61 protein-coding genes, 1 pseudogene and 1 riboswitch (1 of these 63 running past the window's edge) are annotated in these 57,671 nt (G+C 39.1%); of the genes and pseudogenes, 45 read left to right on the forward strand and 17 right to left on the reverse strand.

Annotation, left to right across the window (positions count from 1 at the left end; genetic code table 11):
• Positions 1–129: 129 nt before the first annotated feature.
• The 6 genes from IHV10_RS03955 to IHV10_RS23075 all read left to right on the forward strand — a co-directional run bounded on the left by IHV10_RS03955 (position 130) and on the right by IHV10_RS23075 (position 2,716).
• A complete protein-coding gene (locus IHV10_RS03955) occupies positions 130–552 on the forward strand; it encodes a CBS domain-containing protein (protein ID WP_191752712.1) in 423 nt (140 codons plus the stop codon).
• Between the two features lie 46 nt (positions 553–598).
• Positions 599–988, forward strand: a complete 390-nt coding sequence (gene crcB, locus IHV10_RS03960) for a fluoride efflux transporter CrcB (protein WP_197127416.1) — start codon at positions 599–601, stop codon at positions 986–988.
• Complete coding sequence (locus tag IHV10_RS03965) at positions 985–1,329, forward strand: fluoride efflux transporter FluC (protein WP_197127417.1); 345 nt, start codon at positions 985–987, stop codon at positions 1,327–1,329. Before crcB ends, IHV10_RS03965 begins: the two co-directional genes overlap by 4 nt.
• A 19-nt stretch (positions 1,330–1,348) precedes the next feature.
• Positions 1,349–1,933, forward strand: coding sequence for a DedA family protein (locus IHV10_RS03970; protein WP_197127418.1), 585 nt, complete (start codon positions 1,349–1,351; stop codon positions 1,931–1,933).
• 156 nt (positions 1,934–2,089) lie between these two features.
• On the forward strand, positions 2,090–2,284 hold the full coding sequence (locus tag IHV10_RS03975) for a hypothetical protein (protein ID WP_191752709.1): 195 nt from the start codon (positions 2,090–2,092) through the stop codon (positions 2,282–2,284).
• Positions 2,285–2,434: 150 nt separating this feature from the next.
• On the forward strand, positions 2,435–2,716 hold the full coding sequence (locus tag IHV10_RS23075) for an adhesin (RefSeq protein ID WP_197127419.1): 282 nt from the start codon (positions 2,435–2,437) through the stop codon (positions 2,714–2,716).
• 46 nt (positions 2,717–2,762) lie between these two features.
• Here the strand turns inward: IHV10_RS23075 and IHV10_RS03985 are convergent, their stop codons facing one another.
• On the reverse strand, positions 2,763–3,470 hold the full coding sequence (locus tag IHV10_RS03985) for a thermonuclease family protein (RefSeq protein WP_231619412.1): 708 nt from the start codon (positions 3,468–3,470) through the stop codon (positions 2,763–2,765).
• Between the two features lie 125 nt (positions 3,471–3,595).
• On the opposite strand from IHV10_RS03985, the gene IHV10_RS03990 reads away from it, so the two are divergent.
• The 3 genes and pseudogenes from IHV10_RS03990 (at position 3,596) to IHV10_RS04000 (ending at position 4,590) form a co-directional block, all read left to right on the forward strand.
• Positions 3,596–3,778, forward strand: coding sequence for a hypothetical protein (locus tag IHV10_RS03990; protein ID WP_197127421.1), 183 nt, complete (start codon positions 3,596–3,598; stop codon positions 3,776–3,778).
• A gap of 15 nt (positions 3,779–3,793) precedes the next feature.
• Positions 3,794–4,111: pseudogene (locus IHV10_RS03995) on the forward strand (redoxin domain-containing protein); the annotation flags it as partial.
• 116 nt (positions 4,112–4,227) lie between these two features.
• A complete protein-coding gene (locus IHV10_RS04000; protein WP_197127422.1) occupies positions 4,228–4,590 on the forward strand; it encodes a cupredoxin domain-containing protein in 363 nt (120 codons plus the stop codon).
• Between the two features lie 37 nt (positions 4,591–4,627).
• On the opposite strand, the gene IHV10_RS04005 is transcribed toward IHV10_RS04000, so the two are convergent.
• From IHV10_RS04005 to IHV10_RS04030, 6 genes are all read right to left on the reverse strand, one after another.
• Complete coding sequence (locus IHV10_RS04005) at positions 4,628–5,350, reverse strand: hypothetical protein (protein WP_197127423.1); 723 nt, start codon at positions 5,348–5,350, stop codon at positions 4,628–4,630.
• A gap of 15 nt (positions 5,351–5,365) precedes the next feature.
• The gene (locus tag IHV10_RS04010; RefSeq protein WP_197127424.1) at positions 5,366–5,650 is read right to left on the reverse strand and encodes a hypothetical protein; all 285 of its coding nucleotides are present in this window, start codon (positions 5,648–5,650) and stop codon (positions 5,366–5,368) included.
• Positions 5,651–5,738: 88 nt separating this feature from the next.
• A complete protein-coding gene (locus IHV10_RS04015; protein WP_197127425.1) occupies positions 5,739–6,497 on the reverse strand; it encodes an IucA/IucC family C-terminal-domain containing protein in 759 nt (252 codons plus the stop codon).
• Positions 6,472–7,290 (reverse strand): ABC transporter ATP-binding protein, encoded by an 819-nt coding sequence (locus IHV10_RS04020; RefSeq protein ID WP_197127426.1) that lies wholly within the window; start codon positions 7,288–7,290, stop codon positions 6,472–6,474. Before IHV10_RS04020 ends, IHV10_RS04015 begins: the two co-directional genes overlap by 26 nt.
• Positions 7,291–7,306: 16 nt before the next feature.
• Positions 7,307–8,350, reverse strand: a complete 1,044-nt coding sequence (locus IHV10_RS04025) for a FecCD family ABC transporter permease (RefSeq protein ID WP_197127427.1) — start codon at positions 8,348–8,350, stop codon at positions 7,307–7,309.
• The gene (locus IHV10_RS04030) at positions 8,347–9,357 is read right to left on the reverse strand and encodes a FecCD family ABC transporter permease (protein ID WP_197127428.1); all 1,011 of its coding nucleotides are present in this window, start codon (positions 9,355–9,357) and stop codon (positions 8,347–8,349) included. The genes IHV10_RS04025 and IHV10_RS04030 overlap by 4 nt, the downstream gene beginning before the upstream one ends.
• A gap of 184 nt (positions 9,358–9,541) precedes the next feature.
• Here IHV10_RS04030 and IHV10_RS04035 point away from each other — a divergent pair, with 184 nt between their 5' ends.
• From IHV10_RS04035 to IHV10_RS04055, 5 genes are all read left to right on the forward strand, one after another.
• A complete protein-coding gene (locus tag IHV10_RS04035; protein WP_197127429.1) occupies positions 9,542–10,498 on the forward strand; it encodes an ABC transporter substrate-binding protein in 957 nt (318 codons plus the stop codon).
• A 221-nt stretch (positions 10,499–10,719) separates the two neighbouring features.
• Complete coding sequence (locus tag IHV10_RS04040) at positions 10,720–11,142, forward strand: DUF1992 domain-containing protein (protein ID WP_197127430.1); 423 nt, start codon at positions 10,720–10,722, stop codon at positions 11,140–11,142.
• Positions 11,143–11,153: 11 nt separating this feature from the next.
• Complete coding sequence (locus IHV10_RS04045; RefSeq protein WP_197127431.1) at positions 11,154–11,528, forward strand: cupin domain-containing protein; 375 nt, start codon at positions 11,154–11,156, stop codon at positions 11,526–11,528.
• Between the two features lie 85 nt (positions 11,529–11,613).
• A complete protein-coding gene (locus IHV10_RS04050) occupies positions 11,614–12,549 on the forward strand; it encodes a magnesium transporter CorA family protein (RefSeq protein ID WP_197127432.1) in 936 nt (311 codons plus the stop codon).
• Between the two features lie 56 nt (positions 12,550–12,605).
• Positions 12,606–12,953, forward strand: a complete 348-nt coding sequence (locus IHV10_RS04055) for a hydrolase (protein ID WP_197127433.1) — start codon at positions 12,606–12,608, stop codon at positions 12,951–12,953.
• A gap of 22 nt (positions 12,954–12,975) precedes the next feature.
• On the opposite strand, the gene IHV10_RS04060 is transcribed toward IHV10_RS04055, so the two are convergent.
• A complete protein-coding gene (locus IHV10_RS04060; RefSeq protein ID WP_197127434.1) occupies positions 12,976–13,194 on the reverse strand; it encodes a hypothetical protein in 219 nt (72 codons plus the stop codon).
• 48 nt (positions 13,195–13,242) lie between these two features.
• Positions 13,243–13,902, reverse strand: a complete 660-nt coding sequence (locus IHV10_RS04065) for a deoxynucleoside kinase (RefSeq protein ID WP_197128194.1) — start codon at positions 13,900–13,902, stop codon at positions 13,243–13,245.
• Between the two features lie 368 nt (positions 13,903–14,270).
• On the opposite strand from IHV10_RS04065, the gene IHV10_RS04070 reads away from it, so the two are divergent.
• From IHV10_RS04070 to IHV10_RS04080, 3 genes are all read left to right on the forward strand, one after another.
• Entirely contained in the window at positions 14,271–14,903 is a 633-nt protein-coding gene (locus IHV10_RS04070) for a DsbA family oxidoreductase (protein ID WP_197127435.1), read from the forward strand.
• 374 nt (positions 14,904–15,277) lie between these two features.
• On the forward strand, positions 15,278–16,501 hold the full coding sequence (locus IHV10_RS04075; RefSeq protein ID WP_197127436.1) for an MDR family MFS transporter: 1,224 nt from the start codon (positions 15,278–15,280) through the stop codon (positions 16,499–16,501).
• Between the two features lie 17 nt (positions 16,502–16,518).
• Positions 16,519–16,893, forward strand: coding sequence for a VOC family protein (locus IHV10_RS04080; RefSeq protein ID WP_197127437.1), 375 nt, complete (start codon positions 16,519–16,521; stop codon positions 16,891–16,893).
• A gap of 102 nt (positions 16,894–16,995) precedes the next feature.
• On the opposite strand, the gene IHV10_RS04085 is transcribed toward IHV10_RS04080, so the two are convergent.
• The gene (locus IHV10_RS04085; protein WP_197127438.1) at positions 16,996–17,331 is read right to left on the reverse strand and encodes a toprim domain-containing protein; all 336 of its coding nucleotides are present in this window, start codon (positions 17,329–17,331) and stop codon (positions 16,996–16,998) included.
• 100 nt (positions 17,332–17,431) lie between these two features.
• Between IHV10_RS04085 and IHV10_RS04090 the strand changes: the two genes are divergently transcribed.
• Both IHV10_RS04090 and IHV10_RS04095 read left to right on the forward strand, forming a co-directional pair.
• Positions 17,432–18,526, forward strand: a complete 1,095-nt coding sequence (locus IHV10_RS04090; protein ID WP_197127439.1) for a hypothetical protein — start codon at positions 17,432–17,434, stop codon at positions 18,524–18,526.
• A 335-nt stretch (positions 18,527–18,861) separates the two neighbouring features.
• Positions 18,862–19,272 (forward strand): collagen-like protein, encoded by a 411-nt coding sequence (locus IHV10_RS04095; protein ID WP_197128195.1) that lies wholly within the window; start codon positions 18,862–18,864, stop codon positions 19,270–19,272.
• Positions 19,273–19,305: 33 nt separating this feature from the next.
• Here IHV10_RS04095 and IHV10_RS04100 read toward each other — a convergent pair whose 3' ends face one another.
• Both IHV10_RS04100 and IHV10_RS04105 read right to left on the reverse strand, forming a co-directional pair.
• The gene (locus tag IHV10_RS04100) at positions 19,306–19,794 is read right to left on the reverse strand and encodes an NUDIX domain-containing protein (protein ID WP_197127440.1); all 489 of its coding nucleotides are present in this window, start codon (positions 19,792–19,794) and stop codon (positions 19,306–19,308) included.
• A 63-nt stretch (positions 19,795–19,857) separates the two neighbouring features.
• Positions 19,858–21,333, reverse strand: coding sequence for a methyl-accepting chemotaxis protein (locus IHV10_RS04105; protein WP_197127441.1), 1,476 nt, complete (start codon positions 21,331–21,333; stop codon positions 19,858–19,860).
• 147 nt (positions 21,334–21,480) lie between these two features.
• Between IHV10_RS04105 and IHV10_RS04110 the strand changes: the two genes are divergently transcribed.
• Together IHV10_RS04110 and IHV10_RS04115 are read left to right on the forward strand one after the other, a co-directional pair.
• Positions 21,481–22,338: a hypothetical protein gene (locus tag IHV10_RS04110; protein ID WP_197127442.1), complete on the forward strand. Its 858-nt coding sequence runs from the start codon at positions 21,481–21,483 to the stop codon at positions 22,336–22,338.
• A gap of 147 nt (positions 22,339–22,485) precedes the next feature.
• Entirely contained in the window at positions 22,486–22,629 is a 144-nt protein-coding gene (locus IHV10_RS04115; protein ID WP_197127443.1) for a hypothetical protein, read from the forward strand.
• Between the two features lie 93 nt (positions 22,630–22,722).
• On the opposite strand, the gene cspD is transcribed toward IHV10_RS04115, so the two are convergent.
• The gene (gene cspD / locus IHV10_RS04120) at positions 22,723–22,923 is read right to left on the reverse strand and encodes a cold-shock protein CspD (RefSeq protein ID WP_066237152.1); all 201 of its coding nucleotides are present in this window, start codon (positions 22,921–22,923) and stop codon (positions 22,723–22,725) included.
• A 268-nt stretch (positions 22,924–23,191) separates the two neighbouring features.
• Entirely contained in the window at positions 23,192–23,482 is a 291-nt protein-coding gene (locus IHV10_RS04125; protein ID WP_197127444.1) for a late competence development ComFB family protein, read from the reverse strand.
• Positions 23,483–23,694: 212 nt separating this feature from the next.
• Here IHV10_RS04125 and IHV10_RS04130 point away from each other — a divergent pair, with 212 nt between their 5' ends.
• From IHV10_RS04130 to hpaD, 6 genes are read left to right on the forward strand one after another with little or no spacing between them, the layout of a single operon-like run.
• Positions 23,695–24,360, forward strand: a complete 666-nt coding sequence (locus IHV10_RS04130; protein ID WP_197127445.1) for a GntR family transcriptional regulator — start codon at positions 23,695–23,697, stop codon at positions 24,358–24,360.
• A gap of 12 nt (positions 24,361–24,372) precedes the next feature.
• The gene (hpaI, locus tag IHV10_RS04135) at positions 24,373–25,296 is read left to right on the forward strand and encodes a 2,4-dihydroxyhept-2-ene-1,7-dioic acid aldolase (RefSeq protein WP_197127446.1); all 924 of its coding nucleotides are present in this window, start codon (positions 24,373–24,375) and stop codon (positions 25,294–25,296) included.
• The gene (locus tag IHV10_RS04140) at positions 25,297–26,088 is read left to right on the forward strand and encodes a fumarylacetoacetate hydrolase family protein (RefSeq protein ID WP_197127447.1); all 792 of its coding nucleotides are present in this window, start codon (positions 25,297–25,299) and stop codon (positions 26,086–26,088) included.
• Positions 26,072–27,586 (forward strand): 5-carboxymethyl-2-hydroxymuconate semialdehyde dehydrogenase, encoded by a 1,515-nt coding sequence (gene hpaE, locus IHV10_RS04145; protein ID WP_197127448.1) that lies wholly within the window; start codon positions 26,072–26,074, stop codon positions 27,584–27,586. Before IHV10_RS04140 ends, hpaE begins: the two co-directional genes overlap by 17 nt.
• Before the next feature lie 11 nt (positions 27,587–27,597).
• On the forward strand, positions 27,598–29,073 hold the full coding sequence (gene hpaB, locus IHV10_RS04150) for a 4-hydroxyphenylacetate 3-monooxygenase, oxygenase component (RefSeq protein WP_197127449.1): 1,476 nt from the start codon (positions 27,598–27,600) through the stop codon (positions 29,071–29,073).
• Between the two features lie 11 nt (positions 29,074–29,084).
• Positions 29,085–30,068 carry a 3,4-dihydroxyphenylacetate 2,3-dioxygenase gene (hpaD, locus tag IHV10_RS04155; protein WP_197127450.1) on the forward strand — a complete coding sequence of 328 codons (984 nt, stop codon included), beginning with the start codon at positions 29,085–29,087 and terminating at the stop codon, positions 30,066–30,068.
• A 232-nt stretch (positions 30,069–30,300) separates the two neighbouring features.
• On the opposite strand, the gene IHV10_RS04160 is transcribed toward hpaD, so the two are convergent.
• The gene (locus IHV10_RS04160; RefSeq protein WP_197127451.1) at positions 30,301–32,367 is read right to left on the reverse strand and encodes a sigma 54-interacting transcriptional regulator; all 2,067 of its coding nucleotides are present in this window, start codon (positions 32,365–32,367) and stop codon (positions 30,301–30,303) included.
• Between the two features lie 174 nt (positions 32,368–32,541).
• Between IHV10_RS04160 and yfcC the strand changes: the two genes are divergently transcribed.
• The 9 genes from yfcC (at position 32,542) to IHV10_RS04205 (ending at position 40,924) form a co-directional block, all read left to right on the forward strand.
• On the forward strand, positions 32,542–34,044 hold the full coding sequence (gene yfcC, locus IHV10_RS04165; protein WP_370568926.1) for a putative basic amino acid antiporter YfcC: 1,503 nt from the start codon (positions 32,542–32,544) through the stop codon (positions 34,042–34,044).
• Between the two features lie 31 nt (positions 34,045–34,075).
• Positions 34,076–35,248 (forward strand): beta-aspartyl-peptidase, encoded by a 1,173-nt coding sequence (gene iadA, locus IHV10_RS04170; protein WP_197127453.1) that lies wholly within the window; start codon positions 34,076–34,078, stop codon positions 35,246–35,248.
• 96 nt (positions 35,249–35,344) lie between these two features.
• Positions 35,345–35,800, forward strand: a complete 456-nt coding sequence (locus IHV10_RS04175; RefSeq protein WP_197127454.1) for a pyridoxamine 5'-phosphate oxidase family protein — start codon at positions 35,345–35,347, stop codon at positions 35,798–35,800.
• Between the two features lie 121 nt (positions 35,801–35,921).
• Positions 35,922–36,305, forward strand: coding sequence for a hypothetical protein (locus IHV10_RS04180; protein ID WP_197127455.1), 384 nt, complete (start codon positions 35,922–35,924; stop codon positions 36,303–36,305).
• 121 nt (positions 36,306–36,426) lie between these two features.
• The gene (locus IHV10_RS04185; protein WP_197127456.1) at positions 36,427–37,032 is read left to right on the forward strand and encodes a TVP38/TMEM64 family protein; all 606 of its coding nucleotides are present in this window, start codon (positions 36,427–36,429) and stop codon (positions 37,030–37,032) included.
• An 81-nt stretch (positions 37,033–37,113) separates the two neighbouring features.
• Positions 37,114–37,863 carry a type I methionyl aminopeptidase gene (map, locus tag IHV10_RS04190; protein ID WP_197127457.1) on the forward strand — a complete coding sequence of 250 codons (750 nt, stop codon included), beginning with the start codon at positions 37,114–37,116 and terminating at the stop codon, positions 37,861–37,863.
• 154 nt (positions 37,864–38,017) lie between these two features.
• Complete coding sequence (locus IHV10_RS04195; protein ID WP_197127458.1) at positions 38,018–38,419, forward strand: DoxX family protein; 402 nt, start codon at positions 38,018–38,020, stop codon at positions 38,417–38,419.
• A 168-nt stretch (positions 38,420–38,587) separates the two neighbouring features.
• On the forward strand, positions 38,588–39,946 hold the full coding sequence (gene mgtE, locus IHV10_RS04200; RefSeq protein ID WP_231619413.1) for a magnesium transporter: 1,359 nt from the start codon (positions 38,588–38,590) through the stop codon (positions 39,944–39,946).
• A gap of 189 nt (positions 39,947–40,135) precedes the next feature.
• Positions 40,136–40,924 (forward strand): GNAT family N-acetyltransferase, encoded by a 789-nt coding sequence (locus IHV10_RS04205; RefSeq protein ID WP_197127459.1) that lies wholly within the window; start codon positions 40,136–40,138, stop codon positions 40,922–40,924.
• 579 nt (positions 40,925–41,503) lie between these two features.
• Here the strand turns inward: IHV10_RS04205 and IHV10_RS04210 are convergent.
• Together IHV10_RS04210 and IHV10_RS04215 are read right to left on the reverse strand one after the other, a co-directional pair.
• Positions 41,504–43,120 carry an MDR family MFS transporter gene (locus IHV10_RS04210; RefSeq protein ID WP_197127460.1) on the reverse strand — a complete coding sequence of 539 codons (1,617 nt, stop codon included), beginning with the start codon at positions 43,118–43,120 and terminating at the stop codon, positions 41,504–41,506.
• Positions 43,121–43,190: 70 nt separating this feature from the next.
• On the reverse strand, positions 43,191–43,628 hold the full coding sequence (locus IHV10_RS04215) for a MarR family winged helix-turn-helix transcriptional regulator (RefSeq protein ID WP_231618122.1): 438 nt from the start codon (positions 43,626–43,628) through the stop codon (positions 43,191–43,193).
• A 271-nt stretch (positions 43,629–43,899) separates the two neighbouring features.
• On the opposite strand from IHV10_RS04215, the gene IHV10_RS04220 reads away from it, so the two are divergent.
• The 9 genes from IHV10_RS04220 to IHV10_RS04260 form a co-directional block, all read left to right on the forward strand.
• The gene (locus IHV10_RS04220; RefSeq protein WP_197127461.1) at positions 43,900–44,556 is read left to right on the forward strand and encodes an N-acetylmuramoyl-L-alanine amidase; all 657 of its coding nucleotides are present in this window, start codon (positions 43,900–43,902) and stop codon (positions 44,554–44,556) included.
• A gap of 383 nt (positions 44,557–44,939) precedes the next feature.
• Positions 44,940–45,299 carry a hypothetical protein gene (locus IHV10_RS04225; protein ID WP_197127462.1) on the forward strand — a complete coding sequence of 120 codons (360 nt, stop codon included), beginning with the start codon at positions 44,940–44,942 and terminating at the stop codon, positions 45,297–45,299.
• A 107-nt stretch (positions 45,300–45,406) separates the two neighbouring features.
• Positions 45,407–46,060, forward strand: coding sequence for a serine/threonine protein kinase (locus IHV10_RS04230; protein ID WP_197127463.1), 654 nt, complete (start codon positions 45,407–45,409; stop codon positions 46,058–46,060).
• Between the two features lie 78 nt (positions 46,061–46,138).
• Positions 46,139–46,227: riboswitch (cyclic di-GMP riboswitch) on the forward strand.
• A 185-nt stretch (positions 46,228–46,412) separates the two neighbouring features.
• On the forward strand, positions 46,413–47,363 hold the full coding sequence (locus tag IHV10_RS04235) for a GGDEF domain-containing protein (protein ID WP_197127464.1): 951 nt from the start codon (positions 46,413–46,415) through the stop codon (positions 47,361–47,363).
• Between the two features lie 68 nt (positions 47,364–47,431).
• Positions 47,432–48,505: a GGDEF domain-containing protein gene (locus IHV10_RS04240; RefSeq protein ID WP_197127465.1), complete on the forward strand. Its 1,074-nt coding sequence runs from the start codon at positions 47,432–47,434 to the stop codon at positions 48,503–48,505.
• Between the two features lie 221 nt (positions 48,506–48,726).
• On the forward strand, positions 48,727–52,230 hold the full coding sequence (gene addB, locus IHV10_RS04245) for a helicase-exonuclease AddAB subunit AddB (protein WP_197127466.1): 3,504 nt from the start codon (positions 48,727–48,729) through the stop codon (positions 52,228–52,230).
• Positions 52,227–55,967 carry a helicase-exonuclease AddAB subunit AddA gene (addA, locus tag IHV10_RS04250; RefSeq protein ID WP_197127467.1) on the forward strand — a complete coding sequence of 1,247 codons (3,741 nt, stop codon included), beginning with the start codon at positions 52,227–52,229 and terminating at the stop codon, positions 55,965–55,967. Before addB ends, addA begins: the two co-directional genes overlap by 4 nt.
• A gap of 11 nt (positions 55,968–55,978) precedes the next feature.
• The gene (locus IHV10_RS04255; RefSeq protein WP_197127468.1) at positions 55,979–57,160 is read left to right on the forward strand and encodes a metallophosphoesterase family protein; all 1,182 of its coding nucleotides are present in this window, start codon (positions 55,979–55,981) and stop codon (positions 57,158–57,160) included.
• A protein-coding gene (locus tag IHV10_RS04260; protein ID WP_197127469.1) for an AAA family ATPase crosses the window boundary here: on the forward strand, positions 57,157–57,671 show its 5' end (the start). 2,887 nt of this gene lie beyond the right edge of the window; 515 of the gene's 3,402 nt are visible here — the first part of the coding sequence; it begins with the start codon at positions 57,157–57,159; its stop codon lies beyond the right edge, outside the window. The genes IHV10_RS04255 and IHV10_RS04260 overlap by 4 nt, the downstream gene beginning before the upstream one ends.

Below are 57,671 nucleotides of genomic sequence, written 5' to 3' on the forward strand. Positions count from 1 at the left end.
AATGAATCTCTAAAGGGTAGTGATTTTACAAGCAGGTAGAAGTCATTTTTGGTATAATAAAGAAGATGTTTTTTAACTAAGCGTTTTAATAAGCGTGAATCAGGCTTAAAAAGGAGAGCGCGTACTAACATGAATATTGCTTTTTATTTGTTGCCTAAAGATGAAGTGAAGTATTTGAACCCAGAAGCAACGATGAGACAGGCACTTGAAAAGTTATCTTACCACAAGTACACCTCTGTGCCTCTCGTCTCAGAAGAAGGTCGTTACATAGGAACGTTAACGGAAGGCGATCTGTTATGGAAACTTAGAGAAGCCTTTGACAAAGGGTATGATGATGTATTAAAGACGAAGTTAGTGAATGTACCTCAGCGGATAAATAATATCTCTGTTTCCATCAACTCTAACATGGAAGATCTTATTACTTTGTCTACCGATCAAAATTTTATACCCGTTACAGATGATGACGGCCATTTTATTGGAATTATTAGAAGACGGGATATTATCAAGTATTGTGCAAATTTAATCTGGAATAAAGAAGTTACGAAAGATTAAGGCTGAATGTCTTAATCTTTTTGTACATATAGGAGGATTATTTTAGGTGAAAATACTTGCAGTCGCGTTTGGAGGAATAGTTGGAGCACTGCTGCGTTTTTGGTGCGGTCTGTTTCTTTTTCACCCACAGGGGTCTTTTCCGTTTTCGACTTTTTTGGTTAACGTAATCGGCAGTTTTATTCTAGGCTGGTTCGTTGTTTATGGTGTGAAACGTATAAACAACAACCATTTAATAGTAGCACTACAGACTGGTTTAATCGGTTCTTTTACAACATTCTCTACTTTCAACACAGAAATATTATTACTGGTTGAGGATCAGCTGTATACAATGGCATTGTTATATTTTTCTGCAAGTGCTGTTACAGGTGTTATCGCTATCTACTTAGGAATGAAGTTAGGTTCTATTTACTATGGCAAAGCAGGTGAAGAACAATGATCTCACAAACAATAGCCGTAGCAGCAGGTGGGGCTGTAGGTGCAGTTGTTCGTTTTTTAATTAGTCAACGGATAAATAGAGGTTTCCCATGGGGAACGTTGGCTGTTAACGTCGCTGGATCGCTTCTGTTAGGGTGGTATGTGGCAGATGAAGGAGACGGTCTATTGAGTTCACTGTATGCTACTGGTTTTTTGGGAGCTCTCACCACTTTTTCCACCTTGCAATTTGAAGCAGTAACTATATTAAAGAGTAATGCTAAAAGAGGTCTAACGTATTTGTTCCTTACATATATATTAGGACTACTAGCAGCTTGGACAGGCTTTGTTATCGGCATAAAATGAAAATATTAAAGGAGATATAATGAAAGATTTAGTAATTTCTTTATTAGAATGGATTATGAGTTTAGGACATCTTGGGATCGCACTTGGTTTGATGGTCGAAGTGATCCCGAGTGAGCTGGTTTTGTCTTATGGAGGGTATATGGTGTCACAGGGGCACTTAAACTTCACGCTGAGTGTTATTGCTGGAACGATCGGAGGAACGATTGCACAGCTCTTTTTGTATTGGATGGGATATTACGGTGGCCGTCCGTTTCTTGAGAAGTATGGAAAGTATGTCCTAATCTCAAAGAAGCAGATCGACTTGTCTGAAAGATGGTTCAATAAATATGGAACAGGTGTCATCTTTTTTGCACGATTTATTCCGGTTGTGAGACATGCTATCAGCATTCCAGCGGGAATCGCAAAAATGTCATTCGCGAAGTTTACGTTGTTCACAACATTAGCTGTTATTCCATGGTCAATTTTCTTTATTGAATTAGGCAGCCGTCTTGGTTCTAACTGGGAGGATATTAAAACGATTGCAGCTCCTTATACACGCGGAATCATGATCATAGCTGTTGTTGTCATCTTTTTGTTTATTCTTTATAAAGTAAAGAAGAAATAATCATCGCTGTCATATTGTCTTACACGTAATGGCCTGGTATTTATGTACCGGGCTTTTTTTATTATTCTTCAAATAACGTATAGACAAATTCTAACGAGAGTTGTACACAACATATATATCGCTACCGCAATATAAAACGAAAGGGGAGGAATTGAGATGGATACATTTATTAAGAGTTATCATGAAACATACAATGCAGCTAAAGTTAATGAGTTGCTTCTGCGCATTAAAGAACACCAAGGGAAAGAAAATATCGCTGCGAAAGTGACCGAAGCGATGGAGATCTGTGGATTCACTCCTGGAGACATTGAGCAAGTATTAAAACAACTGCGAGGGGGGGACAGACCCTAGACAATTACACTTTTACTAATTTTGTACATTTACAGTGGACACGATTGGATTATACCACCATTGCATTTGCCTTATATGTGGAATGGATCAAGCCCTTTCTTAGACGATAACCTCACTTCTGCGTTATACTTCTTGTAAGAGGTGATGGTTATGGATATAACATTAAGCGCAAAGAAGTATATAGAAGAAGTGCTTGAAATGAACAACGCCAATGGAATAAGAGTATACTTTTCAGGAATGGGCTGAGGAGGTCCTAAGCTTGGCCTGGCTCTGGATGAGCCGGAAAACTCTGATATTATCGAAGAGATCAACGGAATTCGTGTAGCGTTTGATCCAAGGATCAAAAAGCAGACTTCTGCATTAAAATTAGACTTTGAAGATTCTAAATATGGATCAGGTCTCGTGATGCTTGGACAGGACGATTGTTGTTAACAAATTAAACCGCTGATGACTTTTTAAAAGTCATCAGCGGTTTTTCTTATTGTTTAGATTTTCTAAATCCCGAATCCATCGCTTCTTTTTCTGTGCAGAACCATAATTCGGGCTTTGTCACTTTATAATAACGGCCACTCTCCAGATGATAAATTTTATCTCCAGAAGAGCTGATGTTACCTTTTATCGTACAATCTTCATTTTGTGATTTGTGTTGTGGTTTCTCTTCTTCATTATCTGAAACATAACCTTCTTCTTGAACATAGTTCTCTAAGCTCCAAATACCAACACCTTCTTTCTGGGCTTGCTTTTGAATACTTTCGTACTGATCTACATACTTCGTATTCGGCTCGAACACATAGGCTACACGTGCGAATCCTTTCTTTAGCAGGCTTTCTTGAACGCTTTGTCCATCTGCATAGACATAAGCGAGAAGACGACCGTACTTATCTCGTTCTCCTATTCCAAGCTCTAACTGAACATCAGCTTCTTCTAGCATATTTTCTGTGTGTTTACTAGCTTCTTTGCTAAAAGGCTGAACGGGTTTAGAAGGATGAACACTTTCTGGTGTATCAACGAGCAGAAAGCGAACCGTTTCTAACTTACCATCAACTCGAACTTTTATCGTATCTCCGTCAACAACCTTTTCAACTTTTACAGGAATTCGTTGTTCATCGTTAGAAGTCAAATAACTACAGCCAGACATAAGGAACACGATACTAATAATAGAGACTAGCAATTTCTTTTTTAACATATAAACATCCTTCATATTTAATTGATTGAATATGCTTTACCATTTACTATTATAATAAATGATAGGTCGTAGAGATTATAGATTACCATAAATCATTCTTTTGAAACGTAAGAAAGGGGATTCACTTGAAAAAGATATATAGAAATCTCAGTATGTGTGTAGTAACTATTTTAATGCTTGTTGCAGCGGGATGTGGAAACGATTCAAAATTAAAAGAAGCAAAGCTAGAGAACCAAAACAGTGAACCTGTAGTTGTTTTCCCATCTGACAAACCATCACTCATCTTTTTATTTACTACAGCTGGCTGAGGTCTCTGCCAAAAGCAGCTGGTTCAGCTGAATGAAAATATAGGTAAATTTAAAGATATGGATGTAAATATCTATGCGGTAAGCTCTGATACGGTTGAGCATCTGTCTTTCCTTCACAAAGAGATGAAACCTGCTTTTCCGTTTTTATCTGATCCGGAATTTAAGCTCATTGACCATTTAGATATGAAAGGGGACAGTGTAGCTAAACGTGGATACGCACTGATCGATAAGGAAGGAAAGGTTATCGTTACAGAGGTGAACGACCATTGGGGAGAAGAGATCGAACAAACTTCTAAACAGATTCATGAAAAATATAAGAAGTTAGAGAAATAGTCCGGCAACCAACGGACTATTTTTTTCGGGATTCGTTATCTGTCACAGTTTCTCCATACTAGTTGTTATAAAATGGGGTTATAATGATAGTAGAAACACTCTAGGAGGGATTTTCCATGCTTAAAAAATCTTTTTGGCTTGCAGCGATCGCAGTTCTTGCTATTGGCATACTGGCAGCTTGCGGTGGAGGAAAAGACAAAGAAAAAAGCACTAAGAATGCGGAAGAAACGATTACAATTGAAGCTACTAATTTTAAATTCGATAAAAAAGAGTATGAGATACCAGCAAATAAAGACGTAGCTCTTAAACTAGAAAACGTTGATGGTAACCACGCGGTCATGATTGAGGGAGAAGACGTGAACGTAACAGGTGGTTCTTCTGATGTCGTAAATTTAAAGCCTGGTGAATATACATTACGATGCAGCGTTCCTTGTGGAAACGGTCATGCAGATATGGTATCAAAACTTGTTGTAAAATAAATAATCAGCCTCTAGCTATAAAAGCTAGAGGCTTTCATTATATCTTTTTAATCTGCAGAAGCTCCTTATTGTAAGGAACTTCATTTCCTGTAGAAGCCCACAGATTACCTAATAATCTTGGCATCATCTGGTCTGAAGGAATCGCACCTCTATGATGGCGAAAATGTTCATAATACAAAAGATAGAGCCAAGAAGAAGTAGGAATAAGTATATTTTGAGCAAATTCGTGACTTTCCGTTATCGTTGCAAAAGAATGGGACTCCCATCCTGAAATGAAACGTGTGCGCTTACCGTTCAGCTTAGATTCTATGTAATGAAGAGAGTGTGCCACTTGTGGATCATCATCACCATCAGCGTGTGCCAATCTTGATTGGAATTCTAGAGACATGGAATCAATGTCATCTACTACGGCGACGACATGGCATAGCGCTTTATCGTAATGCGCGTTTAACGGGGTCCATTTATATCGCTGCAGCAACTCTAAAAATGGTAGTTGTTCAATGGGAATATCCGTGTAAGGCGGTGGAAAGAGCTGTCTGCCATATTTGATCTCGTGAAACGTTTTTCTTTCAAAAGAAGCACACACATACCACGTATCGTTTTCGTCCTTAATTAACCGTTCACCAGACTCCAAGGAATATGGGGTGTACAACCCTTTTTTTGAGATTTCATAAGAGGGCAATTCTTCCTCGTACAATTCACTCAATATTTCATCACCAGGCTGTTCGATCGCAGCCATTACAAAAGTTGTAATCCGCATGGTTATCATATTCCTTTAGTTTTTTATTTTCTTAAAGGTATCTTTTAAATCTGTGAATCCTTCTTTAACAGCTGAAAAACTATTTTTCTTTTGGTAGATGTCATATCTTAAGTAATCTTTCTTTTCTTGAAGAAGTTGCTGCTGTGTTTTTACATCGTTCATACGAGCGGTAATGCTGTCACCGGTGCTCTTCATTTGTTGAACGGTACTCATTGACTCCTTCATAGCCTTAATTCCTGGAATTAAAATAAATAGAGCTGCAGCTGCGCATATAGCTAAGAAAATCCATAACCACATCAATACAATCGCCTCCAATCAATCTATCTATACTAAATTACCCGTAATTGATAAAGAAAAAACAAAAAATCGAGGACAGAAAGTCTCGATTTTATCGCTTTGGACATGTAGAACAGCAAGTCCCGTTATCTGTTTTGTAATAAAGGCAGCAAGTCTTACGGGTCTTAGTAGGTCCGCAGCCAATAGGAGCTGCAAAGCGATGGAAAGGGTTTTTCGTTAACCCAAAATGAAAAGCATGAGCTTCCATAAAGAATGCATAATCTTCTTGGATTCTTTTCATAACTTCTGCTGGATGTTCTTCATTTAACCACGTTTCATAAACCCAGCGTATGTAAATCCATGCGTTCTCCCAAAGAGTTGCTTTTGAAATGCGTGCAGTGCTTGCGATATGATTCAACATGACTGACATGTTCTCTTTAAAAAGTGTTTCAATAACTGAAGATCGCCAATCTGCTCTATTTTCGTCAGCAATGCGAGCAGATGCATCTTTCAGTGTGAATGATGGAAGCCACATGCTGTCAGAGTTGTGATCGATAAGATAGACATTTTTTATGTTCATATCAAATGACTTGTTCAGGATGGTCATCCCATATAAACAGGAAGTTAAACTGCAATACGCATAGCGCTTAAAGAAAAGAGACGCTGTTACAGGGCGTTTGTTTGAACCGATACGCGGTCCTGTTTGATCCAAAAATTGAAGCAGATTATCAGAGCTCAACAGTTGTTCGGCAGAAACGACAACTTCATTCTCATACGGCGCTTGAAAAGAGAAGCGATAGTTCGAACTGATATGCTTTTTTTCTTCTGCTGTCCAACCGTTTGACTTAGGCGTACTGAGGAGTATTGACATGTCGAACGACTCGCCCCTTTCCATATGGAATACACATTGGTGTGCCGAAAACTGGATCAGGAATCACAGAACTCGCCATCTGAAATACATCTTCTACTAATTGTTCGTTCATAATTTCTTCAGGTGCACCCTGTGCGTAGACGGTTTTATCTTGAATCGCTACAATATGATGAGCATACCGGCAAGCAAGATTTAGATCATGAAGCACCATAACTATTGTTCGCTTTTCTTTTTCATTTAACTCAAAAAGCAGGTCGAGAATCTCAATTTGATGTGTCATGTCTAAGTAAGTAGTAGGTTCATCTAAAAGAATGGTTTCTGTTCCTTGCGCTAAAGTCATAGCGATCCACGCTCGTTGACGCTGACCACCTGAAAGTGAATCGACTGGTGTTTCCATAAAAGGAAGAAGATTTGTAGCATCAAGTGCGTTCATTACGGCTTCTTCATCTTCTCGTGACCATTGCTGCAGCCATGATTGATAAGGAAATCGTCCTTGTTTAACGAGCTGCAGTACAGTTAATCCTTCAGGAGCAATTGGTCCTTGCGGCAAGATTGCTAGTTCTTTTGCTACTTGTTTTGTAGAACGTTTCGCAACGTCTTTACCGTTTAGCAATACATGACCACCTTTAGGGTTTAAGAGTCTTGCCATAGAACGTAACAGAGTGGATTTTCCACAACCATTGCTTCCGATCAAGACGGTAATCTTACCTTTAGGAATCTGTAGGTTCAACTCGTCGATAATCGGTTCTTTTCCATAAGCTAATGTTAGGTTAGAGGTTGTAATTACAGCCATCTGTCATCCACTCCTGTTATTGGTTTTTAAATAAAAGATAGATAAAGTAGGGAGCACCGATCGCCGCTGTAAAAACACCGGCGGGTACTTCTAAAGGTGAGAATAAGGTACGTCCGGCAAGGTCCGCCAATACGACCATGATACCCCCGATCAAGGCCGAAGCTGGAAACAAGCCGCCGAACGATGATCCTGAAATTCTTCTAGCGATATGTGGTCCGATAAGCCCAACAAACCCCATCGCACCTGCAAACGCGACTGCTGAACCAGCAAGAGCTGTGCAGACCATTAAAAGTAAGAAACGTTCACGATGAACGGAGATTCCTGCTCCTTTTGTAAGGTCATCACCGAATCCTTGAATGTTCAAACGGCGGACGAGTAGTACTAAGATCGGAATCAATCCAATAAACCAAGGCAGCAAAGCTTTTACTTCGTTCCAGGAAGTACCGTACACCGTTCCAGTAAGCCATATTGTGGCCTGACTCGCTCTATAGATCGGTCCCATAAGCATCATGAGCGTTGTTAAAGCCTGTAATAAAGCCATAAGCCCGATTCCTATTAATATGAGACGAATAGGTGTAACTCCGTCTTTCCAAGCTAATGCATAAATTAAGAAAGCAACGATAGTAGCGCCACCAAAAGCAAACAGTGGTAAATAATTAATACTTAATAAAAGGTTGTTTGAATCATCACTGAACATCGTTAGAAAGGCAACTGCAGCAAAACCTGCACCACCTGTTATTCCGATCATATCGGGAGAGGCTAGTGGGTTACGAATAATGCCTTGCAAGATAGCACCCGAAAGAGCGAGTGAGGCTCCTGCAATAAATGCGACTAATACCCTCGGCAGCCTAAATTCAGTAATGATGAGCTGGTTAATATCTAGCCCAGTTCCGATTAATGCATTGAACACATCCCACGGTGCGATATACATATCACCGACACCGATACTTATTAGCATGGCAGCTATTGCTGCTAGTGTTAAGGCAATTATGCTAACAGTCGTTTTTTTATCAATTAAAAAAGAAAATGATTTACGCTGTAAGACCCAGTACTTTCTCATTTTTGAAAAATTCCTTTTCGAACAATATAGATGAAGAAGGGTGTACCGATCAGGGCTGTTACAACTCCAACAGGTGCTTCTTCAGGCATGATGATATAACGTGCGCCAATATCTGCAACGACGAGCATAATGCCACCTATAATAGCAGAGTATGGCACGATCCAGCGGTGATCATTTCCTACAAGATACCTAGCAAAATGAGGAACAACAATTCCTATGAAACTGATAGGGCCAGCAATTGCAACTGATCCTCCAGCTAGTATGATAACCATGAGAGCTGCCGCTAGTTTAAAAACGACTGTTTTTTGACCTAAACTGATGGCGACGTCCTCTCCAAGCGCAAAGGCATTTAACTGCCTTGATAATAAGAGGGAAATCACCCAAGCGATAACAAGTGCAGGTAAGACCGCGACTAGCATAGAAAGTTTTCTTCCTTCTACTGAACCAGCTAACCAGAATAGAACCTCATCTAGTGCTTTTTCATTGGTAACGAGCATACCTTGCGTGAGAGATGCAAAAAGAGCGGCCATCACAGCTCCAGCAAGTGTCAATTTAACAGGTGTAAGTCCACCTTGGCCAGCAGAACCTAATGCATAAGCCAATCCTGCAGCAACTGCAGCTCCTAAGAAACCGATCCACATAAATTGTTGTATGGATGATACTCCTAGGAAAGTAACGCCAAAAACAATAAAGAATCCAGCACCGGCATTAACACCAAATATATCCGGAGATGCAATTGGATTTCGAGTGAGCGCTTGCATGAGAACGCCGGCGATCCCTAAAGAGATGCCAACAGCCATACCTACAAGTGAACGTGGGACTCGAGATAGTTGAATAATTAAATGTTCGTTAGAGCCGTTAAAAGCCGTATACGCTTCAATAGCTTGTTTTAGTGAAGTGTTCATATAACCAAGCACAACACTCAAGACCATTATAATGAGTGCGATTAGTATGCCAACGATAAGCCCGGCTGTCTTCAATTTATTTCCGTATAATATTCCGTTCATTAGAGCCTCTTTTATTAATGAAAGTTATTCTCATTTATCAGTTTAAAAGTAAAGTAGGTTTCTGTCAATGACTTTGAAAATCATTATCATTTAGTTGTTGACAACGTATTCATAACATATTATGATACGAATTGTAATTGATTCTCATTATCATTTACATTATAAAAAGGGGAGAGAAAATAGAATGAAAAAAATTACATACAAATGGCTTGCTTTCGCAGCGGTGTTAACGTTAATGCTTGCATTGGCAGCATGCGGCGGGAAAGATAAAGAAAAAGAAGAAAAATCAGAAGGATCTTCTGAGAGCTATAAAGTAGAACATGCAATGGGGACAACAGAAGTTAAGGAAAACAAGAGAGTGGTTGTCTTAACAAACGAAGGTACTGAAGCAGTACTAGCACTTGGGGTAAAACCGGTTGGAGCCGTGAAATCTTGGTTAGGTGATCCTTGGTATGATCATATTAAAAGTGACATGGATGGCGTTGAAGTAGTAGGTGACGAAAGTGCTGTGAACGTTGAGAAGATCGCAGCTTTAAAGCCTGACTTAATCATCGGAAACAAACAGCGTCAAGAGAAACAATATGACGAACTAAACAAAATTGCACCAACTGTATTTTCAGAAGAGCTTCGTGGTGATTGGAAGATCAACTTCGAACTATATGCAAAAGCATTAAATAAAGAAGAAAAAGGAAAAGAAGTTCTAGCTGCATTCGACAAGCGTATTGAGGATATGAAGAAAAAGGCAGCGGATCAATTAAAAACAGAAGTTTCAGTGGTTCGTTTCTTGCCTGGAACATCTCGTATCTATCACAAAGATTCTTTCTCTGGTGTAATTCTTGATCAAGTTGGATTTGCACGTCCTGGTGATCAGAACAAGGATGATTTTATGGCAGAAGTAACACAAGAACGTATTCCTGATATGAATGGTGACATTCTGTTCTACTTTACGTACGAAGCTGGAGATGGAAAAGCGACTGATACAGAAAAAGAATGGACAGGTAACCCGCTTTGGAAAAACCTTGATGTTGTTAAAGCAGATAAAGCTTACAAAGTAAGTGATGCAATCTGGAATACAGCTGGTGGAGTAAAGGCTGCAAACTTGATGTTAGATGATCTGGAGAAGTATTTCTTAAAAAAATAAGTGTGTAATAGAGAGGGAGCGAGCAGTCGCTTCCTTTTTTCTTCTTCAAGTCAACTCCAGTTTTTCCTAAAAATTGAGCATGGATGAAGATAACCAGGAGGAAAGGCGTTCTTAATTTGTACACAAATTCGCAATAAATCTGCCATAAGTTTTCCAAGGGAAAAGGGATAAAAAACATAAAGTATAAGTGTAGACAAAATTTATTCCTGGAGGTTTGTGTGATGGAAAAGAAAACGTCGCTTGAAAAGGAACTGCAGCAACGTGAGATCTTAATGAAAGACGAGCAAACAAATGCTTGGTTTTACGAAGATCACATCACAGCCATCGTTAACCGTGCACGTAAAGAAGGTGCATTCGATAATTTAGATGGATTAGGGAAGCCACTCCAGCTTGATGAAGATCTTGCTTATAATCCTGAAAAGCGCCTTCATAAAGTAATGAAAGATAATAACATTCTCCCGAATTGGGTGAAACTTGGTCAGGAGATAGACGTACTAAAAGAGGAACTAAAAACGTACACATTAGAATTTAACATCAAAAAGACAGTAGAGACCATTAACCAAAAAGTCTTTCAGTATAATTTAACTTGTCCGCCTAGTGCACAAAGGATGAAGATAAATCTGGAGGACGTTTTGAAGAAATAATTGGAGGGTGTATGTCAAAGAAAAGTACATTAAATGCTGAACATTATCAATGGGGAGATGCATGTGATGGCTGGCACCTTCTAAAGCAAGATAACCTAAGCATCATACAAGAAAGAATGCCCCCTCACACAGCTGAGGTGAGACATTATCATGTGTTTTCACATCAATTCTTCTTTGTGTTAGACGGAGAATTGTTGATCGAAAAAGATGGAGAAGAAATTACACTTACCGCGCATCAAGGAATAGCTATTCCGGCAGGAACAACCCATCAAGTTCGTAACGAGACAAGTTTGCCTGTTGAGTTTCTTTTAACTTCTCAGCCACCTGCGCAAGGAGATAGAGTTGTAGTGAAAAAAGTAAAAAGTATTAGTACAGTGACCCTTTAACCTCTAATTGGATAAAGGGTTATTTTTTTGTCATGTGAATCTCATCTTATGGGAAAGATAGAAGAAAAAGCCCAGGAGTCATGAGATGTTAATGTATAAAGAGACCACGAATCAATCGGTACGCATTGAACACTTTGTAATGCCAAAAGAAGAAGAAACGATTTGGATGTTTTATCAATCTCCTGAAGAAATGAATCAAGACGAAATATTAGAGCAGCTTGATCTTCATCCGTTAGCCAAGCATGCTTTTATGAATTTTTCGGAACATCCACAATTGAATGTCTATGCAAACCACGCTGTTGTTTCAACGTTTTATTTAGGAACAGAAAATTATGAACCAATAAGGCTTAACCTATTAATCGGTAAGAACTATTTAATTGTCATGAGTGAACATGAAATATCTTTTAGGGAACAACTTGTTAATGATTTCACTAGCAATCCCGAGCACATGAAGCATGTTAGTTATATGTTGTACTATCTGATGAAGGATATTGTAAGTTCTTATCTAGAAGTAGTAGATCAACTTTCGGATGAGTTTTTAGAGCTTGAAAAAAGTGTGTTTATCGATCCGCAGAAACGCGAGATCGGGCGAGATGTCTACCGCTGGAAGACTCGTTTGCACAAGCTTAGACAATATGTTGAAGCTGAAGAGAGCATCATTCAGAAAATGGGACATGATGACTTTGAATATGCAAATGAAGAGTCAGGTTTTTACTTTAAGGATTTGCTATCCTCATTTTCAAGGGTAACTGCTGCTTTTGACAGTTTTAAAGAAAATTTAAAAGGTATTCTAGATCTCCAAATGTCTTTAAAGTCCGATCACATGAATAGAATCATGAAAACTTTGACCTTGGTTAGTGCGGTATTCATACCTCTCACATTTATTGCTGGTCTTTACGGAATGAATTTTGAATTTATCCCTGAACTTAAATGGCGATATGGTTATTTCTACGTTTTAACTCTTTGTTTAGCTCTCGCTATAATGATCATGAGCTATTTTAGAAAGAAAAGATGGTGGTGATTTTACATAAAAATGTATGAGCTGAGGAAAATAAAGAAAAAAGGAGGACGTGAAGAATGGAAAAAAGACCGTATTATATTAATGTTGAAACTGGTGAGATCCTTCCAATCAAAACTGCTTCTACTTTTCAGTTTGAAATTTCTGCTTCTGATGAAGACGTAAGACATCTTGAAAGAAAGTTTAGTGAGCTGGACAGTACGGCAAATGATACTTTTGTGAGGTCACATTTACCATACGTACCTTATTCAAACGACTCAGACAACGACAGGTATGATGAAAAACTAAGAGAAGCGTATCAGATGATTCATGATCTCGGTCAAGAGGAAACAAGACAATTTATTGAAAGTATGAGTTTTTGGAATCCTGAGAAACCACAAGATTTAGAAAAAAGACCAAAAGACTAAATGTCTTTTGGTCTTTAAGTTCTTAGTAGACAAAATAGGCAATGTAGATGATGAGGCCGATCACGAGTGTGAAGCCGGCGAGTGCAATAAATACAGGATTCAACAATGCAGTATGTCTTGATACAGCAGGATTTACTTCATCTTCCGTATACATTTTTTGTTTTTTTGCGATTTTCATCGTCCACCAGAGACCTACTGCAGCTACAAGGACAGATAACAAAATAAAGAACAATGTAAACAATTTGTGTTCACTCCTTAAACCTTGTTTGTCCTAATAGTGTTTGTGGTTTTATAGGCTTTCATGCATAAGAAAAGAAGGTTGCTTCAATGAATCCAGTCGTGCCAGTTCATTCTTTACAAGTGTAAGAATCTTAACCTGATCATTTGTATCAAAAATGTTGTACTGATCACTCTCAATCATCAATACAGGCGTTTTATCGTAGGCTTTAATCCATTCTTTGTATTTAGCATGAAGTGTTCGATAATAAGCCAAAAGTTCTGGGTTCTCATCAACTTGTTCGTATGAACGACCTCTTTGACGGATACGACTTAATACAGTCTCAATATCACTATCCAAATAGATAAGTAAATCAGGACGTGATTTTGGCGTTTTGTCGATCTCGTTCATCATCGTTTCAAGTAAATCTTTATACGTGTCAAATTCAAGCTGTGTCATGTTTCCGGAATCAAAATTCAGTTCGGCAAAAATTAAATCTTCATAAAGGCTACGATCAAGAACGTTATCTGGACTTGTACGAGCTTCTCGGATGGTCTTAAAACGTGTGTTCAAAAAATAAATTTGAAGCGGGAAAGCCCAGCGCTTCGGGTTTTTGTAATAATCGGGTAAAATAGGATTGTCAACGACGCTTTCATAAAAGATAGAACTCCCAAGCTGCTCGCTCAAAAATTCAGCATATGTAGACTTGCCTGTACCGATCATACCTGCCATTAAAATCACGGTATATCCTCCTAAAATGGTGCATCATCTGCTCTGAAATCAGTGATGCGGGACTAGTGTAAAACGTATGTATTCATAAGTTCAAAAATCAATATATGGTATGTAAGTAATAAAGCCTTTCTAAATATATCATGTAATACAAAAGGTGAACAGAGGTTGTTTCATTAAGAAATAAGACTTAATGGGGATTTTCTGATCAAACACGAATACGTACTGCTGTAGGATGATATGAGATTTTAAAGAGCGGTGGAGATTAAGACTTATTGCTTGAACTATGATCATTATGTAAATATCATAAGCTTCAAAAGTGAAAACATATAAAAAAGCAGAACTGAGGTTTAACTAAAGGGGATATAAACATGACCATTCATATAAAAGTATATTCTGATTTTGTGTGTCCATATTGTTTCTTAGCTGAAACGCCGCTATTAAAAGCAACTGAAGGTAAAGATGTTGAAATTGAGTGGATGCCATATGAACTCAGACCATTTCCGCAAGAAACGTTACGAACTGATGAAGATTATCTACAGCGTTCGTGGCAGGAGTCCGTTCAGCCTTTATCAAAAAAAATGGGTGTTGATATGATTTTGCCAGATGTGTCACCTCAACCACATACTTTCTACGCACATGAAGGATTGTTGTTTGCCAAAGAATACAGCAAGGAAAGAGAGTATGCACATCTTGTTTTTAAAACTTTTTATCAAAAGGGTGAAGATATTGGAAAAATCACCGTACTTCGTAAGATCGCCGAAGAGGTGGGTCTCGATGGCAACACATTTCAACGCGCTTTGGAAAACCGTGAATTTAATCAAGAAAGAGAAAAGTATTTAAAAGAAGCTGTAGAAGATCTGAACATCACTGCTGTTCCTACCATTATTATTGGTGAGCGAGTATTAAAAGGCCTGCATCCTCAAGCAAATATCGAACGTGCATTAAGAGGTGCTATTAGGGATGCGAAATTTGAATTTTGTGATGGGGACGAATGTGAATGAAAGTGAAAATAATGAAAAAAGAGCGCTTAGAAGGTCATCCTTCTTAGCGCTCTCTTTCGTTCTTAACAATGAAAAAAGGGGGTTGTTGATAGGGATGTCTATAATATATCAATCTCCAATTCATTTTGGACGAATATGTGATTTTTTTGATAAACGTTATCACTTTGTGACAAAGTCGCGCTGACGGACTAAAGGGCATTTATTTAAAATGAAAAAAGCCCTTAATTAGGGGAGGGCTTTTTTCGGGAAAGGGGGGTACACCTATATATGACGAAGGAAAAATAGAAAAGTTTCAAAAAATGTAAATTTTCTACGCTATCACTATAAAAAAATGATAGAGTAGGTAACAGAAATAGAAGAGAGAAGGAATGGAGATGAGGGGTTTACTTAGAAAGTGGCATCCAGCAGTAATCGTAATTGTTGCTGGAACACTATTTACACGAGCGGCATTCTTTATGACAATGCCATTCTTAGCCATTTATTTGTACAATGAAAAAGGAATCGATCCAGCTATGGTTGGATTGATTATAGGAGTAAGTGCTTTAACTGGCACGTTCGGTGGTTTCTTCGGAGGCTATCTATCCGATCGTATAGGAAGACTGCCTGTGATGACAGTTGCTATATTTACATGGAGTGCCGTCTTTGTTGGGTTTGCTGTAGCCGATCTAGTATGGCATTTCTTTTTATTGAACATGCTAAACGGGCTTTGTCGCTCATGGTTTGAACCGATATCAAGAGCATTGCTTGCGGATGTAACGACAAAGGAAAACCGGCTTCATGTTTTCAATGCTCGTTACTTTGCGATCAATGTCGGTGCTGCGATTGGTCCGGTTGTAGGGACACAGCTTGGTACATCAAATTCAACTCAAGCTTTCTACATTACGGCTGTGGCATATTTATTGTATGCATTATTGATTGTATTCACATTGAGAGGCTACTCAACTGAGTTGAAAGGTGGAGAAGAAAGGAAGTTTTCCATCAAGTCTGCCATTGGTGTTCTTTCAAGAGATAGAGTGCTTGCTTTTTTTCTAATCGGCAACACAATTGTTATGATGGCACAGTCACAAATGGATACTACGCTAGCGCAATATATAGGGAATGCTCCTCAATTTGAAAATGGTGTTAAGCTATTTGCCTACCTAGTCGTTACAAATGCAATTACTGTGCTGCTTTTACAGTTTCCGGTCACTAACTATGTAAGACGATTTCAGCCGATGAATGCACTTCGATTTGGAAGTTTTGCATTTAGTCTAGCTTTGCTTGGATTCGGACTTTCAACGAATTGGATTTTTCTCGTGATTAGTATGATATTTCTTACAGTGGGAGAAATAATCGTGTTCGTAATGAGTGATGTACTTTTAGATGATTTAGCACCTGAGCATATGAGAGGTACATATTTTGGGGCGATGTCTTTTCGATCGATTGGCTTCAGCGCGGGACCTTGGATTGGTGGTTTACTGTTAAGTACGTTTGGATTTGAACAAGGATTTTATGTGTTTGGCATTCTTACACTTATCTCCTTACTTTCCTTACCGTTTTTTCAATATGGAGAAGGCATTCGCAAAACGCTTCTTGAACAACAATCTGCTTCAACATAAGAAAGGGGAAAACAACAATGATTACTGGAATTGAACATACGGGAATTATGGTTTCTAACATGGAGAACTCTATCAAGTTTTATACCGATGTACTTGGCTTAGATCTATTAGATCGTTTCGATCATACTAGTGTACCCGTTGAATTAGCATTCTTAGGTGTAGACGGAAAAGTGCTTGTTGAGCTGATCGCTGGATATACCGGGCCAGTTACGAATGAGGGGAAAGTGCATCACATTGCGTTTTCTGTCAATGACATTGAAAAGCAGTATGAGTTGTTGCAGAAAAAAGACGTAGTCATGAAAGATAAAGAAATTACAGAGCTTCCAAACGGAAAATATTTCTTCTTTTACGGACCAGACGAAGAATCACTTGAATTTTTTGAGAGCAAATAGAAATGAAGACTGCATGGATTGCAGTCTTTTTTTATTTCTTTGTAAAGAGTACTTCGAGGTAGAAGGTGATGAGACAGCAGTAAAGAAGTCTTTGAATGGGAATTAAATACCTGGCAGTGTTTCTTTTAAATACTGGTTTGAACAATATTCAACACCATACTTGTAGCGACTTTCTCTGACATTCCGTGCTTTCTTCGGATCGATATGAATCCTTTTGATCTCAGGATAGGTTTCCATAATTTTTGAAGCTATTTTGTCACCGGGTTCATCTGGGTCAGTTAATACATAAACTTCATCACAAAGAATCAATGCTTCTTCAATCGCTCTTCGTTCTTTATGTCGAAACGATATTCCATTTAATATGACAAAATGGGCGTGAGGATGAACACTTTGTACTCTCAGTTGATCACTTTTGCCTTCAACAATGTATCCGGTCATAGCGCCTCCTGTAAAAACTAAGATTCATTATCATTTTATGGAGAGCATATCGATAATAGTACGACTTCTACAAAATATTTGGACAAAGGAAGTGTAATGATTGAAGAAGCTAATATCTTTTATAAGAAATATTTTTCTTAGCTTCTTTTCACTTTTGATGGTTTACGGATTGTTTTTACTGCTCAGTGATATAGAAGGTTTATTTGTAGGGGTGATTCTCCTTTTAGTATGCTTTTTCTTATTCAGCATGCTATTCATAGAAATCCTTAAAGGAAGAAGAGCAACTTTTCTTAAAGCACGAATTCAGCCAAACCTCATTATTACTATTGTTATTGCATTCGCTACCGTATTTTTATCTATAAGCAACTATGCGCTCGAAACTTCTTTGCCTAATTCGTTAACATCAAGAGTAAAAAATCAATTTTATTTGGAAGCAATTTTAGTAGAAAAAGATAGAATATTTGAGCGCGTATCCTTCTTAAAAACTTTAGAAAATGTAAATGAGGGAAATGCTACGGTTTTTTATGAACCGCAAGATGAGAAGTTTGCAGGATCTGCAATTCGGCATATCCGTAAAATGCAGTCTTATCACAATGAATGGATTGATGTTCATCAAGCTCTTCCGGTTACGCTCATCCTCTATCGAAACCCATTAATCTTTCAGCAACATTTGCCATTTCATTCTTATGAAAATCTGCAAGCATTGTACGTCCCTGCTCAAGGAACAATTCATCTGCTTGTTACTGACGAAATGGATGAGAATCCTGATAAATTTCTAGAGTTGGTGGGACATGAATATACACATCATTGGATTGTAAGTTACTTGTTTGAAAATAAATTGGATAATCGGCATCTTCCTAGGTGGTTTGAAGAGGGGATTGCAGAATATGCAGGAAAACAGAGTGTGAGAGAGGTGCCTATCTTTGTACCTCTAAACTTCATTCCCTTCACAAGACTGCACTCAGTCGATGAATGGGCTTATGAGAATCGAAGAAAATCTACTCATCGTCCATACAGACAGAGCTACTATGCGATCGACCAAATGGTTAAAGACGGAAATCAAGCTAAAATCAAATCGTTATTACTTAATAAGCAGCAAAATTTTTATCGTGTGTTTGAGAAAGAAACAGGTGAATCACTCATTGAGTTTGAAGTACGTTTCTTAAGAGAAGAGTTCATGAACATGAAGCGGTGAAATTGATCTGTTCAATGAACGGGTGCCTAAACAAAAAGAACTCCTTAGGAAAGGAGCTCTTTAGTTATTATCTGCTTTTTAGCTTTCGTTTAATAATAGGCAATAACCTTTTCTTACCTTGTTTTATTAAAAAAGCAACCGCCATTCCTTTAATGCCTTTTTTAATACGTCCCATTTTCATCCTCCTATAAAAATCATAGTTGTTTCATGTAATATACCCGAAATCAGCATGCAGCAATCCTTTTGAATTTTTACGGGTTACTTGTCTATACGTTTCAGTACGATATGAATATTATGAACCGAATACAATTTTATAGGAGTTGAATGTATTGAGTATGAATAGAAGTTTTCCACCTTTTCCAGGTCAAGGCGGCGGGCAAGGTGGAGGGCAAGGGTTTGGCCCACCAGGTGGACCTCCAGGCGGACCACCAGGAGGCGGCGGTGGCGGTGGAATGGCACCAACATCAGCACCTCCTACGTTTACACCATCTCAATCACAAGGTTTTAGTTTGCAAGGTGGAGGCGGAGGCGGTGGAAGTCAGCCAGGAGTTTATGCAGTTGATCCGGGAGCAATTAGACCTTGTTTGTACCAATATGTCTACATCTGGCCAACATGGGGACCAGGATTTTGGGCATGGCTTACCTTTGCAGGTCGTAGATCGGTTGCAGGATTCCGTTGGACCGGCAATAGATGGATCTATTTCGGCATGGATACACGCCAAATTAGTTCATTTTATTGTTACTAAGAACAACCGCCTCTGTGCGGTTGTTTTTTTATTCTAAGGGTATAGTGGTTCTTTCAGAACACTCCATGTTTCATATATTTTAATATCAGAGGAAATGTGTTTTGTGAGTATATATTGAGCTGCTTCCCAAACAAGAGGAGAGCACCAATCACTTCTAAGATTATTAGGGTGTATCCATCTTGTGCCTTTAGAGTCTTGATCAGGAATATCTGCTAAAGTGGCTTGTGAAGTAGTATCTAGCATACATTCAAAATATACAGCTGTATGCTGGGAGTAGGTCCATTGTTTATAGATCCATGGAAGTTCGTAACAGCGTTCGCCTATCTTAATTCCTTTCTTCACACCAAATCCCGTCTCTTCTAATACTTCACGGATAACCGTGTCGTATTCAGTTTCACCAACGATAGGTGTGCCTCCAGGAAGATCGAACCGATTTTTATAAGGTCCTCCGTTTTTTTCAATTACGAGCAGTTCTCCAGTTTCGTTATAAGAGATACAATAGATACCTCTGTGTGTATGCATCTTATACACCCTTCCATAACAAAAATACCTCTCCAATATACATGAAAAGGTATTTTATCGTTTTTATTTCTTTACGAGTGCATTTAGTTCTGAAGTTAATGCTTCAAACTTGTTGAAACTTTCTACCACTTCTTCTACACATCTATGTTGCTCTTCTACCGATGCGAGAACCTCTTCCACAGAACCACTAGATGTTTCTGCGATTCCTGAAACCGAATGAATTTCTCCTACAATATATCCGGTAGATTCATACAATTGATTAATCAATTCTTGTACTTCAGAAGACTGTGTTGCAACTTGATCAGTGTTTACTAAAATTTGAATAAAATTGTTTGCAGTCTTCTCAGTCGCTTCAAGACTGGATGTGACGACACCTTGCGAACCATCTACAAATTGAGCTGCTTGTTTGGCTTTATTACGGATTTCACCTAAGATTGCTCCAATCTGCTTTGTAGAATGTTGAGAATCCTCAGCAAGGCGGCGAACCTCGTCTGCAACAACTGCAAATCCTCTACCTTGATCCCCGGCACGCGCTGCTTCAATTGCGGCATTCAATGCAAGCAGATTCGTTTGAGAAGAAATTTCTTCAATTGTCGTTAAAATTCCTTCTATAGATTCACTTTGCTGATTTAATTCATGCATAAGAGTGTTTGTTTGCTGCATTAGTTCACTCACTTCTTTCATCTTAGAAGAGAGTTCTAATACTTGGTTTTCTCCTGCTTTTGTAACAATTGCTGTTTGCTCTGAAAGTTTTTTCATATCGCTGGAGTGTTGAAAAAGGCCTTTTGCTACGTCGTTGGTACTTGTGACAGATTGACTCATTCCACCTACACTGACAGCCTGAGATTCCACACCTTTTGCTACTTCAGTAAAGGCGAAAGTAATGTTGCTCGATATTTCACCTGTTCGTGTTACGTTTTCCTTTACCGATTGACTAAAGTGATGCAAATTTTCTGTTGCATCCTTAATCTTAGTCAACAACTGTTCCAATTTAACTCTATCATGTTCCGATTGTTTTTCAGCAAGCCTAATATTTTCGTGCATACGCTGACCAATTCTCGCTTGTGCTACTAAAGCTGCAGTAATTACGGTTAAGAAGACGTTTAATGAGATAATGATCTTAGGGTCTTGTCCGGCAAACATCGTTTCTTTATATTGAAAAAAGAAGAAATTAGTTAACAATAATCCACTAATACCCGATAGTAAGATAGAAAGATAGTTATGATACAACGTGATAACTGCCAAGCATACATAGGTCATAAGATAAGTTGAAATCTTCGGGTTCGTGTCCGCCATGATAACCGTCAGAATCGTTAAGCCGATAACAACAAAATATTGAACGGCGAATGGAGCCCATTTTCGGTACGTCCAAATCGATAGTGAGAGAAGTATAACTAGTCCAGCTATACCATAAAACATGACACTGTCTATGGTTTTCGTACTAGCGAAAGTACTTGCTAGACCAAGGAAATACATACCCCACAGCATTTTTGTAACTAGTTTATTCGTTTGTAAATTTGAGGCAAATGATGGATTCAAATTTCGTCATCTCCGTTTTAAAATGTATAAGTACTGTTTATATATCGTCAGGATTCTCATAGCATTTAAGATGTTTACCAAAATTTGTTTTATATGTCTGAATACGTAGTTCATTACTATCAAACTTTTAATTTGAGGTGTTTAACAATGATAAAAAAAACTTGGATATTTGCAATCATACTAATGCTTGCAGCTTGTAGCAGTGAACCGAAAAGTACCGATACAAAAGAAGAACCAGCTCCGAAAACAGCCGAAACTTCACCAACTGAAAAGAATGAAGAAGTAAAAGAAGAACCAGTTAACGAAGAAGTTACTTCTATTGAAGAAGAAGGAACGTATATTGGTCTGATTGACAATAATTCTATTGAAGTAGAAGCTGCAGGTGAAACATTAGTTCTTCGACTTACAGACGAAGTAAGGGATGACGTTGAGAGTTTGGAGGAAGGAGCCAAAGTTAACATCATTTATAAGAAGAATGAAGAAGGACAATGGCTGCTTGAGCAGATTACAGAAAAAAGTGTGCCAGAAGCTGCTCCATCGAAAAAGCTAACATACATAGTGGATGGAACCTCTATTGAAGAGGACGCCGTTTTAACAGAGAGTGAACTGAATTACCACTTTTATAAGCTACCAGATTTTGAATTTACAGCAGAGGAACCACGAAAAGATTTACTATTTGCTACGAAATTTGCTGAAACATTCGTTAGAATAGAGCCGTTGTCAGAGGAGTCGTCCATTGATGATCTAAAAGAATGGGCGAATGATGAGCTTAAAGCGGTTGGAGAAGTAAGTGAAGTGAACGGAAAAGAGATCGCTGGGCCGGCATTTGAAAACACTGCGTTATTTATTACAGCATCAAAAGATTCTTACAAAAAATACATTGTGATTCAAGATTTAAGCAATGGAGATCAAGTCAAATATACGGTTAACTTGCCTGAGCATAAGAACGCTGCTAAATGGGAGCAAGCCATTTGGGCAATGCTTTCTACAATTCAAACCAAATAGTGAAAAAAAGCGTATCGTATTGGTACGCTTTTTTTAATGTGTAGCAACATTAAAATAAATAACAAATCATTATCATAAAAGTGGCAGATGGCATATAATATTTACAAAGGTTTAAAAAGTTTCCTCAAGGAAAGATAGGTGAATGTTATGTGGTATAAAGAGAGTTCATTGTTTAAACTTCAGCAGTACACAATAATTCTACACAAACTTGGAATCTTTTCGCAGGAAGATAAGGTAGATATATTAGGTAAGATACAAAAGTATAAATTAAAAGTTGGTTTAAAAGACTAGGCTGCCTCAGTAGGGAGCCTCTTTATTTGTACATATATTTGCATACAGAAAAAACCCGGCAGTTACTGCCGGGTTTTTATATATAAGCCGAACTTATTTTTTAGTTACGTTAGCTGCTTGTGGTCCGCGAGCTCCGTCAACAATTTCAAATTCTACTTCTTGACCTTCGTCAAGTGATTTAAAACCTTCTGATTGGATAGCAGAGAAATGTACGAATACGTCGTCTCCACCTTCAACTTCGATGAATCCAAAACCTTTTTCAGCGTTAAACCATTTTACTTTACCTGTTTGCATGTAAATGCCTCCTAGAACGTTTGCACTTTTGTGCTCTGTAATTACCAAACCACTTTCAAACTCTTAAGTTAAGATGTAATCCAGTACTGAATGGTTGTCACAAATATATCACAAGAAAAAAGCTCTCGCAAGGAACTTTTCTGAAAAATAGGAATAAAGAGTCAGGATATTTGTTCTTATGTAAATTTCAACTGAATGTTATGGTTTTTAGGTATACTTTACGAAATAAACTTGATTGATTGTACAGTAAATAAAAACCATCTGCCTTCTATTCGCTAGCAGGAGATGGTTTTAAATCGTGTGATGGTCGAGTTGCTACAATACCTGTTGCTTTTACAATCTGGTTTAAGATGTTGACTCTGGATTGATCATCAAAGTTTTGAGCTTTGACAAAAGCGTATCCATCTTCATTTGATACATAGCGGGGTGGTAAATTGTTAAGTGTAATCGCAAAGACATCAGCTTTACAAACTTCGCATTTGCAAGGCAGCTGAAGTTGTCCCCAATAATTTTTTAATGCTTCTTCTACTAGAATCTCCATGGCGTTTTTTACATTCATGGGCTTTTTACCCCTTTATACACAATCTATATGAATAGAATAGCTTATTCTTACTACATATGTAAACTTCTAGTGTGTGTAACAAGACTATTTAACTATAATTATTTTTTCATAAAACACCATATGATACTTTTTTACTAAATTAACAATAATATATGATTTTTCTGATAATTATCTTGAAATCATATATGATTTGCGATTAACATAGGATTATGAAGACTAAACATAAAACAAACAAACAGCAGTATGCTTATCAAGTCATCCGTTCTCGTATCTTAGATGGCAGGTATCCGCCTGGTCACAAACTTGTTATTGACCAACTGGCAAGAGAGCTTCAAACGAGTGCTATCCCGGTTCGTGAAGCGATTAGATTGCTTGAAGCGGACTCCTTGATTTCATTTAAGCCATACTCAGGAGCGATTGTTACCCCCTTCGATGAACAAGCATATTTAGAAACTTTATCCGTTCTAGCCGTATTAGAAGGTTTTGCGACTGCAGAATCATCCGTCCACTTTCCTCACGAAAAACTTGAAGGTTTAAGAGAGTATACAAAGCTTATGGAAGATGCACTTGAACATCTTGATTATTCTCTTTTCTCCAACTACAACAAAGAATTTCACAAACTCACCTACAAATATTGCACCAATCAATTTCTGTTAGAACAGATTCATACAACATGGGAAAGGCTGGGTACTGTTCGCAAACAGGGGGCAACAATGAAACCTGTACGTATGAAGCGCTCAGTCACAGAACACTATCAACTAATTGAAATGATAGAAAGAAGAGAAGATCCAAAAGTAATAGAATCTTATACAAGAAACCATAAGTTGAACACGCTAAAAGCTTTTCTTGAGGATTCGAAACAAAATACATTTTGAGGAGATGAAGGCATGAAAGTAGAAGAGGTAAAAAAGTCTTTAAGAGGATCAATTGCTCCGATCATCACCCCGTTTCATGATGATGAGTCGCTGGATCTCGAAACGCTAAAAAATTTAATTGACTGGCATATCCAGTCTGGAAGTCACGGGATTTCCGTCACCGGGACGACAGGAGAACCCTCGTCGCTGACATTAAAAGAACGTGAGCTTGTCATGGAAACAGCGATAAAAGCAGTAAATAAAAGAGTGCCTATCGTACCAGGAACTGGATCAACGAACCATCAAGAATCACTACATTTAACGAAATTAGCTCAAGAAATGGGTGCAGATGCCGCTATGGTCATTGTCCCATACTACAACAAGCCCTCTCAGCATGCGCTATACAAACATTTTAAACTTATCGCAGACTCAGTAGACATTCCTCTAATCATTTATAACATCCCAGGAAGAACAGCAGTAAATTTAGAAGTGAAGACACTTGCACGCCTTAACGAAGACTGTCCGAATATTATCGGAGTAAAAGAATCCAATAAAGACTTCGAGCATATTAACCGAGTGCTATTAAACTGTGGACGTGACTTTTTGCTGTTTTCAGGCATAGAACTTCTTTGTTATCCGATGCTTGCCATTGGTGGTGCAGGATACATATCAGCAACAGCAAATGTGCTACCTTCTAAAGTGGCAGAAGTATACAACGCCTGGGAGTCTGGAAATGTAGAAGAAGCACTTAAGCTTCACTATGATTTAATGCCTCTAAATGATGTTCTTTTTAAAGATACGAATCCTGCTCCACTAAAAGCTGCGTTAGGCATGATGGGCAAGATCAATCCAAAATTAAGATTGCCAATGGACTTGCCGGCAGATTCTTTGCAAAAAGAAATAAGAAGTGTACTTGCTGATTACGGGTTAGTAGAAAAAATAGGGAGTGAAGTATAAATGAAGCATGCTCGTGTGATTTTTGAAGGAAGAGAACAAAAAGGAACTGTAGTGGATGATGTGATCACATTTTCATCAGGGAAATCAGCCAAGGTTAGTGAAATCAAAACGTGGCTTCCTCCATTTAAGCCGAACAAGATGATCGGGTTAGCGCTAAACTATGCCGATCATGCCGATGAGCTGGGACTGGAGAAACCGGCTGAGCCTGTCCTTTTTATTAAACCAAACTCATCATTAGTGGGTCATAAAGGGCAAGTATTCTATCCAGATGGTGCAACATACATGCACTATGAAAATGAACTAGCTGTGGTCATTGGTAAAGAGGGAAGAAATATTAAAGCTGAAAATGCGATGGATTTTGTAAGCGGTTACACCATTGCGAACGATGTAACAGTCCGTGATTTTGTGAACAACTGGTACCGTCCTCCAGTACGCGCAAAAGGACATGACACGTTTGGTCCGATGGGTCCTTATTATGTTGATGCCACAGATATCCCAGATGTTACGAACCTAGAACTACGCACCTATGTGAACGGTGAATTGAGACAGCAGGGTAACACCAAAGATCTTATGTACTCTATCCCTGAGATCATTGAATTTGTTTCATCGTTCATGACGCTTGAACCAAATGATGTGATTTGGACAGGTACACCAAAAGGAATATCACACGTTCACCCAGGTGATGTGGTTAGACTTGAGATCGATTACTTAGGCTGTTTAGAGAATACGATCGTCGATGGTCGTACAGAAAAAGTTCCAACTGGAGGGAAGGATCATGAAACCGGAAATTAAAGAGTTGGTTCACCATTATATAGATGGTCAGTTTGTAACGGGACACAAAGGTGATTTTTTTGTAAACGCAAACCCTTTTACGAATGAAAAGATCAATACGGTTAGTGAAGGTACGATCGAAGATATTAACCGAGCTGCAGCTGCTGCAAAAAAGGCCTTCAAGCAAGGACCATGGTGCAAGATGAAGCAGGAAAAGCGACTACAATACATCTATAAGGTTGCTGATTTAATCGATAGGGATGTAGAAGAGATTGCGTTGTTAGAGTCCTATGATACGGGACTTCCTATTGCTCAAACCCGAAAGATGGTAGGGCGTGCTGCAGATAACTTTAGATTTTATGCAGAAATGGTAAAGAACCGCATGTCTGGTGAAGCTTATCATGTGGATGATGAGTTCATGAACTATACGATTCAAAAGCCGGTCGGCGTTGCAGGGTTGATCACGCCATGGAATGCACCTTTCATGCTTGAGACTTGGAAGATCGCACCTGCACTTGCCACGGGAAACACGGTCATTTTGAAACCAGCTGAATGGTCGCCGTTAACTGCTAATAAACTAGCTGAACTTGTGGATGAAGCAGGACTTCCTGCAGGTGTTTTCAACATCGTTCATGGTTTTGGAGAGACAGCTGGAGCATCTCTTGTTGCTCATGAAGATGTACAGCTTATCTCGTTTACAGGTGAGACAAAGACAGGTTCAGAGATTATGAGAAACGGCGCTGCCTCTTTAAAGCGTTTTTCAATGGAACTGGGCGGAAAGTCGCCAATCATCGTATTTGATGATTGTGATTTTGAACGTGCTCTCGATGCTTGTGTATGGGGAATCTTTTCTTTTAATGGAGAAAGGTGTACGGCGAACTCCCGCTTGTTCATTCAAGAATCGATTAAAGACGAGTTCGTAACACGTTTGAAAGAAAGGGTAGACAACATTATCGTAGGTGATCCGTCAGATCCAGATACAGAAGTCGGGCCACTCATTCATAAAGAACACTATGAAAATGTAAAACGATATTTACAGATTGCTAAAGACGAAGGTGCAGAAGTATACAGTCAGCCTATCTCTGAAACTCACAAAAAAGGAAACTTTGTTGCTCCGACACTTTTATTAAATGTGAAAAATGATATGACTGTAGCCCAAGAAGAAATATTCGGTCCAGTATTATCTGTGATGACCTTTAAAGATGAAGAAGAAGTAATTGATTATGCAAATGATATTAAATATGGTCTAGCGGGCTATGTGTGGACAAATGACATGAAAAAAGGTCTACGCGTCGCAAACTCGGTTGAAGCTGGGATGTTATGGGTGAACTCGCAAAACGTTCGTGATCTTCGTATTCCTTTCGGAGGCTCTAAGAATTCCGGGATCGGTCGTGAAGGCGGACACTATGCGTTTGAGTTTTATACTGAGATGAAAGTAGTGCATGTTGCACTAGCTGACCATCACATTCAGCAGTTCGGAAAGAAAAAACAGTCGCTTCAAACCGAAGCGAAACATTAGGAGGGATTTCTTTGCCTGCACGCACGGGGGAACAATATATCCAAGGGATTTCAAAGGCTAAGAATAACGTTTGGATTCATGGTGAGAAAGTGGAAGATGTTCCTTCTCATCCAGCTTTTCGAAACATTGTAAGATCCATTGCTAACCTGTATGACCTCCAGCATGAAAAAGCAGACAAGATGCTCTATACCTCTGAACAGACAGGAGATAAAGTGGGGCTTTCCTTTATTGCTCCTAAAACTGTAGACGATCTTATTCGCCGACGTGAGATGATTTCTGAATGGGCGGGATACACAGGCGGAATGATGGGGCGTACACCAGATTATTTAAACACGAGTGTTATGGCATTCGGTACGTCAGGTAACTTTTTTGCACAAAACGATCCAATGTTCGCAGAGAACGCAAGAAAGTATTATGACTATTGCCGGGAAAATGACATCAGCTTAACTCATACTCTGATTCATCCACAGACGAATCGTTCGAAAAAGCAGTCTGAACAAAAAGATCCATATTTATCCGCTCGCATCGTTGAAAAGAATAAAGACGGTATCGTAGTTAAAGGGGCGAGGTTGTTAGCTACACTCGGTGGGGTAACGGATGAGATCGTCGTGTTCCCATCAACATTGAACAAAGCTTCGTCTGAAGATGATCCGTATGCGATGGCTTTTGCTATTCCGAACAATACAGATGGCTTAAAGTTCTTATGTCGAGAATCGTTTGATACGGGGCGAAGCCAATGGGATCATCCGTTAAGCTCTCGCTTTGAAGAGAGTGATGCGATTGTTGTTTTTGACAATGTGCTTGTACCTTGGGAGCGCGTGTTTGTAAGCGGCAGTTCTGATATTTGTAACCGTACGTATGTGGAGACGAACGCCATCGTTCATATGGCTCATCAAGTAATCGCAAAGAATACGGTGAAAACTGAATTTGTGCTCGGCGTCATACTAAATATGATGGAATCAATCGGTATTGATGTGTTTCCACATGTCAAAGAAAAAGCATCTGAAGTCATGCTTATCCTGGAAACGATGCGTTCTCACCTTTACCGTGCAGAGCACAACGCTTCTCTTGATAAGTATGGAAACATGACACCGGACTTTGCGCCATTGAACGCAGCTCGTAACTGGTATCCAAAAATGTATCAGCGCATTGTTGAAATTGTGAAGATCCTCGGTGCCTCTGGTTTGATGGGAATTCCAACAGAAGCAGATTTTAACGCTGATGACATCGGAGAACTTGTTCATCGTTATACACAAGGGGCTAACATTGATGGGTACGAACGCACTCAATTGTTCCGTTTAGCATGGGATATTTCAATCAGCACATTCGGTGGTCGCCAAGCTCTTTATGAATATTACTTCTTTGGAGATCCGGCACGTATGTCGAACATCTATTATGATCAATTTAACAAAGAGCCTTATAAAGCGATGGTGAAAGATTTTTTGCAGCGCGTGAATTCTAAAAGCCATAATTACAGTAGTGTATAGGAGGAGCCGTCATGGATTTTAACATTATTCGAATTGCGCGTGTTGTCATGAACGTAACCGACCTTCATGCTTCCCGTGATTTTTACGTAAATGCTCTTGGATTCATTGAAACAGCCTCTTCATCAGAATGGATGGCATTACGTGGACTGGAGGAGCACTCTCATCACAGCCTTTTGTTGAAAAAAGCTGATAAACCTGGCGTTCATGTTGTGAGCTACAAGGTGTGGGAAGACAGTCACTTAAATGCACTCGAAACCTTTTTTAAAGGGAAGGGCGCAAAAGTGCTATGGAAAGATGCAGATCCTGCAGTTGGAATCGGTAAAACGTTATGTGTAGAAGACCCTTCAGGCATACCGCTTGAGTTTTTTGTAGAGATGGAAAGTGTGGAGCGCTGTATCCAGAAGTATGATCTTTACCGCGGTGCACGTGTCCAGCGTATCGATCATATAAACTGTATGGTTCCAGATGTGGAAGCAGCTGTTCAATTCTATACAGATGAACTCGGATTTAGAATTTCTGAATATACAGCAACAGAAGATGATCGCACATGGGCAGCATGGCTTCATCGTAAGCCGACTGTACATGATGTTGCGTTTATGAACGGAGAAGGACCTCGTCTTCATCATGTAGGCTTTTGGCTGTCTGATCCGATGAGTCTCATCCATTGCTGTGATGTGATGGCGAGCATGGGATATGCTGACAATATCGAGCGTGGGCCAGGACGTCACGGATTATCGAACGCCTTCTTTTTATACGTCCGTGATCCGGATGGAAATCGCATTGAGTTATATAATGGAGACTATCTGACGAGTGATCCTGACTTTAAGCCGATCAAGTGGGATATTAACGACCCGAGGCGCCAGACGTTCTGGGGACATAAAGCTCCTGACAGCTGGTTTAACGAAGCGACTTCCTTTTTGAGTCTTGAAAAAGGTGAACCCGTAGAGCTGAAAAGTCCGACTTTAGCGCAGCGCAAGCCTGATTTTGTGACTTGATTTTTGGATGAAGTTATACAGTGATGGAAGCTGGCTCCTGTTTGTTGCAGGAGGCGGCTTTTTTTATTTTTTTGGGAGTATATTGGAGTATATTCTGTAGGTTTTAACGATTTAAGCTCGTCTAGCGGCATTTTATGCACGCTGGACGAGCGATTCTCAAGATTTATGAGCGATTCTCAAGATTTATGAGCGATTCTCAAGATTTATGAGCGATTCTCAAGATTAATGACCTCTACAATTCATTCTTAATATAAAGTAGTCCGCTCTCAGTCAGCCGTGTTCCTTTTCGCCCTTTTGCTTTTACGATAAACCCTTTCCTTTCCAAGAGGTCTAAGCGCAATCTGATTTGGGCTTCCGAGAGCTTAACGCCTTGTAATTCCAAGTCCAGCAGTAAGCTCTTTCGGCTGGATGCTTTACCAGAAAGATGATTGCGATAGATGCAGCTCATAATCGCAGCTTCTTCATTTGGTGCAATAAGCGGCAGTTCCTCCGAGGTGACTGAAATCTCCTTAATCGCCTCTCCTGCAAAAGTACTCTCAAAACCACTTATTCTCATCACTTCCTGAGGCAGATCCCAAACAGTAATCTTCTCTTTGTCGCAAACAGCAAGCATATAATCAATAGCGTTCTTTAATTCTCTAATATTCCCCGTCCAGGAGCGGTTTATAAGATGCCCAACGACTTCATTCTCCACTTTCATTTTTTTCGTAGTACGCATCGCTAGAAAATGATTCAGTAAAAGTGGGATATCGCCTTTTCTCTCACGAAGTGCCGGGATTTTTAAATAAAGAACATTTAAACGATGATACAGATCTTCCCGAAACAATCCTTGCTTTATGTCAGATGCCAGGTCCTTGTTCGTTGCAGAAATAACCCTTACGTCAATGGGAAGTACACGAGTTCCCCCAACCCTTCTTAATTCTTTTTCCTGCAGAACACGTAAGAGGCGTGTCTGAAGTTTGACGCTAATATCACCAATTTCATCGAGAAAAATGGTACCACCTTCTGCTTGTTCAAAAAGACCTTGTTTTCCGCCTTTTTTTGCCCCTGTAAATGCACCTTCTTCATATCCGAATAGTTCACTTTCTAATAAATCCTCAGAAAGGGCAGAACAATTTACTGCTAGAAAGGGACCGTTTCTTCTGCCGGATTCGTTATGAATGGAGCTTGCAAAGAGCTCTTTACCCGTGCCGCTCTCTCCTTGTATGAGGAGGGAGAGATCTGTTGCAGCTAGTTTCTTCGCAATATTTTTTGTTCGAATAATTTCCTCGGAGTCCCCGATGATATCACTGAAAAAATACTTTCCGATATAACCTTTTCGCTTTAGTTCATGTCGTGCGGCTTTCTCCATCGAGATTGTAGTGCTCGTGTTTTTGAATGTTGCAATCATTGTGTTTTCCGCCGGTAATGCGAACCGGTGAACCATAACATTTGTATCATTGATCGTGAAAAATTGATCTGATTGTTCACTTGTTGTATCTGTTAGAAAGTTCAGCAGGTCTTTATCTTTCATAATTTGTTTAATATGTTTTCCGACAGCTTGTTTTGAATCGGTTGAAAATATGCTTTTCAATTCTTCGTTAAATACGGTAATCTTTCCCGTATGATCAAATGATAAAATACCATCATTCACTCCGTTTAATACTTTGTCCAAGTGTTCGTTAAGTTGAAGTGCCTTTTGATTAGCAAGTGCAAGCTTCTTAGACAACTGAATAATTTTTTCTGTAAAACGTTCAGAAATGCCTGTTGCCCGGTCATCTAAGACACCAAGTACGCTCAAAATCTCTGTTATGGTAGTAATGTCGATCAGACGTACGCCGATATTAATAATTCTCTTAACCTCTTTTGGCACGAGATGCATCTCGCCGGGTGTCACAGCGATATCTGCATGTTGGTAGTGAGGAATGCCAGGATAGTAGGGGAGGTAATTCAAGTGATTGATTCCTAGATGTTTGAGAGTTTGTACTGACTGTTCTACCGTTTGAGGAAAATCGTTCACATACATAACATTTGTACCCTCTGGCAGTTGTAAAAGCTGATCCATAAATTCATAGTTGACGGTGCGTCTTGCCGTAATCACTCTACAAGATTCACTCAAACAGTGAGCTACCTCACGTTTTATCAGATAAGAAGATAGAATTACGATTTCATTCTCCAGTCGTGTAGGAAGAATCTCTTCGGAAGAATAGCTTTTAATATGAAAATAGTCGCCTAATATGGATTGAAGTTGGCAGGATAAAGCAATACGAGTTTCCTTTGTACCTGCTAATAGAACAATCTGTTTTTTAGTTTCCATCATATACACCTTCTTTTAATGGTCTTTTTTAGGTCGTTTTTTGGTTATGAAACTATTATCTTATAACCAGCCATTAAATAAAACAAAATATTTAAAAACCTTTAACAAAGGGAGACGGAATGTTGGCATAATTCTTGCAAATGATGAATGGTGAATTATAGAAAAGGGGGAAGTAACGTGGATAAGAAAAAAGGTATTACGATGCCGGACACGTTTGTTATCGTGTTTTTTGTTGTAGCATTAATGGCTTTATTAACGTATATCATTCCGGCAGGTCAATTTGAGACGAAAGAAACAACCTTTATGCAGGGTGGCGAAGAGCAGACTAAAACAGTACTTGTTCCTGATAGCTTTTCGTATGTAAAAGGGGAGGACGGTGAGCCAACTACTCAAGGGGTCAGTCTATTTGAAGAAGGCGGTGGTGCCGGTTTTTTAAACTACATTTTTGAAGGTTTAGTTTCTGGGGACAAATGGGGGTCAGCAGTTGGGGTTGTTGCCTTTATACTAATCATCGGCGGCGCGTTCGGTATCATTATGAAAACGCGTGCGATAGAAGACAGTATATTAAAAATGATCGACCATACTAAAGGTAGAGAAGCACTCATTATCCCGCTCATGTTCTTATTATTCTCTCTAGGCGGTGCTGTTTTTGGGATGGGTGAAGAAGCGATCGCATTTGCGATGATTCTTGTCCCCGTTGTGATAGCTCTCGGTTATGATGCCATAACAGCCATTATGATTACATACGTTGCAACACAGATTGGTTTTGCAACATCATGGATGAACCCGTTCGGTGTCGCGATTGCACAAGGTGTTGCTGGCATTCCAGTACTATCTGGTGCACCATTCCGAATTGGGATGTGGGCTTTCTTTACATTAGTAGGAATTGTATATACATGGATATACGCATCAAGAATTAGAAAAGATCCAAAGCGTTCCTTATCTTATGATTCAGATGCATACTTCCGTGAAGATTTTAAACATACAGATATTAAATCAAACTTTGGAACAGGCCATATCTTAATTCTTCTTACTATTTTAGCGGGAGTTGCCTGGATCGTTTGGGGAGTTGTAGAAAGAGCATATTACATTCCAGAAATCGCGACTCAATTTTTTACGATTGGTTTAGTTGCGGGTATAATTGGTATTATATTCAAGATGAACGACATGACAGTGAACGGAATTGCTGATGGCTTTAAAGAAGGTGCAAAGGATCTTCTTCCAGCAGCACTTATCGTCGGTATGGCAAAAGGTATTGTGATCATCCTTGGTGGTGACAATCCTGCTGAAGCATCAGTATTAAACACGATTCTACATGCGGCAGGTGGAATTGTTGAAGATGTGCCTACAGCGCTATCGGCTTGGATTATGTATGTATTCCAATCTGTGTTTAACTTCTTTGTTGTATCAGGTTCAGGTCAAGCGGCACTGACAATGCCGTTAATGTCTCCGCTTGCTGATCTTGCGGGAGTTACAAGGCAAGTCGCAGTTCTAGCTTTCCAACTTGGTGACGGTTTTACGAACATGATTGTACCAACTTCTGCGGCTTTGATGGGAACACTAGGAGTTGCACGTCTAGATTGGGGAAAATGGTTCAAGTTCCAAATTAAGTTTCAAGCGTTGCTGTTTACTTTTGCCTCAATCATAATTGTAATTGCTGTACTAATTGGTTTTAAATAAACTATCTTTGAAGAATAAAGGAATGATTTACATGTTTACTCTTATCAAAGGCGGTGAGGTATATACGCCTCATTATCTTGGTAAAAAGGATATCTTACTAGCTGCTGGGAAGATTGCCAGCATCTCAGAAAATATTAATTGGCCGGCATCTGCTCTAGATATTAATATTATTGATGCAACAGGAAAAATTGTGACACCAGGATTTATTGATGCACATGTTCATATTACTGGTGGCGGAGGAGAAGGCGGTTATAAAACGAGAACTCCTGAGATCTATTTTTCAGATGTTACTAAAGCTGGTGTGACAACCATTGTTGGTGTGATCGGGACAGACGGAACAGCTCGTACGATGACTAATTTAATCGCGAAAGCAAAAGCGCTTAAAGAGGAAGGAATATCGTGCTTCGTTCATACTGGATCTTACCAAGTACCTGTTAAAACGTTAACGGGGAATATCGAAACAGACATTATGATGATTGATGAGATTATTGGTGTAGGTGAAATTGCTATTGCTGATCATCGATCCAGCCAGCCGGTTGCTCACGAACTCGCAAGGCTTGCCTCACAAGCAAGAGTTGGAGGTATGCTTTCAGGAAAAGCGGGTGTAGTGAACATTCACCTTGGCGACAGTAAACGCATGTTGTCTTTAATTGAGGAAGTTGTAGAGACGACTGATCTGCCTATTTCTCAGTTTTATCCGACTCATATTAACCGGAATTCTTATTTATTTGAAGCAGGTATCGAATATGCAAAAAAAGGCGGTATCGTTGATTTTACTACGAGTACGACAAAGCAGTTTTTAGAAGAAGGCGAAGTCAAATGCAGCATTGGGTTAAAGAAGATGCTTGATAGAGGGGTGGCTATCGAACAAATAACCTTCACATCAGACGCGCAGGGAAGTTTGCCTGCATTTAATGAATTTGGAGAATTTACTGGGCTGCGTATCGGTAAAGTGAACTCGCTGTACGGCGAAGTGCGGGACGCAGTAAAAACAGAAGGTGTTGCATTTCAAACAGCATTGCAAACAATTACTTCTAATCCCGCTCGCGTTTTAAAGCTTAAACAAAAAGGAAGGTTGCAAGAAGGGCTTGATGCTGATCTTGTTCTGCTGAATGAAGATCTTAGCATCGATTCAGTTATTGCGTTTGGGCAAGTGGTGGTTCAAAATGGAGAAGCTTTGGTCAAGGGAACTTTTGAAGAGTAAAGGGAGCTAATTATTGGCTTCCTTTTTCACTTTTAACTTATGAAATATATGGTAAAATAGGGAACATACATAATTTTTCTAAAAGGTGGCGATCATGTGGCAAAACAAGAAATTCCGACAGTATTAAGTCCAGAATTGTTTGAACACCTGCAAGGCGAACAGCTTGTCCTCTTAGGAACCGTTGACGTAGAAACGAAAGCTCCATCTGTTAACGCAATATCTTGGGTAAAGAGCTTGTCAAAAGAAAAGATTCGATTTACGGTTACGAACAATTCACGTATCGTAACAAACATTAAAGATAATCCAAATGTGGTCCTTACGGTGGTAGGGCTTGAAACGGTGTATTCTATTAATGGAAAAGCGAATATACTTCAAGATACCATGGAAGGTGTACCATTAAAGCTTGCGAAGATTGAAGTGGAAATTGATCATGTTTTTGAAAGCATGTTCTGGGGTGCAAAGATCGTCCAAGAACCTGTTTATGAAAAGACGTATAATGAAAAGAAAGCGAAAGAGTTAGATTTACAAGTGTATGACGCTTTAATGAAATAAGGTGGCTTTCTACAACTAGAAGAATCATACAAACCGTCAAAACATTATGTTGTGGCGGTTTTTTGTTTATTTATAGATTTGTTCTTAGAATGGAAGTCATGAAAAACAAGGAGGAGATCACATGCCTATCGTATACAGATTGTTTTTCTTATCTGGTCTAGTCTCAATGTTTGTAGGCATCTTGCAGATCACGAGTCTTGTGGAAACAACTGATGGATTGAACGTTTGGGGATATTTTCTTCTGCTGTGGGGGATTGCTGCATTTTTATGTGCGTTAAACCGCTTTAATATTGGGTGGATAAACAAACTGTTGGCTGTTGTGGGAATTTTAATTCATGGGACAGTAGTTATGTATAGTCTTTTGTTTCCGGTTGACGCAGAAACAAAAGGAATACAGGTTATAATTATTTTGTCTCCATTATTCTCATTTATCTCCGTATTCTGCTGTGGATTTATTGTAGGACAAAAAAGTGATAAAACACATTCAAATACGTTAAGCAAATAGTGAACTTTTGTCTCTTTGTGATAAAATTAAATGATTAACTCCTTGTTTTTCCTAAAGTCGGTTTTAAACAAGTTAACTGTGGCAACGATGAGGGTATGAGGAAGAAAAGGGTGAACGATAGATGGACTGGCGAAACTGGGAACGCTATTTTACTGAAAAAAATATATTAGAGCTGCTTGATCAATACAAAGATCTAGGTTTTTTGCCAGGAATATTGCTGCCTATGCTTGAATCATTTCTGCCGATTCTTCCGCTCTTTATCTTTGTAGCGGGAAATGCAGCAGCATACGGATTTTGGTTAGGTTTTCTCTATTCATGGATTGGGGTTTGCGTAGGTTCTATCATCGTATTCTTGCTAGTACGGAGGTATGGACAAAAGCGTTTTTTGAATTTCTTAAACAGGCATACAAACACTACACGAATGCTAGGCTGGGTAGAGAGACATGGTTTTGGTATGCTATTTCTTATTTATTGTTTTCCGTTTACTCCTTCCGCTCTAGTAAATGTTGTAGGCGGATTATCGAGGATAAATGTTAAAACCTTTTTGCTTGCATTAGCTCTCGGTAAATTGGTGATGATCGCGATCGTTTCTTTTATCGGGTATGATTTTATCGATGTGTTGAAAAGTCCTTTAAAACTTGGGATGATTGCTTTTGGCATATTCGTATTGTGGCTAGGTGGAAAAATAGTCGAATCAAGACTTAAAGAATCAGAGCATCGTGCGTAATGATAGCGCCAGATGCTTTTTTACTTTCACGAAGATCTTTTTCCTTGAATATAGTTAAAAAAGAGGAAGGGAGACTTTGTATTGATTAAGATTAAGTCACAAAAGCAGATTGAAAAGATGCAAGAAGCAGGAAGATTGCTCGCATCTTGTCATAAAGAATTAAATAAACTTGTTACACCAGGAACAACAACATTGAAACTTGACCAATTTGTTGAAAATTATTTATTAGATCACGGAGCAAAAGCTGCTCAAAAAGGATATATGGGCTATCCTTATGCAACTTGCGCTTCAGTAAATGATGAAGTATGTCACGGGCTACCAAATAAAAGAGCGTTAAAAGAAGGAGATATCGTAACGATTGATTTTGTCGTGAACTTAAACGGTTGGCTGGCAGATTCTGCTTGGTCATATGGAGTCGGAAACGTTTCTAAGAAATCGCAAGCCTTAATGGAAACGACCAAAAATGCACTATATAAAGGGATATCACAAGCGCAAGTTGGTAGTCGTTTGGGGGATATCGGTTATGCGATACAATCTTATGCTGAGGATAAGGGCTATTCTATTGTTCGAGAGTTTATTGGTCATGGAATCGGCCGTCATATACACGAAGAGCCTCAAGTTCATCATGTTGGAGAGAGAAATACGGGTATTACTTTAAAAGAAGGAATGGTTATTACCATCGAACCCATACTCAATCAAGGTAGACCCCATATTAGTTTGAAGCAGGATGGCTGGACGGCCGTTACCTATGATGGAAGTCTATCAGCACAATATGAACATACCGTTGCTATCACAAAAGATGGACCGATTATTTTAACAGAACAAGCTTAAAATAAACATTGCCGCATATTCTTTAATAAGGAGAGCGGTAATTTTTTTTGTTCTTAAGGTTATTTTTTTAAAGTAACTTGACACATATAAGTTACTCATTGTAATATACTAACATAAAGTAAGTAAAAAAACGAAAGAAAGAAGGGGTTAAGGGATGTTATCATTAGGATTACTTATTATTCGATTAGTGGTGGGTCTAGCGTTAGCGGCACATGGAGCACAAAAGTTGTTTGGATGGTTTGGCGGCTACGGGTTAAAAGGAACCGGAGGCTGGATGGAATCCATTGGCATTAAACCAGGCTATACGATGGCTCTTTTAGCAGGGCTGGCTGAATTTGGCGGAGGACTTTTGTTTGCTGCCGGATTATTCACCGAAATTGGGGCTATATTGATTGCTGGAACGATGCTTGTGGCCGCAGTTAAAGTTCACTTGCAGAATGGGTTTTGGGTTACAGCGAACGGTTATGAATTTAACCTTGTTTTAATTGCCGTAGTGGTAGGTGTCGCTTTAACAGGTGCAGGAGATTATTCTCTGGATCACCTTTGGTTAAAATAGAATTGAATACTGAACTAATATGAAAATGACTAAACCACTTTATGCTAAGTGGTTTTTTCTTTTGCCTAAGTAATGAGGATTAGAAGAAAAGATTCAATACGATACCATAGTCACAGTTTGAAAAATCACTTATAATGGTGAAGTACTTTTATAAGGAGGTGACGTTCCTTGTTTAAAGAGATGTCAGAAAACCAGATATTATTATATGTCATAAAAAACTTAAAAGAGTTGCGAAAAAAGGAGTTTCAGCTTTTAATCGATGAACTTCACCCGTATGATATTGCGAATGTTTATAAAAATTTGCCTGAGAAGCACAGACATAAGTTTGTAACCTTCTTAACAACAAGACAGATTGCATCCTTGATTCAAGAGCTTGAAAGTGATCTTCAGATGGAAATCCTGAATAAACTAGGCATTGAGCGATCATCTCACATCATGAACTTAATGGAGAATGACGATTTGGCCGATCTTCTCGGCAATTTGGATGTTAATGAGATCCAAGATTTTCTGTCTTCCATGAAAGCAGATGAATCGAAGACGGTTCAAAGTCTTATGCAGTATGATTCAGATACCGCTGGTGGAATCATGACTAATCGGTTTGTATGGATTCCGCAAGTTTATACAGTCAGAGATGCGGTTGAAAAGCTAAAGACATTTGCCGGGTTTGCAGAGAATATTTATTACTTATATGTAATTGATGATGATAGAAGGCTTGTTGGTGTTGTCTCTTATCGTGATCTGTTATTAGCAGAAATGGATGAGAAGATTGAAGAGATCATGTACAGCAGGGTTATCTCCGTACCCGCAGAGACAGATCAAGAAGAAGTAGCGCGAACCATTGAGCGCTATGACTTTATTGCAGTCCCTGTAACGGATGAACATGATCATTTGATAGGGATTGTTACAGTCGATGATGTACTTGATGTATTAATTGAAGAAGCGAATGAAGACATCGAGAAGTTATCGGCAACTGGTAAATCCATTGATTTTCAGACAAGTGCACTCGTAGCTTCCTATAGAAGATTGCCTTGGCTTATTTTACTTTTATTTATTGGGATTCTATCTGGAAGTATTATTAGTACGTTCGAAGGAACGATCGAACGCGCGGTTGCACTTACGTACTTTATGCCAATGATTGCAGGTATGACAGGGAATACAGGTACACAGTCTCTTGCAGTTGTAGTTCGTGGACTTGTATCTCATGACATTGATCGGCCGACTATTGTAAAATTAATACTCCGAGAATTTGGTGTTGGGTTCATTATAGGAATTACATGCGGAATTTTAATTTCAATCGTAGCCTTTTTATGGAAAGGTAATCTAGTATTGGGGCTTGTTGTAGGCAGTTCTTTATTCTTTACTTTGATAATTGGTACGCTCGCAGGAACACTTATTCCTTTACTGCTATACAGATTTAAGATTGACCCAGCGGTAGCATCGGGACCTCTTATCACAACATTGAATGATATTTTTTCACTCTTAGTATACTTTGGTACAGCGACCATGTTCTTATCATATTTACTATAAATAAAAGATACCATCTTGCTATCTCTTACATTGAAAACAATATGATGTTGATAAAAAATCAGTCTTTTGACTGGTTTTTTTATTCTAAAAAAATGTTGCATTTTTCCAATTTGCGGATAAAATTAAAACATCTTAAGGAGGAGTGTACAGATGATAGTTAAGATGGATCAAACGTGGCATAAACAAGTTATGGACTATTTAAGTGAAGAACCTGCATTAAACTTATTTATTATTGCTGATATTGAGAATTTTGGTTATGAAACAGATTCTCAGGACATCTGGGCAGATGTTGATGATAACGAATCTATCACAGGTATCCTTCTCCGTTATAAAGGGAACTACCTTCCTTATGCAAAAGGGGAAATTAATGCAAAAGCATTTTCGGAAATTATCAATAAAGATAAAAGTTATGAAATGCTTTCTGGTAAAAAGGAAATTACCGAGCAGTTTATTCCTTATTTAAATTTTGAGCGAACAAAAGAACTGTATTTTGCTGAATTAAAGGATGCCAAAGCATTAAACCAAAACAGCTCTAGACAAAATATAATACAAGCAGATGTTAAAGATGTAGAAAGTCTTATGGAACTAAAATATTTGATCAAAGAATTCTCAATTGGAAAAACAGCAAAAGAAAGCTTGGAGCAAGCATTATCCACCAAAACAGGGCGCACTTATTTTATTAGAGAAGAGGATACCGTTGTTTCTTGTGCATCCTCTACGGCAGAAAATTCAGTGTCAGCGATGATTGTCGGCGTGTGTTCACACCCTGAAAAAAGAAACAAAGGGTATGCTTCACTTTGTATGGAAGCGCTATGCTACGATATTTTAGCTGAAGGGAAAACGCTTTGTCTTTTCTATGATAATCCTAAAGCAGGGTCGATATATAAGCGTTTAGGCTTTAAAGATATTGGATTTTGGAGTATGAACTATTCAGTCCAAACAACAGAAACCCAAAAAAACCAAGAAGTAGTGAAATAACTTTCAAATCTTTTTATCCTCTGACAATTGAATGAAGTGAAGATGGGTAACTCTCGGCTAGGACGTTGAGGGCAGCCCGAAGAATGATGTGTCCAATAGCGAAAAAAAAGACGGCAGAATCAGCTCTAGCGATTCTGCCGTCTTTTTCTTTGGCACTTTTCTAAAAGATTGTTGCTTTAAACTCTTTGTCACCTTTGATAATTGATTGAAGTGGAAGGTGTGTGCCTACCACCTGAGATACTCCATGCAAGGCATGCGACGAGGAAGTTTACTACGAAGCATCACTTGTAGACGCAGGAGCAAGGAACTTCTTAAGGCGGGCAGTTTGAAAAGTGGAAGTGGCTCGTTCAGCCCCGACAAGCAAAAGTTGAATGGGCCATGAAGGCGCACTTTGCCTTCTTGACCGTTAAACTTTTGACCTCGAGGGGCTAGCCACTGCAACTAGACAGCTGAGACACTTAAGAGTGAAACGTACGAATATGGCTCAGCGCCTGCCCCGTGGAAAGCGAGCAGCCTGGAACGGAAATCAACACTTCCAAAAGCAACAAAGTTTACGAAAACAGCCTTTTCTTTTGTTAACTAACCAAGCTTCCGTTCTTCGGCTTGTTCACTTGAGGCATTCTTTTCTTCATTAGAAGTTCTTAGTGGTATTTCTCTTAAGAAGAAGAAGGTTAATATGAATGCAGTGCCAATAACGATTGCGCCGGTTAAGAAAACACCGTTTAATGCATAACTTAAAGACTCACGCAAAATACCAAGTACTTGTTTAATCATATTTAATGATTCAGGAGGTAAAGCATTAAATTTTTCTAAAACAGCTTCTTGGTTCAGCAGCACTTGAGGATTTGCAAGCTCTTTAATCTGCTCGCTCATCTCAGGTGTAACACTGGGAGAAGAGGCGACTAACTTTTGGGACTCTTTGTTAAAGTGATCGGCTAGAGAGTTATTCATAACACTTCCCATGATTGAAACACCAATCGTACCACCAAGCTGTCTGAACAGCTGAACAGAAGAGGTCGCAACACCTAAATATTTATGTTCAATTGCGTTCTGCACAGTTAAGGTGAAGATGGGAAACGCGATTCCAAGTCCTGAACCTACGAGGATCATATTCATGATTGCTGTCGTATTAGTCGTTTGAGTATCCATAAAATGCATGCTTGTCATACCACTGACCATGATGAACAATCCAAGCATAGCCAATTTCTTGTACTTGCCTGTCTTAGTTATAATCTGCCCACTTATCGTGCTTCCTGCAACCATGGCAAGTGTTAATGGCATCATTACAAACCCGGATTTAGTAGCAGATGTTCCCATCACTCCTTGTATAAAGAAAGGCATATACATGATGGACCCAAACATGCCTGCTCCTAAAAAGAATCCGATTATATTAGAAACGGTGAACACTTTATTTTTGAACATATCAAGTGGTAGAACAGGACTTGATACACGCTTTTCTGTTAGCACAAACAAAAAGAAAGCTACGATCGTTACAGTGAAAAGTCCGATGATCTCTGGAGATACCCAATCGTATTCATTTCCTGCCCAGGTGAATGAAAGGAGAAGAGGAACCATTGTTAACGTTAGTAGCAGAGAACCTGTGTAATCAATAGATTCTTTCTCTTTTCTTTGTACAGAAGGAAATAAAAAGTAGATAGCAGCAAAAGCGACGAGGCCAAAGGGAAGAAAGATCCAGAATACCCAGTGCCAATGAAAGTGATCAACGATGTATCCGCCTAATGTAGGACCAAATACGCTAGCTAAACCGAAAACACTGCTCATAATCCCTTGCCATCTGCCGCGTTCGCGAGGTGGAAATAGATCCCCAACTGCTGTGAAAGCCGTTGACATGATCATACCGCCTCCAAAGCCTTGAACACCTCTGTATAAGATGAGCTCAAGGATGCTTCCGGATATGCCGCATAAAAGCGAACCTGCCGTAAACACTCCAATCCCTAAAAGGATAAATGGCTTTCTTCCGTAAATGTCTGATAGTTTTCCAACTAAAATAGCAGTGATACTTGAAGTGAGCATGAAAATCGTGAAAACCCAGCTGTAGTATTCTATTCCTCCAAGATCAGCAATGATTTTTGGTAAGGACGTACCAACAATTGTTTGGTTTAACGCAGCAAAAAGCATAGCAGACATGATGGAAAGCATGATAATAACTTTCCGCCGCATTTCAAGATGTTCCATGCATCATCCTCCTATTCATGTTGTAAATAATTCACAATGTGAATTATTTGCTAAAAAGAAAACTGCTCCATTAATCAAGCAGTTTTGTTGAAGATTCTATCATTCGTTTTATGTCTCCATCTGTTAAAGCAGCAAACTTTTTTTCTAGGTAGTTATTTTTAATGTTATCCATTTTTCGTGCAATTTCTCTACCATCTTCAGTAATTTCCAAATAGACGATCCGACGGTCTGAATCTGATCGTACACGCTGAATATAATTCTTTCCAACAAGCCGATCCGTAACCGCGGTAATATGGCTTGATGAAACTTTTAATTCGTTAGCGATTTCGGAAGCCATCAGAGGACTTTGAATAAATAAAGTCTGAAGAACAGCAAACTCATTGCTTGGGATATAATCTGAGTACACTTCGTTCAAACCTTTTCTTAACGTACGAAAAAGTCTACGTAAACTCATTTCCAATTCGCGCTCTAAATCATTTCTTAATGGGGTTTGTTCTCTATTTTCCATTTTAACACCCTTGCTTTTTGTTTCTTCTACTAGTATATGATAATTTATATTTAATAAGAAAGAAAGCAAAAGGTTTGGGGAGACACGGATTATGAAAAATTCAACATTATTTTTTGTGCTTTTAGGCTTTGGATTTTTGATCGGAGCAGCTTACTGGGTTTGGGCGATCACAACACAATCACAACCAGGTGGAATGTAAAAAAATGAGCCGTAATGGCTCTTTTTTTGTATAAACAAACACTTCTAATTTAAATAAATGGGAGGTGTTGGTATGAAAGTAAAGTATCAGATTACAACTAAACTTATTAAGAAAGAATGGAAGCAGCGTCCAGGAGGTAATCGTATACCACGCTATGCGGTTGCGCACGATACTGGTAACCCTAACTCTTCGGCTCAACAGAACTATGAATATTTCAACAGCAGACAACTAGAGGCTTCTGCACACGTATTCATAGATGATAAACAGATATTGATGATCATTCCATTGCAAGAAAAAGCTTGGCACGTTCGCTCTAACGTATCGGATGCTAATGAATGGGCGATTGGGGTAGAGTTATGCTATGGACCTTCCATAGATTTTAACAAAGCTTATAGCCGTTATGTATGGTTTTTTGCGTATTTATGTGAGATGTACCAATGGGACCCTGCGCGGGACATAAAAGGGCACTTTCAGCTAGACCCAAAAAGAAGGACAGATCCTTTAAACTGTTTTCATCAATATGATAAAACATTTCCATTTTTCATTGAGGATGTTAAGTATGAGCTAAAAAAGTTTGTTGTTAACCAGAACGAGTTTAAAGAACTTGTCACTGCAGAAGAAAAGCTCTATAAGGTGCAGATTGGGGCATTCACATCTAGAGAGAATGCCGAAAACCTTTCTAGAAAAGCTAAATCTGCAGGATTTGCTGTTCATATTGATTACTCCTAGAAACAATCAATGCGAAAACAGCCTCGAGAGTAGTTGATTTTCATTCCAGGTAATAGTAAATAAAACAAAAATACTTGCCTCTTAAGTAAGGCAGGTATTTTTTTCTAGTATAAAAAGAACGTTTGTTCGCATATAATATAAAAAAGGAGGTTGCTTCGTGACTAACTTATTAATGAGATGCATTCAAGAACGGGTTGGAATAGAAATGATCTACCTCTCGCAAAAAGGTGATATCTCGCACCGTTTTGTAATTCCATACTCTTTCGACGGTCATATAATAAAGGGATACTGCTCGGCAAAAAAGCAGATTCGAAGTTTTCACATAAGAAACATATTATCCGTACATTCACGTTTTTTGTCTTCTTGAGATTGGGGGGATTGTCGTGCAATATGGAAGCGAAGAAGAGCGTTCGCTTATTGAAAAATTTGTGATGTATCCGATTTTACTTACAGTTTTTAATCGCGATCTGCAGATTATTTGCGGCTCTCCATTTAAATTGAGACAGCCATACGTTGCATTAGTAGAACAAATTATGAATCAAATCAGCAAAGATCTATTTGATGTACGAATTGAATTGAGAAAAAGAAGAATTAAAGTAATGGATGCACGCCGTGAGGAAGATATTACAGAATATGAAATCTTTATTAGGGGTTATCGTGAAATTATGAGGTTTCCAAACATTCATCTAAAAAACAAAGCAGAAACACTTATGCTTTCTTATCTACAAGTGACCGTAGAATAATGGATAAAGCATGCCAGTTTCATTTTCAATAACATCTGTATACAATGAACGTATTGCAGAAACATAAGATGATGATAATAGGATTAGAATTTGAATTGAGGAACCTTATGGAACACTTTATCCAGCTAGCTAGACAATTGAACAGAGAAATAATGATTGAAAGTCGCAGCCCATTTGATCCGGTATGTCCGGTGAATACACCACACCCTTGGCAGATGCTGGGCTGTGGGAACTATGCAGCGGTGTTTTCACATCCTGAACATCCAGCATATGTAGTTAAGATTTACGGCAGGGATGAGCATGGATTATTAGAGGAAAAAAAGGTTTATGATCGACTAGGAACACACCCTGGATTTTCTGTTTGTTATTATTCCGAACAACGTTTTTTAATCTTAAAACGTATTGAAGGAATGACTCTGTACGACTGTGTGCATAAAGGTGTAAAAATTCCTGAAAATGTGATTTATGACATCGATGAAGCAGTGAGGCATGCAAAAGACAAAGGATTGTTTCCTAACGATGTACATGGAAAAAATGTCATGATATCCAATAATAGAGGAATTATTGTAGACGTATCTGATTTTAGCCGATACGAAACTTGCAGGAAATGGAAAGATTTAAGGAAAGCTTATTTTACATTTTACAAGAAAACGCTGTATTACTTTCCAATAAAGATTCCTTATATTGTTTTGAATGGAGTAAGGATTGGGTATAGGTACTATAGAAAGTTAAAAATATCCAAAAAACAAAGCCTAAAATAATAGGATTAAAGAACTATTAAAATCATTGGCACAAATTACCTTAGTAGGATATAATAACTATAAATCAATAAAAACCTTTGTTATTAAGGGCAAACCAGTTGAAAAGCTGGGACGCAAAGCTATGGGCCTAAAGTATGGTGAACATGCAATGGCAGCCGGTTGCCAAAGGGAAACGGACTCGTGTTTAGACACAAGCGTTTCTATGAAGCTTTATTCTCGTATTTTGTAGTTTCTCTGCAGGAATAATGTGTTCATAGAGGTTAAAAGTATCTAAAACATAAATTGAAGCCATTCCCTTTATTAGGTGATGGCTTTTTGTATGTAATTTTTGAGGGATTTGAGGGGTTGTAGAATGGAAAACTTCCAACTAGACTTACGCGCACTCAAAAAAAACTTGTTACCAGAATTTATGAAGTCTATTCCAGCCATGATACATACACACAAAGAACATCTAAGAAAAAATGAAGACTTTCATACGTTTCTAAACGGTTTTGTTGAGCAATACGAGAAGATACTAGAGAAATTTTTACGCGGGATTGTGCATGCAGTGTTTTTAGAAGAAGAACGATTCAAATCCTTTTTAAAACAAGGAGAGCAGAAAGCGTTTCGATCAGGTATTCATTTTTTAAGGCATCAACGAATTCCTCATCAAGCACTTGCGTGTTTTACAACGAGTATTAGTGAATCCGTTTTATTTGAAGTGAAAAAAGCAACGTCCAACGAGCCGTTAGTTATACAACTATTTATGTTAGATCGCTGGAACCGGATTTCTCACCATGCTGTTACAGGATTTCTAAGCGGTTTCTCTTCTCAACAGTTTAAAGATCTTAAGGAGATTAGCATTCGTGATCCATTAACAAATCTGTATAATCGTCGCTACTTTTATGATTGTTTAGAAAAGGAGCTAGAAAAGGCAAATAGACTTAAGCTTCCTCTTACACTTGTCATGTTTGATATCAATAACTTTAAATTAATCAATGACGAGCTAGGGCATCACGCGGGTGACGAGATACTTCAGCAGATCGCAGAACTTTCAAAGCGACTAAAATTGTTCTCTGGATTTAGATTCGGTGGAGATGAATTTGTTTTTCTTTTACCAGGAATTACTGAAGATGAAGCATACATCTTAACTGAAAAACTAGAGAGTCAGCTTATCGTTTGGAATGAATCCATCTCATTGGCATATGGTGCAATAGAATTACTTGCAGATGCATGTGAAAACATAGACTATTACCTGCAGCTTGCTGATGAGCGTATGTACACGAACAAAAGAGCTAGAAGTGAGAATAAATCACTGATTTGATCATGTAAAATAATGGGCCTTTCTGCTATGTTTTTCGCAGATCGTATAACGTAAAGGAAGTTGAACGCATGAAAGATTCATTTACGATTACGGAACACCGTTCTGAAACCATATCATCTTTGTTACGGTGGTTCTTTTTAATTCTTTGTATACCTGTTTTTTATTATCAACCTATATCAAGCGTCTTGAATTATGAAACGGATACTTTTCCGATCCTTTTTATAATCGGCATTATATATATGACATCCACACAAATTGTCTTACACCGATTGCCAGAGACGTCACTGTACTACCGGGTTTTTACAAGAGGTGGAATTGTTTTTGATTGTCTTGCTTATGCATGGTTGATGCAGCTTACTGGTGGAGCTGATAGTGCGTTTGTTGCTGTTGGTTACCTAATCGTTATCCATGCTGCTCTGTATTGGAGGTTAAAGGGCGCTTTTATAGTAGGAACAGTGAGTTTTACCATTCTCTGTTACTTTTTTATAAGAGATAGTGGGTACTTGAACACGCTCTCTTCCTTTGAATTTTTAATGAAGAGCATCTTCTTATGGTTGATCGCTTTTTACGGCGGTGTGATTGCCTCAAAAGAAAGACAATATTATTTCGAGAAGAATATGTATCAGCTTCAATCTGAACAAGACTATTTAACAGGTTTGCTGAATCATCGAAAATTTCAAGAGGACGTATTGGAAAAAACAAAACAGAATAAACCTTTTACACTTGTATTATGTGATATTGATCGGTTTAAAATGTTTAACGATCAGCACGGCCATTTAATTGGTGATGAGGTGCTCAAGCTTGTAGGTGCAACGTTTAAACGCTTCATTACTTTAAAAGAAGGAGAAGCTTATCGTTACGGTGGAGAAGAGTTCGCCTGGATTCTCCATACTACATGCAGAACAGAAGTGAAAAATACGATTGAAACGATCAATAAGCATTTAGAAACCTTTCCGTATATATCAGGTGATAATGAGTTATCTGTTACACTTAGTTATGGCATTGCGAGTTATGTAGAAGGTGAGAAGCCTTCGCAAATGATTCATAGAGCTGATGTGCTGCTATACGAGGCAAAGGCGGCAGGAAGAAATACGTTCAAATTGGATACGGTCACAATGGAGGAAAATCAGCTATCAATATAGCGGTTTTCCTTTTTTATGTTTTTCGTTCCTTGGTGCACTCTCGTGCACTCTCGTCTACCCGAAATGATGGTATCTGCCTTTTACAAATATTATTCGTTTACGTAACTATCCTATAACTACCAGGAGGATGTGCTTCTTTTTAAAGGTCGTAGCCTTTGATGTCATAGTAGATTATGAGATAATGAAGTTAGAATTCAAGTGCGGAACAGGGGATGAACATAATGAGTTTGCAATTTATTTTGGGACGATCCGGCAGCGGAAAGTCCCACTCTGTATTTAAGGAGATCCAAAGAGAACTTACAGAACGTCCTTCAGGAAATCCGATCATCTATCTTGTACCAGATCAGATGACCTTTCAATCGGAGTATAAGCTTGCATCAACGCCAGAATTATCCGGAATGATGCGTGCACAAGTCTTTAGTTTTTCAAGGCTTGCTTGGCGTATTCTTGGTGAGACCGGTGGTTTGACAAGAATGCACATCACATCTACTGGAATAAGAATGATGCTTCGGAAAATCGTCGAGCATAAAAAAGAAGATCTTAAAATCTTTCGAAAAGCCTCTGAACAAAGTGGTTTTTACGAATTACTTGAGTTGATGACTACAGAACTTAAACGATATTGTGTTAGTGCAGAAGATCTTTCGTGGAATGCTGAAACACTGCTTTCTCTCGGTCAAAAAGAAAATAATAAAAAAGTGCTTCAGGATAAATTATCAGATCTGAGTGTCATTTCGAGCTCCTTGGATGAGGCACTGATTGGGAAGTATGTAGATTCAGAAGATTATTTACGTTTGCTTCAAGCAAAGATTCCTTTATCCGAGAGCATTAAAGAAAGTGAAATTTACATAGATGGATTTCATTCGTTTACTCCACAAGAACTTGAAGTTATAGCGGGATTACTGGCACACGCCAAAAAAGTGACCATTGCACTCACTGTCGATGAATCTTTTACTATGGAGTCAGAACCTCATGAGCTAGATTTGTTTTATATGACGAAAAAGACGGCTCAGACGCTAACAGCACAGGCCAAAGAACTTGGTGTATTCGTTGAGGAACCAATCTATCTTCATGAAAAGCCTAAGTATAATTCAAGTGCTATCGCTCATATCGAAGAGCAGTATGATCGAAGGCCGGCCATACCATCTTCCAAACATGAAGGTGTTGGAGTAGCGGCAGCTGTAAATGTTCGGTCTGAAGTTGAAGGAGCGGCAAGGAAAATCGCAGAACTCGTTCGTGACCACGGATATAGGTATCGCGATATCGCAGTTACAGTCCGAAATGCTGGTAGTTATCAAACACTGATTGAAACGGTATTTACAGATTATGAGATACCTGTTTTTCTTGATCAAAAAAAATCTATGCTTCACCATCCACTGATTGAGCTTATACGTTCTTCACTAGATATTGTCTTAAAGAATTGGCGCTATGAAGCAGTTTTTCGAGCTGTTAAAACAGATATGCTCTATCCGCTTGATGAGATAAGAAAAACGACTTCTGAGATGAGGCGTTGTATGGATGAACTTGAAAATTATGTGTTAGCACTTGGTATTCAAGGCAGAAGGTGGACAGATCCTAAACCTTGGAAGTATAAAAGATTTAGAGGATTCGAAGCAGAAGATTTTGGAAAGACAACTCGTGATGATGAAAAAGAACAGCTGATCAACGATATGCGGGACATGATTGTATCTCCTTTGAGTCGTTTATCTAAAAACCTATCAAACAGCAAAAATATCATCCAATATTGTAAAAGTCTTTATCAGTATCTTGAGGATTTAAATGTACCGATGAAACTTGAACGCTTGAGACTTCATGCGGAATCAGCAGGTAAATTACGGTCAGCATCTGAACATGGCCAAGTTTGGAATGCGGTTCTGGGTCTCCTCGATGAGATGGTAGAGTTGACTGGTGAGGAAGAACTTTCTAAAGAAACGTGGATGCAAATGCTTGAAACAGGGCTAGAGAGTCTTAAATTTGCACTTGTTCCTCCTTCTCTCGATCAAGTACTAGTAGGAACGATGGAAAGATCTCGTTTTACGGATGTAAAAGTGAATTTTGTTCTTGGCGTAAACGATGGAATCATTCCGTTAAAACCTAAGGACGATGGATTGCTTTCAGAAGATGAAAGAGAGGCTCTGGATCGAAACGGTGTGGTGCTAGCACCGACGGCACGCAGAAAGCTGCTTGATGAACAGTTTATGATCTATTTGGCTTTAACGAATGCTAGTGATCATCTGTTTGTTTCATATGCCCTAGCAGACGAGGAAGGGAAAACGATGCAGCCTTCTATGGTCATACAGCGATTGCATGATCTTTTCCCAGATTTAAAGGAAGAACTATATCAAAATGAACCAGCTTTACAAAACGATTTGGATTTTGTGCAGCATCCAATAAAGAGTGTATCTTTTTTAAGTACGCAGCTCAGAGAATGGAAAAAAGGTTATCCGATCTCTTCCGTTTGGTGGGATGTATACAATTGGGTCGTCAGAGACAAGGATTATGATTTCTATGCAAAGCGAGCTCTGTCTTCTCTCTTCTATTTTAATAGAGAAGCACCTCTCAGTTCATCTGTATCAAGAGATCTTTATGGTGATAAGATTTTAACGAGCATCTCGAGAATGGAGCTTTTCCAATCATGTCCATTCTCTCAGTTCATGTCGTATGGTCTGAAGCTTAAAGAACGGCAAATGTACAAACTTGAAGCTCCAGATATCGGACAGCTTTTTCATGCTGCGTTAAAACAGATGAATGATTCGCTTCAGCAGAGAAGCGTAGCCTGGAGTGATCTTTCAAAAGGGGACTGTTATCGTTTGGCAGGAGATATTGTAGAACTCTTGGCACCACAGCTTCAACATGAGATTCTGTTAAGTTCTAATAGACATCTTTATATCAAGAAAAAGCTAAAAGAAGTAGTCGGAAAAGCTTCTCACATATTAAGTCAGCACGCAAAGGCGAGCGGGTTCACTCCTGCAGGTCTTGAACTAGCATTTGCTTCTGGTGCAACATTGCCGCCATTAACGTATAAATTACCGAATGGAACGACTATGGAAGTTATCGGACGTATCGATCGTGTTGATACAGCAAAAAGTTCAAAAGGACTTCTTATGCGCGTGATTGATTATAAATCAAGCTCAACTGGTCTCAACTTGGCAGAGCTGTATCATGGAATTGCTCTGCAGATGCTGACTTATCTAGACGTTGCAGTCACACATTCAGAAAGCTGGCTTGGTGAAAAGTCCGTTCCAGCAGGCGTTCTGTATTTCCATGTACACAACCCACTATTGAATCAAAAGAAACTGCTTAGTGTGGAAGAAATCGAAAAAGAAGTGTTAAAGAAGTTTAAGATGAAAGGTTTAGTACTTGCTGAAGAAGAGGCCGTTCAACTTATGGACAGTACAATGGATAAGCGTTCTTCTATCATTCCAGTCGCTCTAACTCAAAAAGGATTTCATAAGTCACATTCCTCGATCGCCTCAAGTGAGCAGTTTAACACGATGCGTAATCATGCGCGGAAGATGGCTGTAACGAGTGGAGAAGGAATTACAAACGGAGTGATCGATATCTCTCCATATGAGATGAAGAAAAAAACACCATGTACGTTCTGTTCATATAAGCCTGTTTGTCAGTTTGATCAAACCCTTGAAGAGAATCAATACCGTCAACTTCGTTCAGAAAAAGATGACGTCATCCTAGAAAAAATGCATCAGGAAGGAGGAACTGTCAATTGAAGACTTTAATCCCAAAACCAGAAGGTGCCACATGGACGGATGAACAGTGGCAGGCGATTCAAGCCAGAGGAGAAAACGTTCTCGTTGCTGCAGCAGCTGGATCAGGAAAAACGGCCGTCCTTGTCGAACGAATCATCACGATGATACGTGAAAAGATTGCTGATGTAGATCGGTTGCTTATCGTTACGTTCACAAACGCTGCTGCTGCTGAAATGAGAAAAAGAATTGGAGAAGCAATCGATAAAGAGCTGTCTTTAAATCCTTCATCTCTACACTTAAGAAGGCAGCTGAATTTATTAAACAAAGCATCGATCTCTACTCTTCATTCTTTTTGTATTGAGGTGCTTCGTAAACACTATTACGAAACGAATCTCGATCCTGGCTTTCGTGTAGCAGAAGAAACAGAAGCAGAACTTATTCGCCAAGAAGTGATAGAAGATTTATTTGAAGAAGAGTATAGCAAGGGAGAAGACCATATTTTCTACCAAGTGGTCGATGCTTATAGTTCTGACCGAAATGATATAGAACTGCAAAAACTGATCTTATCGCTCTATGATTTCGCTCGAAGTCATCCTGATCCGAGTGGATGGCTAGACCAGATGGCGGAAACTTATCAAGTCCAAGCTACTTCAATAGACGACCTACCTTGGACAAAGGAGCTTCTTTTCGATACATCGGTTCAAATAGAAGGGCTACGTTCGCTGGCGCTCAGAGCGATAGAGCTCAGCCAGCTTTCAGGGGGACCTCTCGCATATGCAGAAACACTACAGGAAGATCTTGTCTTCATCGAACGATTACTTCATGCAAAATGTAGTTGGAATGAGCTTTATGAGGAATTCCAATCTTATGATCCTCCAAAATTAAAAGCCATCCGCGGGAAAGATGTAGATGAAGAACTGAAGAATAAAGTAAAAGCGATGAGAGACAGCATCAAAAAACGGACGAGCGCATTAAAAGAAGAATATTTTGAAAGACATCCAGATTCGTATATCGTTCATATTGAAGAGATGGCTCCTGTAGTTAAAGAACTTTCATCCTTGGTGAAAAAGTTTGGGGAACGTTATTTGGAAGCAAAGCAGGAAAAGTCTCTTGTTGATTTTGGTGATCTTGAGCATTATTGCCTTGGAGTTTTAAAAGGTGTAGGGTCTACGATGGATGCACCGGTTCCATCAGAAGCGGCTCTAGAATATCGCGAAAGATTTGTAGAGGTACTAGTCGATGAGTATCAAGATACGAATTTTGTTCAAGAATCCATTGTACGCCTAGTATCAAAGGATGAGGAAGCAGGAAACATGTTCATGGTAGGTGATGTAAAGCAATCCATCTATCGATTCAGACTAGCAGAACCACTTCTTTTCTTAAGCAAGTACAAGCAGTTTACGAAAGAAGGCGGCAAAGGCTTGCGTATTGACCTTGCCAAAAACTTTAGAAGTCGAAATGGAATACTTCAAGCAACAAACTATTTGTTCAGACAGATCATGAACGAAACAGTAGGAGAGATTGAGTACAACGATGATGCTGAATTAAAGCTTGGTGCTACTTATTATCCGGAGCAAGAGGGCAATGAGCCAGAACTTCTTCTAATTAATAAAAGTCAGCCTGTAACAGATGAAGATGGCCTTGAGAGTGGAGAAGTAGAGAAGTCTGAGCTTGAAACCGTTCAGTTAGAGGCAAGAGTCATCGCTGAAAAAATAAAACAGATCATTGGAACAGCGGGTAATTCTCCTCATCTCGTTCTTGATAAACATACGAAAAAATTACGTCCTGCAAAATACAAAGACATTGTCATGTTGTTTCGTGCAACCTCCGTATGGGCACCAGTCATACTAGAAGAGTTTAAACAGCAAGGAATACCAGCGTATGCTGAACTTTCAACTGGCTATTTTGATGCGACGGAAATTCATGTCATGATGTCACTATTAAAAGTGATCGATAACCCAATGCAAGATATTCCGCTTGCCGCCGTTCTTCGTTCCCCGCTCGTAGGAATAACAGGTGAAGAACTTGCAGTGATCAGATTAAAACAAAAGCAAGATAATTATTTAGGAGCCGTAGAACTGTATCGTTCAGAAGGAGAAAACGCAGAGCTTCAAGGGAAGGTCTCTACGTTTTTAGACCAGCTGGAAAAGTGGCGTCATCAAGCGCGTCAAGGGTCTCTTTCTGATCTGATCTGGGACATCTACCGTGAAACCGGGTATTTTGATTACGTAGGCGGATTAACCGGTGGAAAACAACGTCAAGCAAACTTAAGAGCACTATATGATCGTGCGAAGATGTATGAAAGTACATCATTTAGAGGGCTTTTCCGCTTTCTTCATTTTATTGAAAGAATGCAGGAACGAGGCAAAGATCTAGGAGCGGCAAGAGCGCTAGGTGAGCAAGAAGATGTAGTTCGTGTAATGACGATTCATAAAAGTAAAGGTCTAGAGTTTCCAATCGTTTTCGTTGGAGGCATTAACAAACAGTTTAATACAAGAGATCTGAACGAAAAAGTTCTTCTTCATAAAGAACTCGGACTAGGAACTCAATATATAAATCCCGAGTACCGAATCGCTTATCCCACATTGCCAAAGCTTGCGATCGCTGGAAGAAAGAAAATGGAATTGATCTCAGAAGAGATGCGTGTACTATATGTCGCTCTTACACGCGCTAAAGAAAAATTGTATTTAGTCGGCACAGTAAATGATATTGAAAAATCTGTGGATGCATGGAGCGATTCTCTTTATGAAGAGAGCTGGATTCTACCAGACTTTGAAAGAGCTGGTGTGAAAAGTTATCTCGATTGGATCGGGAGAGCAGTCATCCGCCATAAGAATGCAGACCCTCTCCTATCCCTTCTTGGAACAGGTGAAAGAGGTAGAGGTGAAGTTTATCTGGATGAAACAGATTGGAAGATTACCGTCCTGCAAGCGAGTCAATATGAAGAGTTGAAAGTTGAAGAGAAAGAAAAACAAGAAGAACTGCTGAATCGTCTAGAGAACTATGAAACGGTGAATCTTGTTACGAATGATTTTGATGAAGTTAAGCGGCGACTGGAATGGAATTATACACATAAACACTCAACATATACCCGTTCTAAACAATCTGTTACAGAAATTAAAAAACAATATCAAGCCGATGAGTATAGTTCTACCGAATTAGTAAAAGCGGCCCAACAAGCTATACATGAGCGGCCAAAATTTATGCAGGAAGAACAGTTGAACGCTGCTGAAGTTGGAACAGCCATGCATATGGTCATGCAGCATGTTGACTTTAGAATACCAGCTACACTAGATTCTCTTCAAAACCAACTTGCAGAAATGGAAACGAAAGAGCTGCTTACAAGAGAACAAGCTCAATACATCCAGCTTCCACAAATCCAGGAGTTTATGGAAGGACCACTTGGCGAGAGAATCAAAGAGAACGAGAATTTAAAAAGAGAAATTCCGTTTAGTATAGCGCTCCCGATATCAGAGATTCAAAGAGAGTGGACCGGCGAAGAAGAATATGTTCTCGTACAAGGTGTTATTGACTGTCTCATTGAAGAGGAAGACGGTTATATACTGATTGATTATAAAACAGACAAAATCACGAACCGCTTTACAAATGGCTTTACAGGAGCAAGAGACATCCTGTTCAACCGTTACGAGTTGCAGCTCAATTTGTACGCAAAGGCTATTGAAAGAATATTAAAGAAGCCTGTTAAAGAAAGTTATCTTTACTTTTTTGATGGTGGACACATTCTTCAAGTGAAATAAGGAGGGATAGGATGCGATTACTTCATACGGCTGACTGGCATCTTGGGCGCTCATTAGAAGGACGAAGCAGACTTCAGGAACAACAAGATTTTTTAGACGAACTAATAGAGATCGTACAGCGTGAAAAAATAGATGCGGTATTAATGGCGGGAGATGTTTTTGATACGGTAAATCCTCCAGCTGCGGCAGAGCAAATGTTTTATGATGCACTGTCACGGATCAATAGAAAAGGAGAATGCCCATTTATCGCGATAGCGGGAAACCATGATCATCCAGAGAGACTAGCAGCATCTTTCCCGCTTTTAAGAGAACTGGGCATAACGCTAGTAGGTCTTCCAACGTTAGACCTTCAACGTGTCCCGATAAAGAGAACGGGAGAAATGCTAGAAATCGCAGCATTACCTTATCCTTCTGAATCAAGGCTGAAAATGCTTTTGAGTGAATCAGCTGAAGAATTAGATGTTAGAACCCAATACGATGATTGGGTAGACTCTTATTTTAAGAAGATCACATCTCAATTTAGCCCAGGAAATGTGAATGTTGCCATGAGTCATCTTTATGTAGCAGGAAGCAAGGAGACTGACTCTGAGCGCCCTGTACATATTGGTGGTGCTTATACGGTTGCTGCTGAAAGCCTTCCGAGTGCCGCACAATACGTGGCATTAGGCCATCTGCATCGTCCACAGCGAATTAAACGAGCAAAAACAGACGCAAGGTATTCAGGTTCTCCACTTTCTTATAGTTTCTCAGAAAGCGGTCAAGCAAAATCCGTATCCATTATTGACGTGCAACCAAACGGTATAGCAGAGGTAGAAGAGATTCATTTACGTGCAGGAAAACCACTTGTAGCATGGGAAGCTAGAAATGGTGTGTCAGAGGTTTTTCAAGGAATTCAAGATGGAATGTATCATAATTGCTGGATTGATCTATCCGTACATGTTCAAGATGCACTGTCGATGGAAGAGATTCAACGGCTAAGAAAAGCACATGATGGTATTGTTCATATCAAACCTGTGTTTCAAGAAAGATTCGGAGAACAAATTGCGGTATCCGCTCAAAAACTACCTGTAGATGAACTATTTACAACGTTTTATGAGCGACAGACAGGTGGAGCGGTTCCTGACAATGAGTTGATCTCCTTATTTCTTGATCTTGTTGGAGAAGAGGAAACAGAAGGAGAGGAACGCGAATGAGACCTATATCATTAACCGTTTCAGGCTTGCAAAGTTTTCGAGAAGCACAATCCGTTCCTTTTCATGAGCTTTGTTCTGGCGGAGTCTTCGGTATCTTTGGACCGACCGGTAGTGGGAAGTCCACGATTCTTGACGCGGTGACACTTGCTCTATACGGGAAAGTTGAGCGTGCAGCTGGTGGAACACACGGAATTATGAACCAGGCCGAAGATAAACTGTCTGTTTCGTTTACTTTTCAATTAGGTGAAGGTACTCAGCAAAAAGAATATAGCGTTGAACGTACGTTTAAAAGAAGTGGCGAACATTCCATTCGAACAAGTACGTGCAGATTAATTGAAACCGTGGATCATGAATCTGTCGTTCATGCAGACAAAGAACGGGATGTTACACGTCTTGTGCAAGAGCTGATCGGTCTAACAATCGATGATTTCACGCGTGCAGTCGTGTTGCCTCAAGGTAAGTTTGCTGAATTTTTATCGCTAAAAGGTGCGGATAGAAGGCAGATGCTGCA

The sequence above is a fragment of the Fictibacillus sp. 5RED26 genome (genome assembly GCF_015903895.1).
Classification (GTDB): domain Bacteria; phylum Bacillota; class Bacilli; order Bacillales; family Fictibacillaceae; genus Fictibacillus; species Fictibacillus phosphorivorans.

Bases quoted from the DNA above. Each gene is read 5' to 3' on its own strand.
- IHV10_RS04040 (WP_197127430.1), top strand. From the start codon at position 10,720: ATGGAAAAGAAAACGTCGCTTGAAAAGGAACTGCAGCAACGTGAGATC.
- IHV10_RS04210 (WP_197127460.1), bottom strand. From the start codon at position 43,120: ATGGAACATCTTGAAATGCGGCGGAAAGTTATTATCATGCTTTCCATC.
- IHV10_RS03965 (WP_197127417.1), top strand. From the start codon at position 985: ATGATCTCACAAACAATAGCCGTAGCAGCAGGTGGGGCTGTAGGTGCA.
- IHV10_RS04095 (WP_197128195.1), top strand. From the start codon at position 18,862: ATGAATAGAAGTTTTCCACCTTTTCCAGGTCAAGGCGGCGGGCAAGGT.
- IHV10_RS04230 (WP_197127463.1), top strand. From the start codon at position 45,407: ATGGAACACTTTATCCAGCTAGCTAGACAATTGAACAGAGAAATAATG.
- IHV10_RS04220 (WP_197127461.1), top strand. From the start codon at position 43,900: ATGAAAGTAAAGTATCAGATTACAACTAAACTTATTAAGAAAGAATGG.
- IHV10_RS04235 (WP_197127464.1), top strand. From the start codon at position 46,413: ATGGAAAACTTCCAACTAGACTTACGCGCACTCAAAAAAAACTTGTTA.
- cspD (WP_066237152.1), bottom strand. From the start codon at position 22,923: ATGCAAACAGGTAAAGTAAAATGGTTTAACGCTGAAAAAGGTTTTGGA.
- IHV10_RS04015 (WP_197127425.1), bottom strand. From the start codon at position 6,497: ATGTCAATACTCCTCAGTACGCCTAAGTCAAACGGTTGGACAGCAGAA.
- IHV10_RS04195 (WP_197127458.1), top strand. From the start codon at position 38,018: ATGTTATCATTAGGATTACTTATTATTCGATTAGTGGTGGGTCTAGCG.
- IHV10_RS04085 (WP_197127438.1), bottom strand. From the start codon at position 17,331: ATGACCGGATACATTGTTGAAGGCAAAAGTGATCAACTGAGAGTACAA.
- hpaD (WP_197127450.1), top strand. From the start codon at position 29,085: ATGGATTTTAACATTATTCGAATTGCGCGTGTTGTCATGAACGTAACC.
- IHV10_RS04130 (WP_197127445.1), top strand. From the start codon at position 23,695: ATGAAGACTAAACATAAAACAAACAAACAGCAGTATGCTTATCAAGTC.
- IHV10_RS03970 (WP_197127418.1), top strand. From the start codon at position 1,349: ATGAAAGATTTAGTAATTTCTTTATTAGAATGGATTATGAGTTTAGGA.
- IHV10_RS04160 (WP_197127451.1), bottom strand. From the start codon at position 32,367: ATGATGGAAACTAAAAAACAGATTGTTCTATTAGCAGGTACAAAGGAA.
- IHV10_RS04075 (WP_197127436.1), top strand. From the start codon at position 15,278: ATGAGGGGTTTACTTAGAAAGTGGCATCCAGCAGTAATCGTAATTGTT.
- IHV10_RS04240 (WP_197127465.1), top strand. From the start codon at position 47,432: ATGAAAGATTCATTTACGATTACGGAACACCGTTCTGAAACCATATCA.
- IHV10_RS04050 (WP_197127432.1), top strand. From the start codon at position 11,614: ATGTTAATGTATAAAGAGACCACGAATCAATCGGTACGCATTGAACAC.
- IHV10_RS04025 (WP_197127427.1), bottom strand. From the start codon at position 8,350: ATGAGAAAGTACTGGGTCTTACAGCGTAAATCATTTTCTTTTTTAATT.
- IHV10_RS04000 (WP_197127422.1), top strand. From the start codon at position 4,228: ATGCTTAAAAAATCTTTTTGGCTTGCAGCGATCGCAGTTCTTGCTATT.
- hpaE (WP_197127448.1), top strand. From the start codon at position 26,072: ATGAAACCGGAAATTAAAGAGTTGGTTCACCATTATATAGATGGTCAG.
- IHV10_RS04180 (WP_197127455.1), top strand. From the start codon at position 35,922: ATGCCTATCGTATACAGATTGTTTTTCTTATCTGGTCTAGTCTCAATG.
- IHV10_RS04005 (WP_197127423.1), bottom strand. From the start codon at position 5,350: ATGCGGATTACAACTTTTGTAATGGCTGCGATCGAACAGCCTGGTGAT.
- IHV10_RS04205 (WP_197127459.1), top strand. From the start codon at position 40,136: ATGGACTATTTAAGTGAAGAACCTGCATTAAACTTATTTATTATTGCT.
- IHV10_RS04185 (WP_197127456.1), top strand. From the start codon at position 36,427: ATGGACTGGCGAAACTGGGAACGCTATTTTACTGAAAAAAATATATTA.
- IHV10_RS04030 (WP_197127428.1), bottom strand. From the start codon at position 9,357: ATGAACGGAATATTATACGGAAATAAATTGAAGACAGCCGGGCTTATC.
- IHV10_RS04080 (WP_197127437.1), top strand. From the start codon at position 16,519: ATGATTACTGGAATTGAACATACGGGAATTATGGTTTCTAACATGGAG.
- IHV10_RS04100 (WP_197127440.1), bottom strand. From the start codon at position 19,794: ATGCATACACACAGAGGTATCTATTGTATCTCTTATAACGAAACTGGA.
- IHV10_RS04065 (WP_197128194.1), bottom strand. From the start codon at position 13,902: ATGGCAGGTATGATCGGTACAGGCAAGTCTACATATGCTGAATTTTTG.
- hpaI (WP_197127446.1), top strand. From the start codon at position 24,373: ATGAAAGTAGAAGAGGTAAAAAAGTCTTTAAGAGGATCAATTGCTCCG.
- IHV10_RS04020 (WP_197127426.1), bottom strand. From the start codon at position 7,290: ATGGCTGTAATTACAACCTCTAACCTAACATTAGCTTATGGAAAAGAA.
- IHV10_RS04045 (WP_197127431.1), top strand. From the start codon at position 11,154: ATGTCAAAGAAAAGTACATTAAATGCTGAACATTATCAATGGGGAGAT.
- addB (WP_197127466.1), top strand. From the start codon at position 48,727: ATGAGTTTGCAATTTATTTTGGGACGATCCGGCAGCGGAAAGTCCCAC.
- IHV10_RS03955 (WP_191752712.1), top strand. From the start codon at position 130: ATGAATATTGCTTTTTATTTGTTGCCTAAAGATGAAGTGAAGTATTTG.
- IHV10_RS04140 (WP_197127447.1), top strand. From the start codon at position 25,297: ATGAAGCATGCTCGTGTGATTTTTGAAGGAAGAGAACAAAAAGGAACT.
- IHV10_RS03985 (WP_231619412.1), bottom strand. From the start codon at position 3,470: ATGTTAAAAAAGAAATTGCTAGTCTCTATTATTAGTATCGTGTTCCTT.
- IHV10_RS04255 (WP_197127468.1), top strand. From the start codon at position 55,979: ATGCGATTACTTCATACGGCTGACTGGCATCTTGGGCGCTCATTAGAA.
- IHV10_RS04125 (WP_197127444.1), bottom strand. From the start codon at position 23,482: ATGAATGTAAAAAACGCCATGGAGATTCTAGTAGAAGAAGCATTAAAA.
- iadA (WP_197127453.1), top strand. From the start codon at position 34,076: ATGTTTACTCTTATCAAAGGCGGTGAGGTATATACGCCTCATTATCTT.
- IHV10_RS04035 (WP_197127429.1), top strand. From the start codon at position 9,542: ATGAAAAAAATTACATACAAATGGCTTGCTTTCGCAGCGGTGTTAACG.
- IHV10_RS04055 (WP_197127433.1), top strand. From the start codon at position 12,606: ATGGAAAAAAGACCGTATTATATTAATGTTGAAACTGGTGAGATCCTT.
- IHV10_RS03975 (WP_191752709.1), top strand. From the start codon at position 2,090: ATGGATACATTTATTAAGAGTTATCATGAAACATACAATGCAGCTAAA.
- IHV10_RS04215 (WP_231618122.1), bottom strand. From the start codon at position 43,628: ATGGAAAATAGAGAACAAACCCCATTAAGAAATGATTTAGAGCGCGAA.
- IHV10_RS04110 (WP_197127442.1), top strand. From the start codon at position 21,481: ATGATAAAAAAAACTTGGATATTTGCAATCATACTAATGCTTGCAGCT.
- IHV10_RS04115 (WP_197127443.1), top strand. From the start codon at position 22,486: ATGTGGTATAAAGAGAGTTCATTGTTTAAACTTCAGCAGTACACAATA.
- IHV10_RS04070 (WP_197127435.1), top strand. From the start codon at position 14,271: ATGACCATTCATATAAAAGTATATTCTGATTTTGTGTGTCCATATTGT.